This window comes from Mycolicibacterium novocastrense (genome assembly GCF_001570485.1).
In the GTDB taxonomy this organism is placed as follows: Bacteria; Actinomycetota; Actinomycetes; order Mycobacteriales; family Mycobacteriaceae; genus Mycobacterium; species Mycobacterium novocastrense.
Window position 1 is genome coordinate 1 of sequence record NZ_BCTA01000072.1, and the last position, 57,070, is coordinate 57,070.

A 57,070-nucleotide genomic window follows, 5' to 3' on the forward strand; every position below is an offset into this window, starting at 1 on the left:
CTCGCCAAGCTGTTTCCAGGGCGACTTCCGTTGTGTTAGAATACAATTCGTAGTCAAATCACCTCTGACTTACACAAAATTCGTGACAGGCTCTGTAGCCCTGCACGATTCCCCCGCCGGAGCCTTCGCTCATCAGCCGCGCCTCAGGGTCGGTGAGGTTGACCACCACCGATCCACCGCGCTGCGCGCGGCGGGCATCTTTGTAGGCACGTACCCGCGCCGCTGAACCCCGCCGATCTGCCAGCCCCGTGCCCTGTTCGGCCCGCGCCTGCACCAGCGCAGCCTGCCAGCGTTTGAGGGCCTTACGTAAATCGCTGCGCCGCTCGGTGATTGACTTGCCACCCCGGTCACCCAGTTCGGCCAACCGCTGCTGGTCACGGACGATGCGGGCCTCATAGAGTCGTACCTTGTCGATGCCCGCCGGCGGCGGACCAACCGGGGTTTGTCCGGCCTGGGTGCGGCGCAGGTAATCCTCTTGGCGAGCCGCATCGGCGGCGTCAGCCTCCTTGTCGCGGGCGTCTTGGCGGGCGATCTGCTCCATGGCTTTCTCGATCGCCGCGACCCGCCCCGCCTTGGTCTTCAGCTGCGGCGGCGGTGATGGGTGGCCACCGGCGGCGGCTTCGGCGGCGTCCTCGTCGGCATCCACGGCAGCCGCCTCACGCACCGCGTCTTCGGCGATCCGGCGGGCCTGCTCACGCACCCAATCATGGGACCGGTTGGCCGATTTCGCCGCATTGGCCGCGATCTTGGTGCCGTCAATGGAGATCACCCCCACCGACACCATCCCCGCTTCGGCGCACAACCGCAGCACCTGGGCGAACAGGTCGATAAACGCCTGATCGTGGGCCGCGCGAAACCGCGCGATCGTGCTGTGATCCGGTGAGTCCTGAGCACACAGCACCCGATACGCCACATGATCGCCACACAATGCTTCGATGCGCCGCGAGGACCGCTGACCACAGGCATAGGCATAAATCAACAACGCCACCAGCATGTCGGGGTCATAGCCGGCACGGCCCACCCCGCCGGTGCGGCGGTTGGCGTGAAACGCCGACGTATCCAGCCGATCCACAACATCGAGGACAAACCACACCAGATGCGTCTCGGGCAGCCACTCGGCCATATTCGGCGGTAACAAAAACTCCTGATCACGCACCGTAGGACGATACGAACGAGCCATACCTCATCGTTTCAAGATCACCCGAAACGACAAAGCACCTCCACCGGCATTTCGCAACAGCCACCCGGTGCGTGAGAACAACCCGTTAAGCACCGCGCAGGCTTAGGGTAGCCTAACCGCAACAGCGACACGGAGGGCTAGTTATGTCGGACAAGAAGCCAACGCGCGGTTTTCAAGGCGCGGTGCTCAAGCTGCTGCGCGCCGGCGACTATCGGCTGACCGTGACGGGTAAGCGGGAGATCAGCCCGCACTACCTGCGGCTGAGCTTCGACGCGGGCGGCATGCTCGAAGGCTCGCCGCTGCACCCGACGATGTGGATCCGCATGTGGTTCGCCGACGGCGAGAAGCTGCACCAGCGCGGCTACACCCTGGTCGACCCGAACCCCGCGGCCGACACCGTCGACATCGAGTTCGCCCTGCACGACGGCGTCGCCTCGCATTGGGCGGAGAACGCCCAGCCCGGCGACACGATCGAGGTCACGGTGCTCGGCAGCAACTTCACGCTGCCCGAGCCACCGCCGGCCGGCTACGTGATCGTCGGCGACACCGCGTCGCTGCCCGCCATCAACTCGTTGCTGACCGCGATCGGCGACGCCCCGGCGCGGGTGTTCCTGGAGGCGGCGCACGACGACGACCGCCAGCTGCCGGTCGCCCGCAGCACCGACGTGATGTGGGTGGACCGCAAGAACGCCGGCGAGGCACTGGTGGAAGCGGTGGCCGCGGCGGCGTTCGAGGCCCCCGACCACTTCGGATGGGTCGCCTGCGACAACCGCACCACCCGCGCGGTGGCCAAGGTCTTCCGCGAGCAGTACAAGATCTCGAAGAAGTCGATCAAGGCCCAGGCGTACTGGGTCGCCTGACGGCGCCGGGCGCTACTGGGTGGCCTGACGACTGGGCAGCACGATCGGTACGACGAACTCCTCGAGCATCGACCGTTCGTCGTCCTCATCGTGACCGGGAAACAGCATCAGCGAGGTCATCACCCGCACCAGCCACCGCGCGCGGTGCGCGACCAGTTCCGGGTCGTCGGGACCGAGCGAGATGACGAACGCCTCGGTCAGCGCCTTGATCACCTCGGACTCCTCGGCCATCTCCGCGCCGATCGGTCGCTGGGTCGTGGCGAACCACGAAGACAGGGCCGGGCTTTCGCGCACGTTGCGCAGTGAGGCCAGCATCCCTTCGATCAACCGCTCACGCGGATCGGTCAGCGCGTTGATCTGTTCGGTCATCTCGCGGTACAGCCGGTAGCTCTCCCGGTGGACATACGCGGTGTAGAGCGCCTCCCGGTTCTCGAAGTAGCGGTACAGCGTGGCGCGAGAACATCCTGCCGCAGAAGCGATCTCGTTCATGCCGACGGTGGCGGCCTCTTTCTGGGCGAACAGTTCGCCCGCGGCGTCGAGGATGCGGTCCGCGGCCACTTCGGTGCGCCGCGCGGCCAACCAGTCGCCGGCCATCAGGCGACTACCTCGAACGGGACGGACAGCGGTCGCCGCACATAACTGCCGCCGGCCCAGACGATTCCGCTCTCGTCGACCTCGAAGTCGGGTATGCGCGTCAGCAGTTCGGTCAGCGCGACGCGGGACTGCATCCGCGCGGCCGCCGCACCCAGGCAGTGGTGCGCGCCGTGGCTGAACGTCAGGATGTTGCGCGGTCTGCGTGTCACGTCGAGTTCGGATGCATCGTCCCCGAATTGGCGTTCGTCGCGGTTGGCCGAGGCGTACAGCAACAACACCCGCCTGCCTTCCGGGATCGTGGTGTCGGCCACCGTCACGTCGCGGGTGACGGTGCGGGCCAGCCCCTGCACCGGTGAGGTCATGCGCAGGAACTCGTCGACGGAATCCGGTATCAGGTCCGGGTTTTCGACGAGAAGGCGGCGTTGGTCGGGTCGCTGGTGGAGCAGCTGCACCGAGCCGCCCAGCATGCCGGTGGTGGTGTCGTTGCCGCCGGTGACCATCGTGAAGGTGAAGGCGAGGATCGAGAGCACACCGGCGATGTCGCCGTCGGCCCCCACACCCGCGGCCACCAGATGCGACACGGTGTCGTCCTCTGGTTCAACGCGCCGGCGTTCGATGAGATCGGTGAAGTAGGCCATCATCTCGCCGAGGTTGTCGCCGAGCGTGTCCAGCGCACCGCCGAGCCCACCGTCGGCGGTGTTGGCGGCCACGATCGCGTCGGTCCAGCCGTCGAACTTGCCGCGGTCGGCCTCCGGTACGCCGAGGTAGTGCGCGACCACCATGGACGGCAGCGGTTTGAACAATTCGGCGACGATGTCCCCGCCGCCGTTGGCGCGCAACCGCTCGATCCGCTCGACGACGTAGTCGCGGACTTTGGGTTCGACCGCCTCGACCTGCCGCGGCGTGAAGCCTCGCGCCACCAGCTTGCGGAACTCGGTGTGTACGGGCGGGTCCTGCATGACCATCGGCGGATTGTCGGCCAGGCCGATCAGTTCGAGCTCGCCGTAGTTGACGGTGAGCCCCTGAGCCGAGGAGAACGTCTCGTGATCACGCGCGGCGGCCCAGATGTCGGCATGCCGCGACATGACGTAGTAGTCGTGATCGGGCCGCTCGCGCGGCACCACGTGATGTACGGGATCATGGTTACGCAGCGCTCGGTACATCGGCCACGGATCGGCCCACGTGTCGGCGTCGGCGAGTTGGAATCGAACCGGCGTGTCATGAGACAGGGTAGCCGTCACGTCTCATTCGTACGACACTATGCGCGAACCTGTCAATAGTATCGACCGCGAAACCGACGGATTGGTCGCGGATCGCGCTGATCAGCAGCCATTACGTCGGTCCCGACGCACATCAGATTCCCGCGCCCGGGTTGAGGATGTTGTCCGGATCGAGCGCCTGCTTGATCCGCCGGTTGAGTTCCATCGCCTCCGGGCCGATCTGACCGGCCAGCCACGGCCGCTTGAGCCTGCCGACCCCGTGTTCGCCGGTGATCGTGCCGCCCAGGCTCACGGCAAGGTCCATGATCTCGCCGAACGCTCGGTGCGCGCGTTCGGTCATTGCGGGATCGGTGGGGTCGTAGACGATCAGCGGGTGCGTGTTGCCGTCGCCCGCATGCGCGATCACCGAGATCAACAAGTCGTGGTTGTCCGCGATCTTGGCCACGCCGCCGACCAGATCGGCCAACGCGGGCAACGGAACTCCGACGTCCTCGAGCAGCAGGGAGCCCTTCAACTCGACGGCCGGAATGCAGAACCGCCGGGCGGCGACGAAGGCCTCGCCCTCCTCGGGGTCCGATGTCGAAAAGACTTCCTTGGCACCGTGTTCGGTGAAGACGTCGGCCATGAAGCGGGCGTCCTCGGCGCCGGACGGACCCCGGTCGTCGGAGGCGGCCACCAGCATCGCGGCGGCGTCACGGTCGAGGCCCATCTTCAGTTTGTCCTCGACGGCGTTGATGGCGGCCGAGTCCATGAACTCCAGCATCGAGGGCCGGATCTTGGCCGTGATCGCGACGACGGCCGCCGCGGCTGCCTCCACGGAGCCGAATGCCGCGACCACCGTGCACGCCGACGACTGTGCCGGCAGCAGCTTCAGCGTCACCTCGGTCACCACGCCGAGCGTGCCCTCGCTGCCGACGAACAACTTGGTCAGCGGGAGCCCGGCGACGTCCTTGAGCCGTGGACCGCCGAGCCGCACCGCCGTGCCGTCGGCGAGCACCACCTGCAGTCCGAGCACGTAATCCGTTGTGACGCCGTACTTCACACAGCACAGGCCACCGGCATTGGTGGCCACATTGCCGCCGATACTGCAGATCTCGAACGACGAGGGGTCCGGCGGATACCACAGCCCGAATTCGGCGACGGCCTTCTTGACCTCCGCGTTGAGAAGACCGGGCTGGACGACGGCGGTGCGGGTCACCGGGTCGACGGCGATGTCGCGCATCTTCTCGGTCGTCAGCACGATGGCGCCGTCGAGGGCCGATGCGCCGCCCGACAGGCCGGTGCCCATACCGCGCGGCACCACCGCGATCTTGTTGGCGGTCGCCCAGCGCAGGACGGCCTGCACGTCTTCGGTGCTGCGCGGCCGCACCACCGCAAGCGGTGTTCCCGCGTTCGGGTCGAACGCCCGGTCCTGCCGGTAGGACCCCAGGATGTCGGGATCGGTGACGACGGCTCCCTCGGGCAGCGCGTCGACCAGATCAACCAGGGGCGAGTTCACAGCGCCATGGTACGAGCCCGCGCCGTGGACAGGCCCGCACCGCGAGCAGGTCCACGGCGGCTCGAAAACACGCGCAGGTAGCGAAACTGCGGGATATAGTTCCGCCGTGATCAGCGGGGATCCGCTGGCGGGACGTGACGGCGAACTGGCGATCATTCGTCGCGCACTCGGGGGCAGCGACACATCCGGCGTGTTGATCGTCGGGGCCGCCGGGGTGGGCAAGACCCGGCTCGCACGTGAGGTGCTTCGGCTCGCCGAACGCGGCGGGCAGCGAACGAACTGGATCGTCGGCACCGAATCCGCGAAGGCGCTGCCGCTGGGTGCGTTCACCGCGGTCATCGACGACGCCGTCGCCGATCCGCTGCCCAACGTGCGTCAGCTGATCAATTCCCTTGTCGCCCAACAACGTCGCGGTCGCACCCTGATCGGTGTCGACGACGCGCATCTGCTCGACGGGCTGTCGGCGCACGTGGTGCACCAGCTCGCGCAGACCCGGGCGGCCCGCCTGGTCGTCACCGTCCGTTCGGGCGCCGACGAACCCGATGCGATCACCGCGCTGTGGAAGGACGGGCTTCTCGTCCGCCTCGACCTTTCGCCGCTGTCCGTCGACGCGGCCCGCGGCATGATCGAGCAGAGCCTGGGCGGGGTCGTCGACGCCCGTAGCGCTCAGCGGTTCTGGAAGCTGACCGGCGGCAACGCCCTCTTCCTGAGTCAGTTGGTCAAAGACCAGATCGACGCCGGCCGGATACGGCAGACGGCGGGGGTATGGATGTGGGACGGCGATGTCGCGGTGTCGCAGAGCATCAGCGACATGGTCGGGCGCCAACTGCGCGAACTCACCCCCGATGTCGCCCTCGTCGTCGACACACTCTCGCAATGCGAACCACTACCGGTCGGCACCCTGTGCGACGTCGTGGACCGAGAGGCGCTCGAGACGGCCGAGCGGATGCGGCTGGTGACCGTCGAGCGAAGCGGAGCAGATCTGGTGGCCCGCCTGGCCCATCCGCTGTTCGGGGAAATGCGGCGCGCGACCGCGGGCGAGATGTACCTGTCGAGGATCCGTGGCAGGTTGGCCACCCGGCTCGCCCAAGACCGCGAGCCCGACGTGCAGGCGACCGTGCGGCGGGCCCTGCTCGCGCTCGAATCAGACCTGGCACCGGATCCCGACGTCTTCCTGACGGCGGCGCGCGGCGCGATGACACTGCTCGACCTCGAACTCGCCGACCGGTTCGCGACCGCGGCGGCCGACGCCGGTGCCGCCGAGGCGCCCGGCTTGCGCGCGTTGAACCTCTTCCTGCTCGGCCGCGGTGACCAGGCCGAGGATGTGCTGAGTCGGATGGCCGGCCAAGGCGCGGCAAGCGCACACCGGTGGTCGATTGTGAGGGCGGCCAACCTGATCTGGATGCTGGGCCGTATCGACGACGCGTCTGCGGTGCTGGCCGGGCTGGCCGCGGGGCCCGAGTCGACGGCCGAGCAGTTCGCGCGTATGGCCGCCGAGGCGTGCGTCGATGCCGCGTCGGCGCGATGTGACGCCGCAGTCCAAAAGGCCACGGCGGCACTGGAGTCGGGGCTGCTGACCGACTTCGACGCGATGTTGGCCTCGGTGGCGCTGACGATGGCGCTGGGGGCGCTCGGCCGGGCCGACGAACTGACCGCCGTCGCGGAGTCGGCGATGAATCGGGCGATGACGTCGTTTCAGGCGTCACACATGCGGTTCTGGTTCGCCAGCGTGTACGCCCGCGCCTGCCGGCTGACCGGGCACATCGGCGAATGTGAGGCGATGGCGCGGCGAGTGGCCGACTCGGCCAAAGAGATGCCGAGCCTGGCCTACGCCAATCTGGCGTCGCTGCTGGGACACGCCGAACTCATGCGGGGTAACGCCCGCGCTGCGGTGACGCTGTTGCGCGAGGCGTCGGCCGGTGCGCAAAGGCACGGTGTGACAAGCGGTTTGCGGCCGGCGACCTGTTTCGGCCTGGCGGAGGCGCACGCGAAACTCGGTGAAGGGCAGGCGGCCGAGGACGCGATCGCCGAGGCGCGGGCGAGTGTGCCGTCCGGCTACGTGTTCATGCAGACGGCGTTGAGCATCGCCACCGGGTGGTCGTTGGTGGCCAACGGATGCGTCACCGACGCCATCGCGACCGTGCGATCGGCGGCGTCCCATGCCCGCACGCGTCGTCAGCCCACTCACGAGCTGGCGTGCCATCAGGCGGCGGCGCAGTGGGGCGACACATCGTGCGCCACGCGCGCACGCGAACTCGCCGACGAACTCCGGCTGCCGTTGGCCGATGCGGTTGCGCGCCATGCGGAAGCGCTTGCCGCCGACGACGGCGAAGAGTTGCTCGCGGCCGCCGACGCCTACCGCGCCATCGGCGACCGTGCCGCCGCGGCCGACGCCGCCGCACAGGCGGCGGTCGCATTCACCCGCGGCCAGTACCGCAAGCGGGGCCTGTACGCAGCGGCCGTGGCCAAGGAACTCAGCGATGCGTGCGGGGGACTGTGCACACCGGCCCTGAGGGTCCCGGCCGGTCAACCGTTGACCGGCCGTCAACGCGAGATCGTCGAGTTCGTGGTGGCCGGACTGTCCAACCGCGAGATCGCCGACCGGCTGGTGATGTCGGTGCGCAGCGTCGAGGGCCACATCTATCGCGCGTGCCAACGGGTGGGGGCGAGTTCCCGTGACGAACTCGCGGCGATCGCCAGGCAGGGTCCCGCCCGCTAAACCGTTGGCGGGCGGTCGAGTTCGCGGAGTGCGGGCAGGAACACGGCGATGACGCCCAGCAGCAGCATCGGCAGCGCGAGCGCCAGGAACGTCACATGCAAACCTGCCGAGTCGGCCAGCGGCCCGGCGATGATCAGCCCGAGCGGGCCCGCCGCGTAGGCCAGCGATCCCATCACGCCCACCACCCGGCCCCGCAGGTGCTGCGGCGCCCTCGTCTGCATGACGTAGTTGTAGATCGGTTGGATCGGCCCGTAGAACAGGCCGACGATCGCCGAGAGCACCAGGATCAGCGGTAGCGGCGGCAGGAAAGCGATGATCGTCATCGCGACTCCGAGCGTCAGCACCGCGGTCAACATCGTCACCCTCCGGTTGATGTACTTCGACGACACCGCATAACCGAGCGCTCCCACCAAGCCGCCGATGCTCAACGCCATCAGCACCCAACCGAGTTGCACCGGTTCGTCGCGGTCGGTGAAGTACTTGGGGAACAGGACCGACTCCATCGGCATGTAGAGCCCGGTCACCACCAGGTCGACGACCGCCAGCGTGCGCAGCACCCTGTTGTGCCAGACGAACCTCAGCCCCTCCACGACGCCCGCCCATACCCCCTCGGGCAACGACGTGCGGTCCGGCGTTCCGGCTCCTTCCAGCCGCAGCAGCGCGATCGCGACTATCGAGACCACGAACGCCGACGCGGTGACCCACATCGTGTTGATGCCGCCCAGCGTGGCGATCAGCAGGCCGCCGATGCCCGGTCCGACGATGTAGGCGAGGTTGAACACCGCCTCGTAGACGCTGTTGGCGCGGTCCAGCGTCCACCCGGCCCGAGCCGCCGCCTCGGGCAGCATCGTCTCGCGAGCGGTCATTCCCGCCGGGTCGAAGAAGGCGCCCAGCGCGGCCAACGTGGCCAGCACCGCGACGTTGACGGCCTCCACTCCGAACGTCAGTGCCAGCACGGGTACGGCGGCCACCGACAGCGCGGACAGCGCGTCGGAGATCATCGAGACCAACCGTCGGCCCAGATAGTCGACCGCGGCCCCCGCGATCAGCGTCGCCACCAGCAGCGGCAGCGAACCCGCCATCGCCACGATCGAGGCGTCGAGCGCAGAACCGTTGCGCTGCAACACCAGCCATGGGAACGCGACGAGCGATATGCCGTTGCCGGCACCGGCCGTGAGCGCGGCGAAGAAAATCAGCAGCAGGGGACCGCGCCGGCTGTTCATCATGGGTTATCGCGGCAGAATCTAACAGCGCGCAGGCCCGTTCGGCATCGGAATTTCTCACCGTGCACAGTGGAGCTGTGCAACTCCTGCCTCACCCGCGGACCGGTGTGCGGTTCGAGTCGCCGGTTCCACCCGGCTCCGGCTGGCCGGGTGACCCCGCCACACCCCAGACCGCCGTCGCGACGACCGCCGCGCACGTCGTCTCGATGGCGGCGGCGACGCAGTCGCTCACCGAGCTCGACGCCGAGGTGTCGGTGTGCCGGGCCTGTCCCCGTCTGGTGGAGTGGCGGGAGGAGGCCGCCGTCGTCAAGCGCAGGTCGTTCGCCGACGAGCCGTACTGGGGCCGTCCGGCTCCCGGCTGGGGATCGTCGCGGCCGAAGGTGTTCGTCGTCGGCCTCGCACCCGCGGCCCACGGCGCCAACCGCACCGGCAGGATCTTCACCGGCGACCGGTCGGGCGATTTCCTGTTCGCGGCGCTGCACCGGGTGGGCCTGGCGAACCAGGCGCTGTGCGTCGACGCGGCAGACGGGTTGGCGCTCAACGGAACGCGCGTGGCCGCCGCCGTGCGCTGCGCACCGCCGGCCAATGCGCCGACACCCGCCGAACGGGCCACCTGCGCTCCGTGGCTGGACGCCGAATGGCGGTTGACGGCGGCGCACGTGCGCGTGGTGGTCGCGCTCGGCGGGTTCGCCTGGCGGGCGGCGCTGCAGATGCTGCGCACGGGGGGTGTTCCGGTGCCGGTGCCCGCGCCGAAGTTCGGCCACGGTGCCACCGCCGAGATGGGCGGCGTCACCCTGGTGGGCTGCTATCACCCCAGCCAGCAGAACACGTTCACCGGCAAGCTGACCCCGCAGATGTTCGACGACGTTTTCCGCACCGCTAAGGCGCTAGCGTCCGTCGGATAGTCGCGAACTGCGCGACGGCCAAGTTTTGCAGGGCCGACGCCGAGAAGTCGGCATAGTGCGCGATGGTCCACTCGTCGAACACCTGCAGGATCGCGAAGACCAGCTCGGCCTGCAACGGCTCCGGCAGGTCGGTGCGCACGGCCCCGCAACGGCGACCGACGCGCAGCACCTCGTGCACCCACTCCCGGACGGCGCCGAGCGTCGTGGCGACGGCGGTTTTCACCGGATCGGGGGCCTGCAGGTAGAACATCCGTCCCAGCAGCAGGAAACTGTGTTCGCGCTGCGAAACCGATATCAGGTTCGCGAAATATCGTTCGACTTTCGACCAGAATTCGGTTCCCGCGAAATGTTCGGGCGCGACGACGTCAATCTCGGCCGCGACCTCGGCGATCAATTCCTGCAGGACGAATTCGTAGAGTTCCGCCTTCGACGACAGTATGTAATAGAACGAGCTCTTGCTCATCGCGCACTGCTCGATGATCCGGTTGAGCGAGGCGTGTTCATAACCGGCAGAACCGAATTCGAGGGCAGCCGTCTCCACCAGCCGACGGCGCTTCTCCGCAGGCATGCGGGCGATCCTTGCCGAGGTCACGCCTCACGGTAGCAGCTGTGGACCACCCGGTCCACACAATGGTAGCGTGAAGACATGTTGAGTCCGACAAGCCTTGAAAAGCAATACGAACGGGCGGCCGCGGACGAAATGCGAATTCTGGTTGTCGGCGCCGGCATCGCCGGGGTCACGGCTGCGCAGCTACTGCGCGGCGACGGTCGCCATCCGGTCCTGATCGAGCGCGCCGAAGGTGCACCCGCGCAGGGCTACATGCTCGCGTTGATGCCCATGGTCGACGCGGCACTCGACGACCTCGCGGTGCGTGACGCGTACCGCGCGGCGAGCGTGCCGCTCAAGCGGTACGCCGTGCGGGGCCACACCGGCCGCTTGTTGCGGACGGACTCGACCGTCGACCTGATGTCGCGCTACGGCGACTACCGCGGCATTGCCCGCGGACCGCTTATCGACGTGCTCGCCGGTGCGGGTTGCCCGGTGACGTACGACGCGGTGGTCACCGACCTGGCCGAGACGTCGTCCGGCGTCGACGTCGGCGTGCGGAGCCACGGCGCCGATCACCGCATGCACTTCGATCTCGTCGTGATCGCCGACGGAATGCATTCGAAGACACGCGGTTTCGTGCTCGACGGGCGACCGGTGGAATGGGTGGACACCGGCTGGGGCGGCTGGGTGGTGTGGGCGCCCGACGAAGGCGACCCCGACCTCGGTGAGGAGCTGTGGGGCGCCCGCGGCATGGTCGCGATGTATCCGGTGGCCGATGCGCTCGGCGTGTTCCTCGGCGGGCCGCGAGAGGACACCGCGGCGGGTCCCGCACCTTTCGTCACATCGATGCGCCGTGACCTGAAGACCGTCGACCCCCGCCTGGACCGCGCGATGGCCGCCGTGGCCACCGACCCGGATCCGTACTACTGGTCGCTGACCGACTGCCGCGCGCCGCGCTGGACCACCGGGCGCACCGTCCTGCTCGGTGACGCGGCGGCCGGGTTCCTGCCGACCGCGGGAGTGGGGGCGGGCATGGCGATGGAGTCGGCGTGGGTGCTCAGCCGCATGCTCCGCCACGCGCCCCGCATCGCACTCGGTGAGCTGCTGCGTGCCTACGAACACGCACAGCGTCCCCGCGTCGAGGCGGCCCAGGACAACTCGCGGCAACTCGCGAAGGTCATGTTCCGCCGCAGCCGGACACTGGCCGTCGCCCGTGAGCTCGCGATGCGCGTGATGAGCGTCGAACGCGCTCTGCGTCCCATCCAGCGCCTCCTGCAACAGCAACCCGACCCGGAAGCGCTGGTAGACGGGGTACGGGGAACGTCCATGCGCTCGAATGCGTTGTGAGGACCATGCGTCTCTCAGTCCTCGATCTCGTGCCGGTGCGCACCGACCAGTCGACCTCCGACGCGCTGGCAGCGTCGACGCGGCTCGCGCAGACCGCCGACCGCCTCGGCTACACCCGCTTCTGGGTCGCCGAGCACCACAACATGCCCTCGGTGGCGGCGACCAGCCCGCCGGTGCTCATCGCACACCTGGCCGCACACACCGAACACCTGCGGGTGGGGTCCGGCGGTGTGATGCTGCCGAACCACGCACCCCTGGCCGTCGCCGAGCAGTTCGCACTGCTGGAGGCGGCCCATCCGGGACGCATCGACCTCGGCATCGGCCGCGCGCCGGGCTCGGACCCGGTGACGTCGATGGCGCTGCGCGGTGCCGCCGGTCGCGACGATCGTGACATCGAGGCCTTCCCCGACTATCTCGACGACGTCGTCGCGCTGATGAGCGCGCGCGGGGTGCGCGTGCCGATCCCGAACCAGCGCTACGTCCTCAAGGCCACCCCCGCCGCGGTGACCGAACCGAAGCTGTGGCTGCTGGGGTCCTCGATGTACTCGGCACACCTGGCCGCCGCGAAGGGGTTGCCGTACGTGTTCGCCCACCACTTCTCCGGCCAGGGCACCGCCGAGGCCCTCGAGGTCTACCGCTCGGAGTTCCGGCCCAGCGACCTGGCGCCCCAACCCGTCACCTTCCTCACCGTCAACGCGGTGGTCGCCGAAACACGCGATGAGGCAGAGGCTTTGGCATTGCCCAACCTGCAGATGATGGCGCGGCTGCGCACCGGTCAGCCGTTGGGCCCGCTGGATCTCGTCGAGGACGCCCAACAGCAGCAGCTCGCACCGCAGGCGCAGCGCATCGCCGAAGCCGCCTTTGGGCGAGCCGTCGTCGGTGATCCGACCGAGGCGGCCGAGCAGGTGCGCGCGCTGGCCGACCGGTTCGGCGTCGACGAGGTCATGATCAACCCGGTGGCCTCGGCCCGCCGCGGTACCGATCCGGCGACCGCGCCGGCCCGCGACAAGACACTGGAACTGCTGGCCAAGGAGTTGTTCTAGGCCGGGGTCAACCTGACCACCGGGATCGGACGCGACGTCCGCTTCTGGTAGCCGATGTAGCGGTCTTTGTTGCCCCGCATGTCGTTGACGATCTTCCACAGCCGCGGGAAGTCGGGATCGTCGTGGGTGACAGGGGTCGCCGTGACCTTGATGCGCTTGGGCCCGACGTTGATCTCGACGTTCGGGTCGGCTTTGAGGTTGTGATACCACCCGGGTGCTTTCGGCTCGCCGCCTTTGGACGCGACCACCAGGTAGTCATCCCCGTCTCGGGCGTAGGCGAGCGAATTTGACCGCTGCAGACCGGTTTTCGCGCCGACTGTGTGCAGGATCAGCATCGGCGGTGCGCCCGGAATGGTGTGGCCGATGCGGCCGTTGGTGCCCTTGTAGAGCTTGTCGTGCAGCAACAGCATCGGGTAACCGATGTACTTCTCGTACCAGGGCATGCTCATGGGGCTCAGTCTTGCGCAGCCGAGTCGAGTTCCGCCAGGGCTTCGCGCAGCAGCCGTCCCGACTCCTCCCGGTCCGGGTCGCGGCGAAGGAGCATGTTCTTGGCGAACGAGAGCTTGTCGCCCTCCTGTCGCGGCAGCACGTGCAGGTGGATGTGGAACACCGTCTGAAACGCGGCCTTGCCGTCGTTGATCACCACATTGTTGCCGTCGGCGTGAAGTCCGGACCGGCGCGCGGCGCGCGCGATCCGCTGACCCACCCGCGCCAGGGTGGCGACCGTCTCCGGGGGCGTGTCGGTCAGGTCGACGGTGTGGCGCTTCGGGATCACCAGGGTGTGGCCGCGGCTGAACGGGCGGATGTCGAGGATGGCGAGAACGTCGTCGTCTTCGTAGATGCGGATGGCCGGGGCCTCGCCGGCGACGATGGCGCAGAACACACAGGACATGTTCGCCACGGTAGCGGCTCTCCCACCCGGGCTTGTCTTCGCGGGCGCCGCCGGCGTCCGTGTTCTACGCCGCGGCCCCGGAAAGGGCCTCGCGCCAGACGGCGAGCTTGTCGGCGAATCGCATCGTCTGGGCCGGACTCGTCGACGGCAGTCGGCGGTAATGCAGATCGTTGGAGACTGCGACGAGTCGCGTGAAGTTCTTCTCCGCTGCAGCGCCGTTGAACAGAACCCGTTCGATGCCGTCGTGCTGATCGAAGAAGGCCTGAAAGTCGTTCGGCACCATGCTCTCCGGCTTCACCGCGGAGTCGAGGCTGCCCTCACGCCGGCACGAGCGCAGAACGTCCCAGACGGCAAACCCACCTGCCGTCAGCGCAGCGCATCGCTGCTCGTACGGCGCGTCCGCAGCGAACCCGAAGACTTCGGCCATGATGTGCCAGAAAGCATTGCGTGGGTTGCCGTAGTACTGCTGGGCGGCGAGCGACATGACGCTGGGCATGTTGCCCAGGATCAAGGTGTGCGCACCGCCGCCGGCGATCGGCGGCAATCCGTACAGCACCGGGGAACCCATCCTTCGACTATTGCATGCGGTATACGTTGAGCCGGTGGCCGAGGAGTTCGACGTCGAAGGGTCCGGTCTGCTCGACGGGCTCGAAGGTGACCAGCGCGCCGAGCGCGCCGAGCTGATCGCCTGGCTGGTGAGCAAGGGCATCGACGTCGAGGTGATCCGAAATGCCTTCCTGCCGATGCTCCTCGGCGCGCGTCAGGCCCTCGGCGACGATGGCGTCTACGTCTCCGCCCGGGAGACCAGCGAGAAGACCGGCATCGATCTCGAACTGCTGCAGCGTATTCAGCGTGCGATGGGACTGCCCACCGTCGATGACCCCGACGCGAAGGTCCACCTGCGTGCCGACGCCGAAGCCGCGGCGTACGCGCAGCGTTCATCGAGATCGGAATCCTGCCGGACCAGATCATCCAGATCACCCGCGTGCTCGCAGAGGGACTGTCGAAGGCCGCAGAAGTGATGCGATACGCCGGGCTCGCTACGGTGCTCGACCCGGGCGCAACGGAACTCGTCATCGCCAAGAACGCCGAGGCCCTGGTGCGTACCGCCGATCCGCTGCTCGGCCCGATGATTCAGGACATGCTGCGGTTGCAGCTGCGCCACCTGATGGAGACCGAGGCGATCACCGCCTCCGAACGCGCGAAGGGCCAACGGCTACCGGGCGCCCGGCTCGTGACGATCTTGTTCGCCGACCTCGTCGGTTTCACCCGACTCGGTGAGGCGGTGCCGCCGGAGGATCTCGAACGACTCGCCCATCGGCTTTTCGATCTCGCACACGAGGCATCGGTCCCGCCCGTGCGGTTCGTCAAGACGATCGGAGACGAGGTGATGCTCGTCAGCCAGGAACCGGTGCCCCTGCTCGAGGCGGCACTGACCCTCGTCGAGCAGACCGCCGACGACGAGGACCTCCCGCGGCTGCGCGTCGGCTTGGCGACGGGAATGGCCGTGAGCCGCACCGGTGACTGGTTCGGGGGAGCAGTGAACCTCGCGAGCCGCGTCACCGGCGCCGCGCGGCCGGGCACGGTTCTCGTCTCGGAGTCCACGCGCGAAGCCATCGGTGACGATGAGCGGTTCTCGTTCTCGTTCGCGGGGGCACGGCACCTCAAGGGCATCAAATCCGACGTGAAGCTGTTCCGGGTACGACGAGCGGACTGACCTGCCGGCCGGGCGAACAATTGTTCGGCTCTGTCCCGCCGGCCCAGGAAACCATCCAAAGCAGCGAAGGCCCGTGAGACGACCGCCCGCATTTCGAAACGGCCGCCGGTGTGGGTGATCTACGATCCAGGCATGAGCCGGGTCGCAAAAGCCGTGCTGGTCACGCTGTTCGTCGCATCGTCCGGTCTGCTGGGCGCGGGAGCGGTGAACGCGCAGCCGCCGCAGCCAGCATGCGGGTACACGCTGTCGCCACCGCAGGTCGTCAACACCGGTGGCGTGAGCAAGGTCAGCGCGACGGTCTCGTTCATCGCGTGCGGTGCGCCGTTCCAGCCGGCGTACAGCGTCGCGTGTGTCCACAGGGCCGGTCACGACTCTCAGGGGCAGTGCACGCAGGCGCGCGGGCCGGGCGCCGCGCAGGTGTTCTTCGAGCCGTACCAGCCGGGCGCGCAGTACATCGCGAGCGGACGCGGCTGCGGCAAGGTCTTTGCGGACGCACTCGAACCGAACTGCGACATGCTCGGCCCGATCAACGTCACGCTGTAGCGGCGAACCGGCGCAGCCGAAGGCTGTTGCTCACGACGAACACCGAACTGAATGCCATCGCCGCACCGGCGATCATCGGGTTCAACAACCCGGCCGCCGCCAACGGCAACGCTGCGACGTTGTAGGCGAACGCCCAGAACAGGTTTCCCTTGATCGTTGCCAGCGTCCTGCGCGACAGGCGGATCGCGTCGGGGACCGCGTTCAGGTCGTCGCGCACCAACGTCAGATCGCTGGCCTCGATCGCGACGTCGGTGCCGCTGCCCATCGCGAGTCCCAGGTCGGCCTGAGCCAGCGCCGCGGCGTCGTTGACGCCGTCGCCGACCATCGCGACCACCTTGCCCTCTGCCTGCAGGCGCTGCACCGCGTCCACCTTGTCCTGCGGCAGTACTTCGGCGACGACCTCGTCGATGCCCACCTCGGCGGCGATGGTGCGGGCCGCGGCCTCGTTGTCGCCGGTCACCATGATCGGTTTCAGGCCCAGCGCACGAAGCCGCGAGATCGCTTGGGGTGACGTCGGTTTGATCGCATCGGCCACCACCAGCACCCCGCGGGCCGCGCCGTCCCATCCGGCGACGACAGCGGTGCGCCCTTGTGACTGCGCCTGTCGGACCGTGGCTTTCAAGGATTCGGGAAGCTGGTGCGACGACAGCAGCCGTTGCCGTCCGACGGTCACGTCGCGGCCCCCGATCCGCCCGCGCACCCCGAGGCCGCGCAGGTTGGTGAAGTCTTCAACCGACGGCAGCTCACCGAGCTTGTCCCGGGCGCCCCTCACGATCGCCCTCGCGATCGGATGCTCGGAACCGTCCTCGACCGCGCCCGCCATCCGCAGCACGTCGTCGGACTGTTCACCGTCTGCGGCCACGACATCGATCAACGTCATCCTGCCGGTGGTGATGGTCCCCGTCTTGTCCAACACGATGGTGTCGACGCGGCGGGTCGACTCCAACACCTCCGGCCCCTTGATCAAGATGCCCAGCTGCGCGCCGCGTCCGGTGCCGACCATCAGCGCGGTCGGCGTCGCCAGCCCCAGCGCGCACGGGCACGCGATGATCAGCACCGCCACCGCGGCGGTGAAAGCGGTCGCGACCGATCCGCCGGTGCCCAACCAGAAGCCCAGAGTCGCAACCGACAAGGCGATCACGATCGGCACGAAAACACCCGAGATCCTGTCGGCCAGCCGCTGCGCGTCCGCCTTCCCGCTCTGGGCGTCCTCGACCAGTCGCGCCATCTGGGCGAGCTGCGTGTCGGTCCCAATCCGCTTGGCCCGCACTACCAGTCGGCCGTCGACGTTGACCGTCGCACCCACGACCTCGTCACCGGGCCCGACGTCCACCGGAACCGCCTCGCCGGTGAGCATCGACGCATCCACCGCCGAGGCACCCTCGATGACCACACCGTCGGCGGCGATCTTCTCACCGGGCCGCACCACGAATTCGTCGCCGACACCGAGCTGGTCGATCGGGATCCGTTGTTCGCCGGTCTTTCTGCGGACCACGACGTCCTTGGCGCCCAGCTCCAACAGTGCGCGCAACGCCGCGCCGGCGCGCCGCTTGGAGCGCGCTTCGAAATACCGCCCGGCCAGGATGAACGTCGTGACCCCCGCAGCGACCTCGAAGTACACGCTGCCCGAACCGTCGGTGCGTGAGAGCGTCAGCTCGAAGCCGTGCGTCATCCCCGGGGTGCCTGCGGTGCCCCAGAACAGCGCGTAGACCGACCATCCCAGCGCGGCGAGCGTGCCCATCGAGATCAGCGTGTCCATGGTGGCGCTGCCGTGGCGCAGGTTCGCCCACGCCGCACGGTGGAACGGCCACGCCCCCCACACCACGACCGGCGCCGTCAACGTCAGCGAGAGCCACTGCCAATTCGTGAACTGCAGGGCGGGGATCATCGCCATCGCGATCACCGGAACACTCAGGGCGAGTGAGACCAGCAGCCGGTGCCGCAGCGCGGCGGTCGGATCCTCTTCGACGACGGTGGCCTGATCGGTGGCCAGGTGTGCTTGGTAGCCGGCGTCTTCGACGGTGGCCACCAAGGTCTCCGGTGTCACGTCTGGGCTGTACTCGACGCGCGCCTTCTCGGTGGCGAAGTTGACGGTGGCCGTCACACCGTCGATCTTGTTGAGCTTGCGCTCGATTCGGTTCGCGCATGACGCGCAGGTCATACCGTCGATCGACAGCTCGATCGTGTCAGTGGCCATGGCCGGCCTCCCCGTGACCGTCCGCGGTGACGTCCGGCTGTGCGGACGGATCGATCGACACGGTGAATTCGGCCGTGTGCACGACGTCGCGGTGCTGGAAATCCAGGAACAGGCGATACTGTCCCGCGCTGGGGAACGTGGTGTGGAACTCGATGGCCGGCCCCGGCGCTGTACTGGCGTCGCCGGGTCCACCCATCGGGTGCACATGCAGGTATGCGAGGTCGGCGGCCCGCAGCGCGACGAGGTGACCGTAGGCGCCCAGGTACGGCTGCAGATCGTCGACCGGGTCGCCGTTGCGGTGGACCGTCAGCGTAAGTGTCGATGCCTCACCGGCTTTCGGGGTTCCGCTGAGCGTGACGGTGTATTCGCCGACGGTCGACGACGTGTCGACCGCCGGCAGTGGCGCGGGGGAGTACGGGCCTGCGACGTGCACGTTGGCGCCGAGGGTGAGCGCGGGACCGCCGGTGGGCACGAAATCGGCGAAGACGCGGTAGTCGCCTGCGCGACTGAAATCGACGGGAGTGCGCCACGTGCCGCGGTCATCGAGTACGGGGTGAAGGTGCTGGAAGGCGGACAGGTCGTTGCGAATTACGATCAGGTGCAACAGCTTCTCGTGAGTTTCGTCGAACTGCTTCACCGGAGTGCCGCGTCGGTCGAGGATCCTGAACTCCAGTGGCGAGGTTCGGTTCGCCGGGGGGAGCGATTGGGCCACGTCGAGCGTGTAGCCGCTCGCGGTCACCTGTAAGCCACCGGGGGCCTCGGCGGATTGCGCACGATCGTCGTGCGCGGCGGAGTGCTGCTCTGACGCGGCATCATTCTCGGGACCGAACGAGCGGCCGACCCACATCGATGCGGCGAACACCACCGCGAGTGCGGCGATGAACGCGGCGACGCGAGGGGCGGTTCTCATCAGCTCGCCAGCTGGTAGCCGGCCTCTTCCACGGCGGTCCTGATGGCGCCGGCGTCGACGGGTGCGACACTGTCGATGGTCACCGCTCCGCTGGCGACGTCCACGTCGACCGATTTAACACCCGGGACCTCCCCGAGTTCCTCGCGCACCGATGCGGCGCAGTGTTCGCAGGTCATGCCGGTCACGGTGATGGTGGTGGTAGCCATGACGCCAGCGTACCTGATACCCCCTAGGGGTATCTACCGGGTGTGCTGCCCGACTGCTGCTCGACGACCATGGCAGCATCGGCGCACATGCGAGTTCTCGCCCAACGGGTCACTTCCGCGTCCGTCACCGTGGATGGCGAGGTCGTCGGGGCGATCCGGCCCGACGGCCAGGGCCTGCTCGCGCTGGTCGGCGTGACGCACGACGACGACGCGGTCACGGCTCGGCGAATGGCCGAAAAGCTCTGGCAGCTGCGGATTCTCGACGACGAGAAGTCCGCGTCGGACGTCGGCGCCCCGATCCTGGTGGTCAGCCAGTTCACCCTGTACGCGAACACCGCCAAGGGCCGGCGGCCGGCGTGGAACGCGGCCGCGCCGCGCGCGACCGCCGAGCCATTGGTCAGCGCGTTCGCCGATGCGCTGAGCGACCTGGGGGCGTCGGTGGCGACCGGCGTCTTCGGCGCGCACATGCAGGTTGCGCTGGTCAACGACGGCCCGGTGACGGTGCTGCTCGAGCTGTGACTATGCGGTGGCCACCGGCGGTGCGCCCTCCGAGGGCTGCACGATCACGAACCCCTGCCCGTGGAACGCGACCTGAATCGCCTCGCCGGAGCCGCGGCCGATCAGCGCGCCGGCCTTGAAGCTGGTCTTGAGCTGGGTCTGCAGATTCGCCGACCAGGCCACCACCGCGTTGGTGTCGGCGAACGTCGGCGCTTCGACGGCGTTGAGCACGACCGGCGGACCGTCGGTTGTCAGCGCCACCCAACCGGTTCCGCGCAGCGTGGTGTTGAACAGGCCGCCGGTCGCGATGCTGCCGCCCCGCACGCGCTCGATGTTCCAGTTCAGGTTCGACGAGAACGCCAGCACGTTCTTCCCGCTGATTGACAACCCGGAGTTGGTCAGCTGCAGCAGATGCACGTCGTAGCCGCGCTCGGCGAGAAAGACATCGCCCTGACCCTGACAGCGCATCAGCGGCAGACCCTCGCCGGTCAGCGCCTTCTTGATGAACTTCGAGGCGCCGCCGCCCTCGAACGCGAAGTCGACGTTGCCCTGGTAGGCCACCATCGAACCCTGCCGCGCCATGAACGGCTCCCCGAGGCGCACCCGCAACATCTTGGTGTTCTGGTTGGCGATGGCCTTGGCCTCTTTCTCGCTGAACCGGCCGTCCACCAGATCGCCGCTGATGCCTCCGAAGCCGTCGCCGGCCGGCTGCCCGACCGCCATCGCCTGGCCGCCGGCACCCTGCTGTGGCGGAGGTTGGGGCGCCGGGGGAGGTCCGCCGAGCGGCGCTGTGCCGACCCGACCCTGATGCGACACCTGGTCGGTCCAGTTGTGCCCGTCCCACCAGCGGTACTCGAAGCGACCTTCGGGATCGGGTCGCCAGCTTCCGTTGTTCGGTGCTGTCATGGCCTACAAAGTAATCGGACGGCCCCGGTGCGGTGAGGCACTTTGGCACTGATCCATCCCGCCCGGAACCGCTCGGCGGCTGGCATTCTTGTGCCATGGCAAAGGAAATCGACCGGGTGCGGGCGCAGAGCGCCTTCGCGGTCCTCAAGCAGCATCCGGGCATGGTGCTCTTCGTCGCCTCGCCTGCTCTCATCGCGGTCGGCCTGGTGTGGTGGTTGGTCAGCCCGACCCTGGCCGTGCTGCTGGTGATCGCTGCCATCGTCGGCGGCGGCGCCGTTCTCCTGCGCAAGCGGGGCTGACCCTTCCGGCCTGGTATCGGCGGTGACCTGGAGCGTTCGCTGTCGGCGAACGGACGCCAGTTGCGCCTGTAACGGTGTAAGCATGTAATCATGCGACACAATATTCATGGCCGGCGCCGCCAGGGCGGCTGGCAACAGGCTCAGCAGCCCGACGCGGGCGACGCCGCCGACTGGTTCGCCGGCCGGCTTCCCGAGGAGTGGTTCGCCGAAGACCCGACGGTGGTCGTCGACCGCGAGGAGATCACCGTCATCGGTCGCCTCGCAGACCCCGACGGCGGCGAGAGCGAAGCACGCGCATCCGGACGGGCCGCGCGCTTCCGTGAGGAAACCCGGGCCGAACGCATGCGCATCGCCGACGAGGCGCAGGCGCGCTACGGCCGCAAGGTCGCCTGGGGCATCGACATCGGGGCGCCGGGCGCCGACAACCATGAGCGAATCATGTTCACCAATTTGGCCGTTCCGGTGATGACGCGACTGCGCCAACCCGAACGTCAGGTGCTCGACACGCTGGTCGACGCGGGTGTGGCACGGTCACGCTCGGATGCACTGGTGTGGTCGGTGCGGCTGGTCGGCGAACACGCCGAGGAGTGGCTGGGCAAGCTGCGCGAGGCGATGCGCAACGTTGACGAACTGCGCGCCGAGGGACCCAACCTCTAGCTCGTCGCGTCGGCCTCCTCAACGCGGCTCGTGCCTCGCCGCTTGATCGTCGCCCGACGTGGTTTTCGCGTCGGCCTCCTCAACGCGGCTCGTGCCTCGCCGCTTGATCGTCGCCCGACGAAATCAGCTCCACGCCAACGTATTGCGAACTCAACGCCGAGGTCTGGGACAGCGGGTCCACCGGCGCGCCCTCGACCAGCAGGTTGCGGTTCACGCCGTAGGAGATCGGATTGCTGTCCCCGCGTGGGTCGAAAACGCGTGAGCCCCAACCGTGATCGATGATGACCACTCCTTCACGCGGGCGGTCGTCCACCATCGCCGTCAACTCGACCGCGCCGACGGGGGAGAAGACCCTGACGAGGTCGCCGTCGCTCACCCCGAGTTCGGCCGCGTCCTTCGGGTGAATGATCACGTCGTTGCCCTTACCGGCGGGATGCAGTCCGGGTAACTCGTTGAGCCAGGAGTTCATCGAGTGCCGGTGCCTGCGGTTGGCCAGCTGGAACGGATAGCCGACCGGTGCGGCGGGAAGCGGGTCGGCGAGCAGCTCGCGGGCCCGCGCGACGAACTCGGGCGGCGCGGCGTGCACCTTCTTGTCGTCGGTCCTCAACGCGTCCCGGAAATGCCCGAACTCGCGGGGGCCCAACACCCAGCCGTGCGGGTGAGATATGACGTCTCGCCATTTGATCCTGCGCCCGTTGATCTTTCGTGAGGTCGCCACGACCAGGCGGTCGATCCAGTGCGGGCCGAACTCCAAGGCCGGCTTGCCGACCATGCGCGCCGCGGCACGGGTCGCCTTGATGAATCCGTTGAGGCCCTTGGCGCGAAACAGCGGTCTGCGCATCGCGATCGCGAGGTCGGTGAAGATGCGCCACTCCTGCCGCACACCCGGCGGCGGCTCGACGGCCTTGGCGCCGTACTGCAGATACGGCTCGTCGTGCATGTTGCTGGTGAACGCGAGCAGGTCGTTGCGCTCGAGCCAATGGGCCGCGGGCAGCAGCCAGTGCGCATGGCGGTGACTCTCCCGCTGGACGAAGTCGATCGCGACGAGCAGGTCCAGATCGGCCAGCGCGCGGTCCAGCTTGTCGCCGTCGGGGCCGGAGACCACGGGGTTGCCGCAGTTGATCAGCAGCGCGCGGATCTGACCGTGGCCCGGTGTGGTGATCTCGTCGGGCAGCTCGCTGAGTGCGTGTGCGCCGGCGACCATTTCGCGGCCCAGCAGCCGACTGTAGTGTGGCTTGGCCTTGACCATCGCCGACATCCGGATGGCGTCGACGTAGCCGGGTTCGAAGCGGCGTCCACCGGGCCGGTCCATGCGTCCGGTGATCACGTTGAGCACATGGCCCAGCCATTCGGCGACGGTGCCCGCCATGTGCAGCGATACCCCGGTTCGGGTCACCAGCATGGCCCCGCGCGCCGCGGCGAAATCGCGGGCCACCCGCTCGATCTGGTCGCGGGGAATGTCGCAGCGGGCGGCTAGATCGTCGAGATCGGCGTCGGCGACCAGCGCACGGAGGTCGTCGACGCCGGTGGCCAGTTCCGCGCAGTCCTGCCGATGTTCGAGACGCTCGTCCAGGATGACCTTCACCATCGCCAACAGCAGCGCCCAGTCCTGTCCGGGGCGCACCGCGAGGTGCAGGTCGGCCTTCTCGGCGGATTCGGTGCGCAGCGGGTCGACCACCACGATCGTCGCACCCTGTTGTTGACGTGCCATCGCGCGTCGCCACCCGCCGGGCACGCTCTCGAGCCAATTCCATGCGCTCACAGCGGGGTTGGTGCCGACCAGCAGGAAGTAGTCGCAGTTGTCGACATCGGACACCGGCACCATCAGGATCGAGCCGTACATCGCGTCCGCGACGACGTGCATCGCGTTCTGGTCCACCGAGCCCACGGCGTAGCGATTCTGGGTGCCGAGCGCGTCCAGCCAGCCGTTCATGAAGATGACGTTGGAGGAGGAGAAGCCCGCCGGGTTGCCGTAGTAGACGCCGACCGCGTCGGGTCCGCCCGCCTCGATTGCGGCGTTCATCCTGGCCGCGATGTCGGCGATGGCCTCGTCCCAGGTGGCTTCGACATAGGAATCCCCGACGCGGCGCATCGGTTGCAGGATCCGGCGCGGGTGCTCGATGAGTCGGTGCGCGGTGCGACCCTTGGCGCAGAAGTCCCGCCAGCTGTGCGGGTTCTGCTTGTCGGCGGCGATCTTGGTTACGCGGTTGTCGTCCACCGTCACCTCTAGCCCGCAGGAGGCCAGGCAGATCCGGCAGAACGTGTACACCGTTTCGCTCATCACCCCGAGCGTACGACGCTCAGGCCTGCGTCATGGACCAATAAGCGCCATGCTTAGCGAGCAACTCGGCGTGGGTACCGCGTTCGACGATCTGACCCGCGTCCATCACCACGATGAGGTCAGCGTCACGGATGGTCGACAGCCGGTGGGCGATGATGAAACTCGTTCGGTCGCGCCGTAATTCGGCCATCGCCTGCTGGATCAGAAGCTCGGTGCGCGTGTCGACCGAACTGGTCGCCTCGTCGAGGATCAGCAGGCCGGGCCGGGCCAGCACCGCGCGCGCGATCGTGATGAGCTGCTTTTCGCCGGCGCTGATCGAGGCACCGTCGTCGGTGACGTGGGTCTGATAGCCGTTGGGGAGCATGTGTACGAACCGGTCGACGTAGGCGGCTTTGGCCGCCGCGATCACCTCATCCTCGGAGGCGTCGGGTCTGCCGTAGGCGATGTTCTCGAAGATGGTGCCGGCGAACAGCCAGGTGTCCTGAAGCACCATCCCGATGCGGGACCGCAGCGATTCCCTGCTGACCGTCGAGATGTCCACACCGTCGACCAGGATCCGGCCGGAGTCGACGTCGTAGAACCGCATCAGCAGGTTCACCAGCGTCGTCTTGCCCGCGCCCGTCGGCCCGACGATCGCCACCGTGCTGCCGGGTTCGGCGACCAACGACAGGTTCCGGATCACCGGTGTGTCGGGGTGGTAGCCGAACGTGACGTCCTCGAACTCCACCCGACCGGCCGGCCCGCCCGTTCCCGGCGCCGCGACCGGCAGCCGATCCGCGGGATCGGGCGCCTCCTCGTCGGCGTCGAGCAGGTCGAAAACCCGCTCCGCACTAGCCACACCGGACTGCAGCGTGTTGTACATTCCCGCGACCTGCGTTAGCGGCTGGTTGAACTGGCGGACGTACTGGATGAACGCCTGGATGCTGCCGAGCGTGATCTGGCCGGTGGCCACCTGCAAGCCCCCCACAACGGCGACCGCGACATAGCTCAGGTTTCCGATGAACGTGGTGGCCGGCCCGACGAGACCGGAGAAGAACTGGGCGCCGAAGGCGGCGTCGTAGACGCCCTCGTTGCACTCGCGGAACCGCTTCTGAGCCGCGGCGCGATGACCGAAGGTCTTGACGATGGTGAAGCCGCTGTAGGTCTCCTCGATGTGGGCGTTGAGCCTGCCGGTGTTCGCCCACTGCGCGACGAACAGGCGTTGCGACCGGCGCGCGATGACCCGGGTCGCCCACAGCGACAGCGGCACCGTCACCACGGTCAGCAGCGTGAGAAGCGGTGAGATGGTCAGCATCATCACCAGCACCGACAGCACCGTCAGCACGGACGTCAACAGCTGGCTGATCGTCATCGACAACGAGCCCTGGATGTTGTCGACGTCGTTGGTGACCCTGCTGAGCACCTCGCCGCGCTGCCGAGAGTCGAAGTAGGACAGCGGCATTCGGTGCAGCTTGTCCTCGACGTCCGAGCGTAGTGCCGCCATGGTCCGCTGCACCGCAACGTTGAGGAGCAAGGCCTGCAACCAGACCATCAGCGCAGCGACGAGATACAGGCCCAACGCGAGCAGCAGTGTGCGCCCGACCGCCCCGAAGTCCACACCCTGGCCGGGGACCACGTTCATCCCCGACAGCAGGTCGGCGAACGTGCCGTCACCGCGCGCGCGGGCGGCGGCGATGGCCTGCTCCTTGGTGATCCCCGCGGGCAGCTGACGGCCGACCACGCCGTTGAACAGAAGATCGGTGGCGTGTCCCAGGATTCGCGGCCCGATGACACTGATCGCGATGCCCGCGACGCCCAGGAGTATCACGCATGCGGTCAGGCCGCGCTGCGGTGTCAGCCGTTTTACCAAGCGGATCGCGGAGCCGGTGAAGTCGCGTGAGCGCTGCGTGGGCGCCTGCTGCATGCCGCGGATCGGGCGGGCCATCGGGCCGCTCACTGGGCGTCTCCGACGATGGCGAGCGACTGCGATTCGGCGAACTCGGCGTACTGCGGGCAGTCCGTCAGCAGCGTTTCGTGAGTGCCGATGCCCACGATCCGGCCGTCGTCGATCACCACGATCTGATCTGCCTGGGTGACGGTGGAGATGCGCTGGGCGACAACGATGACCGTCGCTTCTGCCGACGCCTCGCGCAGCGCCGAGCGCACGCGGGCGTCGGTGTGCACGTCGAGTGCGGAGAACGCGTCGTCGAACAGATACACGGCGGGCCGGCGGATCACCGCGCGGGCGATGGCCAACCGCTGCCGTTGTCCACCAGAGAAATTGGCACCACCCTGGGTGACCTTCATGGCCAGGCCGTCGGGATGCGCGCGCACGAAGTCGTCGGCCGCGGCCACCCGCAGCGCGGCCCACATCTCGTCGTCATCCACGTCGGCCTTGCCGTACCGCAGGTTGTCGGCGACGGTGCCCGAGAACAGGTATCCGCGCTGCGGCACCAGGCCGAGCGCCGACCACAGCTGCTCGGGGTCGTAGTCGCGCACGTCGACGCCGTCGAGGTACACCGATCCGCTCGTCGCGTCGTACATCCGGCAGATCAGCGACACCAGCGTCGACTTGCCCGACCCGGTGGAGCCGACCACCGCCGTCATCGTACCCGGTCGTGCCAGCAGCGAAATATCCTGCAGCACAGGTCGTTCAGCGCCGGGATAACAGAACGTCGCGGCGTCCAACCGGACCTCACCCCGAATTCTCGACGGCCGCACCGGGTGTTCGGGGCTGACGATCTGCGGTGCGACGGACAGCACCTCCGAGATACGCTCGGCGCACACCGACGCCCGCGGGATGATGACGAGAATGAACGTCGCCAGCAGGACGGCCATCAGGATCTGCATGAAGTAGGCCAGGAACGCGATCAGCGAGCCCACCTGCATCTGCCCGGCGTCGATGCGCAGCCCACCGAACCAGATCAACGCGACGCTCGAGACGTTGATGACCAGCGTCGTGGTGGGCAGCATCAGCGCCTGCCACCGTCCGGCTTCGAGCGCGGTGTCGGCCAGCGCGTGGTTGGCTTCGGCGAACCGGTTGCGTTCGAACGGTTCCCGCGCAAAGGCCCGGATCACGCGCAGGCCGGCGAGTTGGTCGCGCATCACCCGGTTGATGCCGTCGACCAGTCGCTGCATCCGCCGGAAGATCGGAAGCAGGTGTCGCACGATCCAGTAATTGGACAGGGCCAGGATCGGCACGCTCACCAGCAGCAGCCAGGACAGCCCGGCGTCCTGGTGCAGCGCCATGAAGATCCCGCCGATCGACATGATCGGCGCGGTGACCAGCATCGTGCAGGTCAGTTGGACCAGCAGCTGAATCTGTTGCACGTCGTTGGTGGTGCGGGTGAGCAGTGACGCCGCGCCGAACCGTGCGGCGTCCTCGGCCGAGAACCCCGTCACGTGGTCGAACATCGCCGCGCGCAGATCGCGGCCGACACCCATGCCCGCCCTTGATCCGAAGTACACCGCCCCGACCGCGCACACCACCTGCAGCGCGGTGACCGCGAGCATCACACCGCCGAGTTCGACGATCCGGCGCAGATTCCCGACCGCGACGCCGTCGTCGATGATCGCCGCATTGACGGTCGGCAGGTACAGCGAGGCGAGCGTGCTGACCAACTGCAGCGTGGCGACGGTGACGAGCAACGCCCGATATGGCCGCGCGTACTGTCGCAGCAGCGCCCATAACATTCAGTTACTGTCGCACATCCGATATATGGGCAGGTCAACCGGCATGTCGGTGGTTGACCTCACAAGCTGCCGCTACAGTGCATGGCGTGACTCACAGCACGCGCGTGACCCGCTGCCTGGCCCTCGCGGCCGCGGTGGTCATCCCGCTGTCCGCATGCTCGGATTCCGAACCCGCCGGCCCGCAAGTGCCTGAGGACACCCCAGCTCCCGCGGAGAACGTCTCGCACGGCCCGTTCTTCCCCCAGTGCGGCGGTATCAGCGACCAGGAGGTCATCAAGCAGACCCGGGTTCCGGGGCTGATCAACACCGCCAAGACCTCCGTGGGGTGCCAGTGGCTGGCCGGTGGCAGCATCCTCGGCCCGCACTTCTCGTTCACCTGGTTCCGCGGCAGCCCGATCGGGCGTGAGCGCAAAACCATGGAACTGTCCCGCACCGCCGTCGAGGACATCAGCATCGAAGGCCACGACGGGTTCATCGGGTACAGCGAGGACCCGATCAACGGCGTCAACCTCTGCGAGATCGGCATCCAGTTCGACGATGACTTCATCGAGTGGTCGATCAGCTACGCCAGCAAGCCGTTCCCGGATCCGTGCGAGGTGGCCAAGGAACTGACCCGCCAATCGATTGTGAACTCCGAATGAGAACCGCGTCCGCTCGTCTGCTGATCGCGGGCACCTTCGCCGTGCTCGCCTCGTTGTCCGTGCTCACCGGTTGCACCCAGACGGTCGAAGGCACGGCGGCCAAGTCGGGGACCGGTGGGGGACCGCGCAATGAGGATTCCGAGCGGCAGTACCCGAACCTGCTCAAGGAGTGCGAGGTGCTGACCGAGGACATCCTCGCCGAGACCGTGGGCGCCGACCCTCTCGACATCCAGAGCACGTTCGTCGGCGCCGTGTGCCGCTGGCAGGCGGCCAACCCGGGTGGCCTCATCGACATCACCAGGTTCTGGTTCGAGCAGGGCGATCTGGACCACGAGCGCGAGGTGGCCCAGCGGTTGGACTATCGGATCGAAGACCGCAGGGTCGCCGGGATCCAGTCCATCGTGATGCGGCCGAACGATCCGAACGGGGCGTGCGGTGTGGCCAGCGACGCGGCCGGTGTGGTCGGCTGGTGGGTCAACCCGCAGTCGCCGGGGATGGACGCCTGCGGTATGGCGATCAAGCTGATGGAGCTGACGCTGGCCACCCGCGCCTGACCGCTAGCGCGCGACGTGGAAGTCCACCAGCGCGGCGCCGTCGAGCGCGACGTCGGCCCACGCTTGCCGCGTGCGCAGCACCGCGATGGCCGATGTCGGGAACTTCAGCGAGATCTGTTCTGCCGCAGCGACGTTGGTGCCGTCGGCGGTGGCCAAGCCGAGCGCGACCCCCGACATCGCCGGTTCGTGGCCGATCAGCAGCAGGGTCCCCACCTCGAAGTCGAAGTGTGATTGCACGCGGTTGATCTCGTCGATCACCGTGCCCGCAGTCGCGTCATAGAGGCGGTCGCGGTACTGGACCGGCGCGGCGACGCGGGTGCGCGCGAGCGTCTCGCGGGTGCGGGTGGCGGTGGAACACAGCACGGCGTCGACGGCGGGCACGTTGGCGCACAGCCAGTCGCCGGCCAACCCGGCTTCGCGCACGCCTCTGGGCGCCAGCGGACGGTCGTGGTCTGCGACCCCTGGCGGATAGTCCGACTTGGCGTGCCGGAGCAACAGCAGCGTGCGGTACACCGGACTAACCGTAAGGCATGCCGCTGCACCTCCCGGGACTTGTCGGCGTCCCGCCCTACACTCGCGGTGCCCGGCAAACACGACGAGGGGAAGGGGGCGCTGAGATGCGATTCGTGCACACCGCCGACTGGCAGCTCGGCATGACGCGGTACTTCCTCAATGGTGAGGCGCAGCCCCGTTATTCGGCGGCGCGCCGCGACGCGGTGGTCGAGTTGGGCCGGGTGGCCGCCGATGCGGGCGCGGAGTTCGTCGTCGTCGCCGGCGACGTCTTCGAGCACAACCAACTGGCGCCGCGCGACGTCAGCCAGTCGCTCGAGGCCATGCGCGCCATCGGCGTTCCGGTCTATCTGCTGCCGGGCAACCACGACCCGCTGGACGCCTCGTCGGTCTACACCAGCCCGCTGTTCGTCGCCGAGTGTCCCGGCAACGTGTCGGTGCTCGACCGCGCGGGGGTGCACGAGGTGCGGCCCGGCCTCGAGCTGGTCGCGGCGCCGTGGACCTCGAAGGCGCCGTCGTCGGACCCCGTGGCGGGCGTGCTCGAGGGTCTTTGCGCCGACGGGGTGACGCGGGTCGTCGTCGGCCACGGCGGTGTGGACATCTTCGTGCCGGACAAGGACCGGCCGTCGCTCATCCGGCTGGCGGCGCTGGAGGCGGCCGTCAACCGGGGCGCGGTGCACTATGTGGCATTGGGCGACAAGCACTCTCGTATGCAGGTGGGGTCCACCGGGCGGATCTGGTACTCCGGGTCGCCTGAGGTCACCAACTACGACGACATCGAGGTGGACCCGGGGCATGTGCTGATCGTCGACATCGACGAGGACGCCCCGGGGCGTCCGGTGACCGTGGAACCGCGGAAGGTGGGCCGCTGGCGGTTCGTCACGCTGCGCCGTGGGGTGGACAGCGACCGCGACGTCGCCGACCTGGACATCAACCTGGATCTGTTGCCGGACAAGGAACGTACCGTGGTCCGGCTCGCGTTGACCGGGTCGCTGACGGTCACCGACAAGGCCGCGCTCGACGTCTGCCTGGACAAGTACGCCCGGCTTTTCGCCGCGTTGAGGGTGGATGAGAAGCAGAGCGACATCGCGGTCGTTCCGGCCGACGGTGAGTTCGACGACCTCGGTATCGGCGGCTTCGCCGCTTCGGCTGTCGACGAACTGGTCGCGACCGCACGGTCGGACGGGGAGGCGGCCGACGACGCCCGGGCCGCGCTGGCGCTGCTTCTGCGGCTGTCGGATCGGGGTGTGGCATGAAACTGCACCGGTTGGTCCTCACCAATTACCGCGGCATCACCCGTCGCGAGATCGAATTCCCCGACCATGGCGTGGTGATCGTCAGCGGCGCGAATGAGATCGGCAAGTCGTCGATGATCGAGGCGCTGGACCTGTTGATCGAGGCCAAGGACCGGTCGGCGAAGAAAGAGGTCAAAGAGGTCAAGCCGACACACGCCGACGTCGGCGCCGAGGTCGAGGCCGAGATCTCCACCGGCCCCTATCGTTTCGTGTACCGCAAGCGTTTCCACAAACGCTTCGAGACCGAGCTGACGATCATGGAGCCGCGCCGCGAACAGCTCACCGGTGACGAGGCGCACGACCGGGTCCGGGCCATGCTCGACGAGACCGTCGACACCTGCCTGTGGCAGGCCCAGCGGGTGCTGCAGTCCGGGTCGACGGCGGCCGTCGACCTGTCCGGATGCGATGCGCTCTCACGTGCGCTCGACGTGGCTGCCGGTGAGGCCGTGCAGCTTTCGGGTGCCGAACCGCTGCTGGTCGACCGCGTCGAGGACGAATACCTGCGTTACTTCACCCGCACCGGCAGGCCCACCGGTGAATGGGCCGCTGCCACCAGCCGGTTGCGCACGGCCGAGGAGGCGTTGGCCGAGGCGGCGGCCGCCGTTGCGCAGGTCGACGACGCGGTCCGCAGGCACGCCACGCTCACCGACGAACTGGCCCGGCTGACCGCACAGTGCACCGATGCGGCACGGCAGGTCGCCGTCGCGCAGCAGGCCGCCGAAGAGGTGGCCGCGTTGAAGGCACAGCTCAAGGAGGCGGAACTGGTTCTCGCGGCGGCGCAGGCCAACCACGACACGTCGCGCGCCGCGGTCGAGGAGCGGCGGCGCCTGCGTGCCGACATCGAGCAGCGGGCCGCCGCGATGGCCGACCTCGAGGCCGAGGCCGTCAAGGCCGACGAGTACCAGGCGACGGCCGCCGAAGTCGCCGAACTCGCCGAGGCGGCTGCCGAGCAGGCACGAAAAGCGTTGAAAGGCACCGAAGCTCGTGTCGAAGCGGCGCGAAGTACCGTTCAACGGCTGGCCGATCGCGACGAGGCCGACCGCATCGCCGCGCAACTGTCGAAGGTCGAGACCGCCCAGCGTGACCTCGAACGCGTGCAGGGCGAACTCGCCGAGATCCGGGTGACCGGCGAGAAGATGCGGGCCATCGACGCCGCCAAGGCGGCGGTCGACGCCGTGACGGCACAGGTCGAGTTGGCGTCGGCACACATCGAGGTCATCGCGTCGGCGGCCGTCGAGCTCCGCGTCGGGGGCCAGACGGTCACCCTCGGCGCCGGTCAGGCGTGGACGGCCAGCGTCAGCGCTGAGACCGCCCTCGAGGTGCCCGATCTGCTGACCGCCCGGCTGGTGCCCGGCACGCCGGCGTCGGAGACCCAAGCCAAACTCGACGCGGCACAGGATGTGCTGGCCAAGGCGCTGACGGCTTGCGGTGTCGACGACGTCGACGAGGCGCGCGCTCAGGACCAGCGTCGGCAACAGCTGGTCACCACCAGGGACCGGCTCAGCGCGACGGTCGAGGCGCTGACGGGCGACGAATCGGCCGACCGGCTCAGGGCGCGGCTGGCTGACCTCGAGGCCCGTCAACCAGAGGTGGCCGATCTGTTCGAGGTCGACGCCGGCGCCGCCCGTGCCGAGCTCGACGCCGCGACAACCGCGCACAAGCAGGCGATCGGCGACTGCGACAAGCAGCGCAAGGTGGCCGAAGAGGCCGCTAAGCGCCTGGGGGAGTGCGACATTCGGCTGACCGTGCTGCGCGAGAAGCTGGCCGGCGCGCGGTCCGAGCTCACCCTGGCCCGTGAACGGTTGCAGGGGCAGCGTGCCACCGTCGGTGACGACGAGTTGGCGCACCGGGCTCACGTGCACGCCGAGGAAGCGTTGCGGGCCACCAGCCTGGTCGAGGAGTTGAGCGAGGAAGTGAACCGAGCGGCGCCCGATGCCGTGGCCGCGGCCCTTCGGGAGGCAACGCAACGGGCCGACGCCGTGTCGGCCGGGCACCACCAGGTCGCTGAGGAGTTGCGGGAGGTCGGCACGCAGCTGAAGGTGTACGGCACCGAAGGCCGCAAAGGCAAGCTCGACGAGGCGGAAACGGAGCGGGAGCACGCGCTCGCCGAGTACTCGAGGGTGCAGCGCCGCGCGCGGGCCGCCGAGCTCTTGCGGTCGGTGATCGCACGGCACCGCGACTCCACCCGGCAGCGTTACGTCGAGCCGTTCCGCGGCGAGGTGGAACGGTTGGGCCGCATGGTGTTCGGCGACAGCTTCGAGGTCGAGGTCGACAGCGCGCTGCGGATCTGCGCCCGCACGCTGTCGGGGCGCACCGTGCCCTACGACTCGCTGTCCGGCGGGGCCAAGGAACAACTCGGTATCGTGGCGCGACTGGCCGGCGCGGCGCTGGTGGCCAAGGAGGACAGCGTGCCGGTGGTCATCGACGACGCGCTCGGGTTCACCGATCCCGACCGACTGGTCAAGATGGGGGCGGTGTTCAACGCGGTGGGCGGCGACGGGCAGGTGATCGTGCTGACGTGCAGCCCGCAGCGGTACGCGGCCGTCGACGGAGCCCAGCACATCGCGCTCACCGCATAGCCGCTCGCGGGCGCGGACAGCCGTCCGGCGACCACGACTTTCCGTGCGGGTTCGCGCACTTTCCGGGTTCGCGCGTCTCGGAAAATCTAGACTCCGGCGGATGGAAGCCGACTACATCGTCGTGGGAACGGGCTCGGCCGGGTCGGTGGTGGCCGCCCGGCTCAGCGACGATCCGTCCGTGCGGGTCGTCGCGCTCGAGGCCGGTCCGCATGACAAGGACAGGTTCATCCGCATCCCTGCCGGCTTCGTCAAGTTGTTCCGCGGGCCCATGGACTGGGACTACCTGACCGAACCGCAGAAGGAGCTCGACGGCCGCGAAATCTATTGGCCGCGAGGCAAGATGGTCGGCGGGTCGTCGTCGATGAACGCGATGATGTGGGTGCGCGGATTCGCTGCGGACTACGACGAGTGGGGGCAGGCCGCCGGCGAGCAGTGGGACTACGCGCACCTCGAGCCGTACCTGCGTCGCATCGAAGCCGGTCCGCTCTCCATCAGCCCGCAGCGCAGCCCGCGCAGCGCCACCGCCAAATGGCTTGCCGCCGCCGAGCAGTGCGGCTACCGCATCGAGAAGCCGAACCAGGCGGCGCCGGAGGGGTTCTGCGAGACGTTGGTGACCCAGCGCCGCGGTGCGCGGTGGAGCGCCGCCGACGCCTACCTGAAACCGGCCCTCAAGCGCGACAACCTCACGCTCGAAACGGAGGCGTTGGCGACCAGGGTGGTGTTCGACGGACACCGCGCCGTCGGCGTCGAGATCGAGCAGAACGGCGCCCGCCGCATCATCGGGGCCCGGCGCGAAGTCGTGTTGTGCGGCGGGGCGATCAACAGCCCTCAGCTGTTGATGCTGTCGGGTATCGGTGACGGCGAACGGTTGGCCGAGCACGGCATCCAAACGCTGGTCCACGCCCCGAACGTGGGCGCCAATCTCCTCGACCACTTCATCGCGGCGCTCGGCTTCGACGTTCCCGACGACAGCCTGTTCGCCGCCGAGAAGCCGCTTCAGCTGCTCAACTACCTGCTGCGACGTCGCGGCATGCTCACCTCCAACGTGGGAGAGGCCTACGGCTTCGTCCGCAGCCGCCCCGACCTCGCGCTGCCCGATCTGGAGCTGATCTTCGCTCCGGCACCGTTCTTCGAAGAGGGCATCGGCGACCCCTACGACAAGCACGCCGTCGTACTGGGCGCGATCCTGCTCAAACCGTCCAGCACCGGCACCATCGAACTGCGCTCGCCCGACCCGGCGGACAAGCCGATCATCGACCCGCGCTATCTCAGCGATCCGGGCGGCGCCGACCGCGCGGCGATGATGGCCGGCCTGCGCATCTGCGCGACGATCGCCCAGGCACCGGCGCTCGAGGGCGTCATCGGCAAGATCGCGCGACCTCTCGATTCGGCGGCCCTCGACGAGGCGACGCTGGAACGCGCGCTCGCCACGTTCTCGCACACGCTGTACCACCCGGTCGGCACGTGCCGCATGGGTCGCGACGACGCGAGCGTGGTCGATCCGCACCTGCGCGTCCGCGGTGTCGAAGGGCTGCGGGTCGCCGACGCGTCGGTGATGCCGACCATCATCCGCGGGCACACCCACGCGCCCAGCGTGCTGATCGGAGAGAAGGCCGCCGAACTGCTCCGCGCCTGAGCAGTGCCAAGATGGGTTCCATGGCCGAGCGCGACCGCGACGACGCCGGGCGTCCGCGCAACACCCGCCCCCGCGATGCGCTGGGACGGCCGCTGCCCCACGGCAGCGAGGGTGTCGCGCGGATCCCCGACGACCTCGGCCTGCCGCCGGCCGAAACCCTCGCCTACGCCCAGGAGCTCCTCGACAAGGGCATGGCGTTCCACGCGCACGAGGTGTTGGAGGCGGCGTGGAAGAACGGCCCGGACACCGAACGCACCCTCTGGCAGAGCCTGGCCCAGCTCGCGGTCGGCATCACCCACGTGCAACGCGGAAACACCAAGGGGGCGCTGGGGGTGTTGAGCCGCGCCCGAGCCGGCCTGGCCGACGTAACCTCGGTCGCCCACGGCGTCGACGTCACGGGGCTCGTCGACTATGCCGAGACGCTCATCGACAATCTCGAAGCGGGAGCGCAGATCGACGCGCAGCGATTGCGCCCGCGCCTGTCGACCGGCTAGCTCGCAGACTGCAGCCGCTGCGCCGGCCCGAAGGTGACGTCACCGAGCCCCAGGTGCTCGCGCAGCGTATCGCCCGTGTACTCGGTGCGGAACAGACCGCGTCGCTGCAGTTCGGGGACCACCGAGTCGACGAAGTCGTTGAAGGTGCCCGGAGTCTGCGCGGCCGACACCATGAACCCGTCGGCCTCGCCGGCGTTGAACGATTCCTCTATCTGGTCGGCGACCTGCTCTGCGGTACCGACGAATTGGGGCAGGAGCACACCCTGTGCGTACCACTTGCCGATGTCGCGCAGGGTCAGGTTGTCCCGGTTGGCGACCCGTCGCGCCGTGTCGAACAGGCCCTGGGTCCCGCTGACTCGGACGTCTTCGACCGGAGCGTCGAGGTCGTAGACCGAGAAGTCGTGGTCGGTGTGTACGGACAACGTGATCAGACCGGAGATCGGATCGGCCAACTCGTTGTGGAACGCCGCCTTCTTCCGCGCGATCGACTCGGTCTCCCCAATGAACGGAATGAACGCAGGGAATATCAGCACCTTGTCGGGGTCGCGGCCGAAATCCGATGCGCGCGACTTGATGTCGTCGTAGTAGGCCCGCCTGCCTTCCGGTGTGGGGTCGATCTCGAAGATGGCCTCCGCCCAACGGGCGGCGAAGTCCTTCCCCGTGTTCGACGAGCCGGCCTGGATCAGCACCGGTCTGCCCTGCGGTGAGCGCGGAACGTTCAGTGGGCCACGGGTCTTGAAGAACCGACCGTCGTGATCGACGGCACGAACCCGCGACGGGTCGGCGAACACGCCGTCCTTCTTGTCGAGCACCAGCGCGTCGGGATCCCAACTCGACCACAACTCCAGTGCGGCGCGGACGAACTCGTCGGCGCGCTCATAGCGGAACTCGTGGTCGAGATGATCGTCATGGCCGAAGTTTCGTGCCTCGCTCTGCGTCAGCGATGTGACGATGTTCCACGCCACCCGGCCGCGGGTGATGTGGTCGAGGCTGGCGAAGATGCGGGCCAGCTCGTAGGGGTGAAAGTAGGTGGCGGACTTGGTGATCGCGACACCCAGTTTCTGGGTCACCGCGCCGATGCTGGCCGCGACGATCGACGGGTCCAGCGTCGCCGTCGCCTGGGTGCCGCGGCGCAGCGGCTCGGTGATGTCGTCACCGAAGCGGATCGGCGCCGCGAGCAGATCGGCGAAGAACACGAAGTCGAACTTGCCGCGCTCGAGGATGCGACCGATGCGGTGGTAGTACTCCGGCGTGGTGAACCCCGGTGTCACTGGCGGGATGACGCCACGCCGCATGCGAATGGGTGACCTGTGAGGCGATCTGAAAACCGCCCAGGTGTAGTTGACGCGACATGGAGTACTCCTAGACGCGATTTGTGCGTGAAGACGATCGCTGGGCGATCGAAATCACGCACAAATCGCTGGGTGGGTGAGGGGTCAGAAGTAGGCGTTCGACGGTATCGGGGTGTCGTGCAGCAGGTTCTGGCCGATCACCCTGGCCTTGTAGACGACCGGGTTGTGCAACGTGATTGTGCGGATGTTGCGCCAGTGCCGGTCCAGATTGCGTTTGCGGCTGGCAGCGCTGGCCCCGCCGAGCTCGAGTAGTCGCGTGGCGGCCTCCGGCGCCACCGCGTCCAGATGCACCTTGACCTTGGCCACCTTCAGCTGAGCCTCCGCGGCGAGGTCGGCGTCGGGAACCCCGTCGACCTCCGAGGCCGTCGCGGCGCCGATGGCCGCCGCCGCATCGAGCACCGAGGCCTGGGCGATGTAGGCGGTACTGGCCAGCTCGCCGAGCAGCTTCTGGTACAGCGGATCGTCGCTGGGCCGCTCGGTCAGCGCGTGGCTGAAGCTGCGGTCACGGGACCGCAACAGCGCGACGCCGTCGTCGACGACGGACTCGAGGATGCCCGCCACGACCGCGTGGATGAACAGCTGCAGCGAGGCGTACTGGACCGTCGGCACCGGATCGGCGTCGTAGGGTGTGTCGCTGAGCACCTCGTCGGCGGCGACCGCGACATCGGTGAAGACGGTGGTGCCGGTGCCTGTGCGACGCTGACCGAAGCCGTCCCAGTCGTCGATGATGCGCACCCCCTCACGGTCGGCGGGCACCACCACGTTGGCGACCGAGTCGTGGTCGGTGGTGGCGGTCACCGTGAGGTAGTCGGAGAACAACGTCCCTGTGCTGTAGAACTTCTCGCCGTCCAACCGATAGCTGCCCTCGTTGGTGGGGTCGGGTAGCAGACGCGTCTTGAACACCAGGCTGCCGACGGCCAACGAGCCCTTCTCGCTGAACGCGTTGCCGAAGATTTTGCCGGCGGCGACCTTCTCCAACCACGCCTTCGACGTCGGCAGATCGATCGTGCGCAGTCGTTCCTCGACGAACCAGAAGTGGGTGCGGAAGATGTGCGCGACGATCGGATCGGCGTGCGCGACGTCGATGACGGCAGAAAACAGTTGCGGGACGGTGAATCCTGCACCACCTGCCTCGACCGGCAGTCGAAGGGTGCCAAAACCCGCGTGCTTGAGCGCGGCGACCGCGTCGAAGGGGTTCTCGTCGTTGAGGTCGCGGTCGCTGGCGCCTTCGGCGATGCGGGCGAGCAGCTGCGTCCACTCCGGAGTTCCCGGAAGCGCGCGTGTGGGGATATCGGCCGTTGTCATGGCGTTTGTTCTACCGACCGCCGACACCGCGAACACTGCTTTGGCTCACCGAGAGCCTAAGGCGCCGCGGTTCTCAGTCCGCCAGCGCCAGGACTTCGTCGAACCCCTCAACCATGCATGTATGGAAGAGGTCGTAGTCGGGGATCGCGCCGGTGTCGACGTTCAGGCCGAGATGACACGTGTCGGTATAGGTCAACAGCGTCACGTTGACGGCCGCGCCGATCGTCGGTCCGAATGCGTACTGGGCGCTCACGCGGGCCCCACCGAGATACACGGTGACCGGGATCCCCGGCACGTCGCTGGCGACGAAATCCACGTGGCGCAGGATGGAGCCGATGTACCAGCGCGGCATGAGGTTGAGGACCCCGGCGATTGTCTGCGTATACGGAATCGAACGCTCATGACGAACGTCGCTTGTGCGGGAGTGAATTTCACGGATCCGCTTAGCCGGGTCGGGGAGCCCCGCGGGCACATCGAACCGCATCAGCGTTATCCGATTGCCGCCCATCTCCTCTCCGTCGGTCCGCAGGTTGATCGGCATGGTCAGGTGCAGGTCGCCGATGACGATGCCGTGCGCTTCGTGGTAACGACGCAAACCGCCGGCGACCCCGGCCACGAAGGCGTCGTTGAGTGCGCAGTCACATCGGTGCGCCGCCTCGCGGAGTCCACGCAGCGAGACCTCGTGCACTCCGAGGCGACGGACCAGGCTGCGGCGCGTGATCAGTGGCGATCCGGTGCTGTTCACCGGGCGGACCGTGCGGTAGACCGACGCCGCCGTCGCCGTTGTCGCAGCCAACGCCTCGAGCGGATTGCGAATCCCTCGCTGCAGCCACTTCGGCGCCGACTTGGCCGCCATGCTCGCGGCGGCGCTGGCCAGTCCCACGTTGTAGCGCAATGCATCACGGTAAGCACCGAGCCACGAGTCGGTCGTGGGTGGGGGCGGCGGTTCGGGCCGGGGCGGGTCGGCGTTCGGATGCGGTTCGAGGTCGAACAGGATCATGCCGATCTGGATGCCGCCGACGCCGTCGGTCAAGGCGTGGTGGAATCGGCACAGCACCGCGGCCGCCCCGTTGGGCAATCCGTCGATCAGCGTGACTTCCCAGAGCGGACGAGCCCGGTCGAAGTCGGCCATCTCCGCCACGCGCGCCATCTCCAGCACGGTGTCCACGGTGCCCGGAGTCGGAGCGGTCACCCGCCGCATGTGAAAGTCGAGGTCGAAGTCGGGTGCCGGCTCCCACCGCGGAGGTGCCGGCGGCGGCGACTGTACGACTCGCTGCCGCAACATCGGCAGCATGCGGCTCATCCGGTCGAACCGGCTGCGCACCTCGGTCCAGTCGGGTGCCTGCTCGAGCAGGATCACCGTCACCACGGTCGACCGCAACCGCGGGTCACTTTCCATCGCCCAGGTGAAGGCGTCTGTATTGCGCATGAATGCAGTCATCGTCGGCTCCCGCACCCACGCTACGACGGCATGTGAGCTGGGCGAAGCTCCTGCTCCCACGAAAGGACCGAAGCCCCCGGAGGTGTCGACGAAGGTCCTCAGACCTGAGGGTCTTACGGCTTCATGAAGCCGATCTTGGTGTAGTCGGCGTCGGCCAGGCCGAACGCACCGAAGTTGGCCAGATTGCTTCGCACCGCGACGTTTCCGGGCGACTGGGTCAACGGCAGGCTGAACACCTCGTTGAACAACATCTTGTCCAGCTCGTTGGCCAGCACACGGGCTTTGGCCGGATCGAGTTCACCGACGGTCTGCTCGATCTTCGCGTCGATCTCCGGGGTGCCGATCTGCCCGAAGTTGCTCTCGGCTCCGGTGCGGTAGATCTGTGTCAGGCTCGCGAGCGGGAAAGCATCACCGCTCCAGGAGAATTGGGCGATGTCGAAGTTGCCGACGGTGACGTAGTCGGTGAAGAAGCCGGCGGCCGGGCGGACGTCCAGCTCCAGTTTCACGCCGATCTGGGCGAGGTTGTTCTGCGCGATCTGCCCGTATTGCCGGGTGCTGAGGGAGTCGAACAGCACGTCGCGGATCACGAGTTGGCGGCCGTCCTTCTCGCGGAACTGGCCGACCTGCCGCCAACCGAGCGCGTCGAGTTCCTGCTTGGCCTTCTCCGGGTCGAAGGCGAGCGCGCCGCTGTTGTCCCGGTAACCCTCTTGGCCCGCGACGAAGATGTGGTTGTTCAGCGGTGCGGGGTTGTCGGCGAGCCCGCGCTGAGTGACTTCGGCGATGGTCTTGCGGTCGATGCCCTTGGCGATGGCGCGTCGCAGCGCGGGGTCGGCCAGGATCGAACCCGGGGAGCCGTTGAACGTGAAGTGATACCAGGCCAGACCGGGCGCCCGCCGGATGGTCACCCCCTGCGTGCGTCGCGCGATCTCCATCTCGTCGAGCGTCGCCAGCCCGGTGGCGTCGATGGTGTTGTTCTGCAGCGCGGGGATACGCGCGGCGTCGTCGAGGACCAGGAAGGTGATGCTGTCCAGCAGCGGCTGCTCACCCCACCATTTGGGGTTGCGGGTCAACGTGATTCGCTTGGCGCCACGATCGAGGTTGGAGACCATGAACGGTCCCGCCGACGGGCCGGGGCCGTTGAGCTGTCCCCTGTTGAAGACCTCCGGATCCTCCGTCGAGCTCTTGGGCAGCAGCATGCTGGTGCCCGCGAACATGCCGCGCCAGTCCGACCACGGCTTGGCGAAGGTGACGACGGCCTGGCGGTCGTCGACGCCCCGCTCGACTTTCTCGACCCGGTCGCTGCCGTTGGTCGCCGCGATCGCGAACCGGTCGTCCTTGCCGCTGGTCGCGTTGATCTGCGACCGGATGTCCTCCCAGGTGATCGGTGCGCCGTCGCTCCACACCGCCTCCGGGTTGATCGTGTACGTGACGACCTGCGGGTCGGTGCTCGTCAGCTCTACATCGGTGAAGTAGTCGGTGTTGACGGTGGCCGAGCCGTCGGGACCGATCCGGAACGCGCGCGGCATCGTAGGTTTGAGGACCGAGTTGTTGTCCCCGGTGTTGCCGTCGATGTGCAGCGGGTTGAAGTTCGGCGAGAAGTCGTTGAGCGCCAGCCGGAGGTTGCCGCCTTGCTGCAGGTTGGCGACGTCCTGCGGGTTGACGTCGTTGGTGCTTCCCACCGTCGCCTCGCCGCCGGCGGAGGGGGCCTCCTCGGATCCGCCGGAGCAGGCGGTCAGGGTGAGCGCGGCGATCATGGACACCGCAGCGAAGCGTCGGATATTCATGCGCTCCGACTTTAGCGGCGATTCACCTGCGGTTGCGGAACCGCGGCCAGCAACCGGCGGGTGTAGTCGTGCTGCGGGTCGGTGAACACCTGGTCACCGTCGCCCTGTTCGACGACGGTGCCCTTGTACATCACCGCCACCCGGTGGGCGAGGTGCCGCACCACCGAGAGGTCGTGCGAGACGAACAGATAGGAGAGCCCGAACCGCTGCTGCAGATCGAGCAGCAGGTTGATGATGCCGGCCTGGATGGAGACGTCCAGGGCCGACACCGGCTCGTCGAGCGCGAGGATCTTCGGCTGTAGCGCGAGCGCGCGCGCAATGCCGATGCGCTGCTTCTGCCCTCCGGAGAACTCGGCGGGATAGCGGGTGGCGTCTTCGCGGCGCAGTCCGACGATGCCGAGCAGCTCGCCGACCCGTTCGTCGCGTTGCCGCCTGTCGAAGCCATTGGCCTGCAACGGTTCAGCGAGGACTTCGAAGACCGGCAGGCGGGGGTCCAGGGAGGCCACCGGGTCCTGGAACACCACCTGCAGGTCTCCTCGCAGCTCTCGGCGGGCGCGCCGGTCCAGCGTGGCCACATCCTTGCCGAGCACCTCGATGGAGCCGCCTTCCGGGGCGGTCAGCTGCAGGATCTGGTGCAGCGTCGTCGACTTGCCCGACCCGGACTCTCCGACGATGCCCAACGTGCGGCCCTGATGCAGTTCGAAGCTGATGCCGTCGACGGCGCGCACCTCACCGACCTGGCGGCGGAACACCACACCCTTGGTCAGTTTGTAGGTCTTGACCAGATCGTCGACGCGCAGCACCACCGGGGGTTCTGCCGTAGACGGCGCGTCGGGCGCGGCCGTCGATACGCCGTAGATCTCGGCGGCGCTGCGGCCGACGACGTGCTCGGTGCGGATGCACGCGGCCGAATGGCCCGACCCGGAATCCATGGGCAGCAGCTCGGGCTCGGCGGCGCGGCAATCGTCGATGGCAAGCGGACAGCGCGGCGCGAAGGGGCACCCGGGCGGCAACGCGGCCATCGACGGCGGTGCCCCCGGGATGGGGATCAGGCGCGCGCCCTGGGCGGCGTCGAGGCGGGGAACGGAGCCCAGCAGACCCACGGTGTAGGGCATGCGCCGATCGCGGTAGAGCCGATCGACGCCGGCCACCTCGACCGCACGCCCCGCATACATCACCAGCGCGCGGTCGGCGAACTCGGCGACCACCCCGAGGTCGTGGGTGATGATCAGGACGCCGGCGCCGGTCACGTCGCGAGCGGTCTTGAGCACCTCGAGGATCTGCGCCTGCACGGTGACGTCCAGGGCGGTCGTCGGCTCGTCGCAGATGATCAGGTCGGGATCGTTGGCGATGGCGATCGCGATCACGACCCGTTGGCGTTCACCACCGGAGAGTTCGTGCGGAAACGACTTGGCCCGCCGGTCGGGTTGGGCGATGCCGACCAGTTCGAGCAGTTCGACCGCGCGCTTCCTGGCGGCTTGTCGGCCGACGCCGCGCTGGTGGATCTCGATGGCTTCGGCGATCTGGTCGCCGACGGTGTAGACGGGGGTGAGCGCCGACATCGGGTCCTGGAACACGGTACCGATGGCCTTGCCGCGGATCGCCGACATCCGCTGATCGGACAGCCCGATCAGCTGGTCGCCGTGCAGCCGGATCGAACCCGACACCTCGGCGTACTCGGGGAGCAGGCCGACGACGGCCATCGCGCTGGCCGATTTACCCGCCCCGGATTCGCCGACCAGCGCCACGACCTCGCCCTTGCCGACGTCGAAGTTCATGCCGCGCACCGCTTTCACCGGTACCGAGTCCGTGGGGAACTCGACGGCGAGGTCACGGACCTCGAGCAGGCTCATCGCTTGCGCCCCCGGAGCTGACGGGCACTCGGATCGAGCGCGTCGCGCAAGCCGTCGCCGACGAGGTTGGCGCACAGAATGATCAGCACCAGCACACCGCCGGGGAACAGGAACAGCCACGGGAACGTCGTCGCCGACTTCGTGCCGTCGGCGATCAGCGTTCCGAGCGACACATCGGGTGGCTGGATGCCGAAACCCAGGAAGCTCAGCCCTGTTTCGGCCAGCACCGCGACGCCGACGTTGAGCGCCGTGTCGATGATGATGATCGACGCGACGTTGGGCAGGATGTGGCGGATGATGATCCGCCAGTTGCTGACGCCCATATAGCGTGCGGCCGCGACGAATTCGCGGTCGCGCAGGCTCATCGTCATGCCGCGGACGATCCGGGAGCTGATCATCCAGCTGAACAACGACAGCAGCACGATCATCCAGAGAATGTCGCCTTTGGTGCGCTGCACGACGATCGAGATCAGCAGGAAGCTCGGCACCACCAGCATCAGGTCGACCAGCCACATCAGGGCCGGGTCTCGCCAGTCGGCGAAGTACCCCGAGATCGTGCCCACGGTCGCCGCGATGATCGTCGAGATGAACGCGACGCAGACACCGATCAGCATCGACTTCTGCATGCCCCGCAGCGTCTGGGCGAACAGGTCCTGTCCCAGCGCGTTGGTGCCGAACCAGTGGTCGGGGCTGGGCGGCTGCTGCAGCGCGAAGTAGTCGAGATCGTTGTAGCTGTAGGGCAACAGGGGAGGCAACGCGTAGCACCCGACGAACAGCACCAGCAGCAGCACCAGGGAGATGACAGCCGGCTTGTTGCGCAGGAAGCGGCGGAACACCAGCGACCGTCGCGACGCGAAACCGGCTGTGTCGAGACCGGACTGCGCGGTGGTCGAGGTTTCGCTCGTGGCCGGTTCGGTCATGACACCCGCACCCTCGGATCGAGCGCGGCGTAGACCACGTCGGACAGCAAGCCGGCCAACAGGATCATCGCCGCCGACAGCACGGTGATCGCCGCGACGATGTTGATGTCCTGGTTTCCGATGCCGGTGACGATCCATTCCCCGACGCCGTACCAGCCGAAGATCTTCTCGGTGAACACCGCGCCGGTCACCAATCCCGCGACGCTGTAGGCGAACAGCGTCGCCATCGGGATCAGCGCGGTGCGCAGGCCGTGTTTGACCAGCGCGCGCCGCCGCGTCAGGCCCTTGGCCCGCGCGGTGCGGATGAAGTCCTGCCCGAGGACGTCGAGCATCGCGTTGCGCTGGTAGCGGCTGTAGATCGCGATCGAGGAGATGGCCAGCGTCATGCTGGGCAACACCAGGTGCTGCAACCGGTCGACGAACTGATTCCACGCCCCCTCGATGGGGAATGGCGAAGTCTCGCCGGTGTATTCGAAGATCCGGACCCCGAACACGTTGTTCACTCCCAGCGCGGCCAGGATGAAGAGGTTGGCCAGCACGAACGTCGGCGTGCTGATCACCAGAAGGGACAGCACGGTCACGACGCGGTCGCTGAGCCGGTACTGCCTGATGGCGCCCCACGCCCCGGCGGCCACACCGATCACGGTCCCGACGACCGAGCCGATCACCAACAGGCGGAGGCTGACGCCCACCCGTCGCCACAGCTCGTCGGTCACCGGCTGCCCGCCGATCGTCACCCCGAAGTCGCCGCGGATGGCGCCGGACGCCCAGTGGACGTACTGCTCGAGCACCGGCTTGTCGAGTCCGAGTTCGGCGCGCTTGGCGTCGATGACGGCCTGCGGCGGACGCGGGTTGCGGCTCTCCAAACTGTCGAGGGGGTCGAACTGCCACGACGCGAGCAGGAAAACCAGGAACGACGCCAGTGCCAGCAACACCAGGTAGTTGAGCAGTCGGCGCGCCAGGAACCGCGTCATGCGGGGGGTCTGTCGGTCGGCTGCATGCGCTCAGGTTAGGAGATGACGGCCCTGATGGCCGTGATGCGGGCCGTCGCAGCGCGCCGAGCTGGCCGTTTTGGCGAACTCTCACCGCGGTCGCAGCGGGTGTCCAGCAACCGCTGGTTCAGTCGGGGGGCATCTGCGATTTCACCGGTGGCCGCGCCGACGGGGCGACTGGGCAACCACGAACGGAGAACTCAGATGACACGTCGCGGTATGCGACCCGGTGCCGGAATGCGGGCAGTCGCGGCGGTGATCGGCGGCTGTGCACTCGTGGCCATGGCCGCGCTCGGGTTGCTCGCAGCACATTCGACCAGCCGCCCCGCGACCGCCACACCAACCATGACGGTCGGCGCGACGAGCAGACACTCCACCCCGGCCACGGCTCCGGTCGTCGGAATCGCGAAGCCCACCATCAAGGGACCGGCGCCGTTGCCGTCGGAGGAGGAAGCCGCCAAGTAGCGCCTCCGTTCGTTTCGTCGGCCGCCCGTTCCGTTATCCACCACGCAAGGGTTCGACGACGAAGCCCTGTTTGCGCTGTTAGACGGGCCGCGACGGTGATCGCGCCCACCGGACAAACGGAGATCGAAGTGAACACGAAACAGGTGAAGTTGCTCTCGGCGGCGGTCGGGACGAGTGCGCTGCTCGCGATGGGGGCGTTCTCGGTCGCCTCCACGACGGCCGCGCAAGATGACGAACCTCCCGTGACCCCGGGGCCGGTGACGACGTCGGAGATCACCACCGGCGAGACGGTCACCGACAGCAAGGCTCCGGAAACCCCGACGACGTCGGTGGCCACGCCCCCGGTGACCGCGGAGCCCGCACCGACCGGCTAGCCAGGCCGTGTGTCCCCGGCGGCTTTCGTGCCGTCGCCGAGGATGTGACCATGCAGTCCCGCCGGATGTGCTCCGGGCATCTGCGGGAGGCAGCCGGGCAGACCGGGAGGTCCGTCGGGCGGCCCGTGAAATGCCGGCGGCCGGGAGGCCGACGTGCCGTCCGTGGCGGCGTAGATGGCCGCGCCGCCCAGACCGGCGATCACCATCGCGACGGCAAGCGCCAATACCGTTTCGCGCCGGCCCCATCGCGATGCCTGCGGGTCGGGGGCACCCCATCGGTCGTCCTGGTTGTCGATACTCACGCCTCAACACTGTCCGCGATCCATATGTGCGGGCTGTGCGTCGGCTCGGTCGTCGCTGTGCATCCATTCACAGCCGACGCATAGAAACGACACAGGAACCGCTCATGGCGGCTGCGGATAATGGGCCCGTGGCCAACTCCGTTCCCCCAGGCGTCAGCGAACAGGGATCCGGCCGCGTCGACATGCGCCGGACCGACGGCAAGCCGATTCACGTGCTGGTGGTCGACGACGAACCGGTGCTGGCCGAACTGGTGTCGATGGCGCTGCGGTACGAAGGCTGGGAGATCGCGACCGCGACCGACGGGGCGTCGGCCATCGCGTCGGCCCGCGAGACGCCGCCGGACGTCGTCGTACTCGACGTGATGCTGCCCGACATGAGCGGACTCGACGTGCTGCGCAAACTGCGTGAGGAGATACCCGGCCTGCCCCTGCTGCTCTTGACGGCCAAAGACTCGGTGGAGGACCGCATCGCCGGCCTGACCGCCGGCGGCGATGACTACGTCACCAAACCGTTCAGCATCGAGGAAGTGGTGCTGCGGCTGCGGGCGCTGCTGCGGCGCACCGGCGTGGCGAGCGAATCGGGCGGCGCGAAGATCGTGGTGGGCGATCTCGTCCTCGACGAGGACAGCCACGAGGTGACGCGCGGCGGGGAGCTGATCTCGTTGACCGCCACCGAGTTCGAGCTGCTGCGGTTCATGATGCGCAATTCGAAACGCGTGCTTTCCAAGGCGCAGATCCTCGACCGCGTATGGAGCTACGACTTCGGCGGCCGCTCGAACATCGTCGAGCTGTACGTCTCGTATCTGAGGAAGAAGATCGACAGCGGGCGCGAGCCGATGATCCACACCTTGCGCGGAGCCGGGTATGTCCTCAAGCCCGCGCGCTGACGGGCCCGTAGCCGGGCCGTCGACGCGGATCCGTTCGGCGCGGACGTGGTCGCTGCGGGCCCGCCTGCTCGCCTCGCAGGTCGTGCTACTCGCACTGGTGTGTGCGGCGGTCGGGGTCGGCACAGTCCTTGCACTGCAACACTTTCTCACCGACCAGCTGGACGAGCGTCTGCTCGAGACGGGTCGGCGCTCGGCGGGACTGTTCGAGTTCGGCCCGCCACCTCCACCGCCCGGCTTTCCGAGGCCCGGGTTCCGCGAACGCATGATCTTCCGGCAGGACTCCGGGCCGGGACCCGCCTTCCTCAACGCGCCGGGACAGGCCGCCCGCACGCTGGGCGCTGTGATCTCGCACGGCGAACCGGTCGACGCGGGAGTCATCACCGCCGACGGGACCCGCAGCGAGATCAGTGTCGCGGCTGCACAACAACTCGCGCGGGTGGCACAGGGTTCGCCCGCGACGGTCGACCTTGACGGGCTCGGCCGCTACCGGGTGCTCGCGCTATCGGTCCATCGGCCCGGCGAGGCGATCGTGACCGGGCTTCCGCTGTCCGATGTCGATGACACGTTGCTGACCGTCGCCGTCATCTTCGGAGCGGTCGGCGCTGTCGCGCTGGTCGGGGCGACAACCGCCGGGTTCCTCATCATCCGGCGCCAACTCGCGCCGCTGGCAAGGGTTTCCGATGCGGCCCGACAGGTCGCCGACCTGGAACTCGAACGGGGTGAGGTGCGTCTGCCCACGCCGATCGTCAGAGTCGATCCAGCGGGCGCACACACCGAGATCGGTCAGCTCGGCTCGGCGCTGAACCGGATGCTCGACCGGATCGCGTCAGCGCTGTCGGCGCGCCACGCGAGTGAGACCCGTATCCGCCAGTTCGTCGCCGACGCCAGCCACGAGCTGCGCACCCCACTGGCCGCCATCCGCGGTTATACCGAGCTGGCGCAGCGCAAACGCGGCGACGTCCCCGACGACGTCGCCCACGCGATGAGCCGCGTGGAGTCCGAAACCGCGCGCATGACGCAGCTCGTCGAGGACATGCTGCTGCTGGCGCGGCTCGACACCGGACGACCGCTCGAGCGAGAGTCGGTGGACCTGTCGCGGCTGATCGTCGACGCGGTCAGCGACGCCCACATCGCCGGACCCGAACATCAATGGGCGCTGGACCTTCCGGAGGAGCCGGTGGTGGTTCCCGGCGACGAGGCACGTCTGCATCAAGTGCTGGCGAACCTGCTCGCCAACGCGCGCACCCACACTCCGCCGGGCACCTCGGTGACCACGTCGCTGACCGTGGAGGCGGACGGTCGTGCGGTGCTGACGGTGGCCGACGACGGTCCCGGGATCCCGGTCTGGTTGCAGCCCGAGATCTTCGAGAGGTTCGCCCGCGGCGATTCGTCGCGCTCCCGGCGCGAGGGCAGCACCGGCCTTGGTCTCGCGATCGTCGCGGCCGTCGTCAAGGCACACCGCGGCACCATCGATGTGCACAGCACACCCGGCGACACCCGCTTCGTGGTCACCTTCCCCGGCGATTCACAGCTCGCCCACAGCGGGGGCAATACCGGCACGTAGCCTGTGCGGCCACACTTGACCCGGTGACCGTCCTCGTGACCGTGCGTGAGCAGGCGTACGCCGTCCCGGCGCGGCGGAGACTGCGACGATTTCGCGACCGCTCGCGCCTTGGGCTGCCCATACTGTTGGCGGCGACGGCGCTGCTGTACCTCTGGAACCTGTCGGCCAGCGGGTGGGCCAATGCTTTCTATTCCGCTGCGGCGCAGGCCGGTGCGAGCGACTGGACCGCGATGCTGTTCGGGTCCAGCGATGCGGCGAACGCGATCACCGTCGACAAGACGCCCGCGGCGCTGTGGGTCATCGACATCTCGGTGCGACTGTTCGGGCTCAGTCCGGTCAGTGTGTTGGTGCCGCAGGCGCTCGAGGGAGTCGCTGCCGTGGCGGTGTTGTACGCCGCGGTCTGCCGGGTGGCCGGCCGCGGCGCGGGACTGCTCGCGGGTGCGGTTTTGGCGCTGACACCGGTGGCGGCGTTGATCTTTCGCTACAACAATCCCGACGCGCTGCTGGTGCTCCTGTTGGTGGTCGCGGCCTATTGTGTGCAACGCGCATGCGAGCAAGACGCCAGCCGGTGGTGGCTGATCGGTGCGGGCGCCGCGGTGGGATTCGGTTTCCTCGCCAAGATGCTGCAAGCGTTCCTCGTGTTGCCGGCTTTCGTCCTCGCGTACCTGGTCGGGGGCCATCGGCCGTGGCCGCGACGGTTGGCCGACCTGCTTGCCGCCACGGCGGCCGTGGTGGTCTCGGGCGGCTGGTACCTGCTGCTCGTGGAGATGTGGCCGGCGTCGTCGCGACCGTACATCGGTGGTTCGCAGCACAACAGCATCACCGAATTGACGTTGGGCTACAACGGGTTCGGACGCATCACCGGAGACGAGCCCGGAGGTCTGGGCAACCTCGACCACGATGTCGGCTGGGGCAGACTCTTCGACACCGGGATGGGCCAGGACATCGCCTGGCTGCTGCCGGCGGCGCTCGTGTGCCTGGCGGCGGGTCTCATCCTCCTCAGGCGCTGTCCGCGCACCGACCGGAAGCGCACTGCGCTGATTTTGTGGGGCGGCTGGTTGATCGTCACGGCCGCGGTGTTCAGCTTCGCCGGCGGCATCATCCACTCCTACTACACCGTGGCGCTCGCACCCGCTATCGCGGGATGCATCGGTATCGGAGCAAACCTGGTGTGGCAGAACCGTTTCGACGTCCGTGCGGCGACAGCGATGGCGGTCACGGTCGTAGTGACGGTGAGCCTCGCGGCGGTGCTGCTGTCTCGCGACACCGATTGGGTGCCGTGGATACGCGCGGCGGTCGCCGTAGGGGGAGTCGGCGCGGCCGTACTGCTGCTCGTCGCCGGCAATTTCGCTGCGCCGGCGGCACGGTGGGTGGCGCTGTTGGCGGTCACATCGTGTCTGGCCCCACCGGCCGCGTTCTCGGTGGCCACCGCCGCAACCCCGCACAGCGGTGCGATCCCCACGGTCGGTCCTTCGGGCCGTGGTTTCGCCGGTCCGCCAGGATTACTCGACGCGCCGAAGCCGGGACCCAAACTGACCGCGGCCTTGCGGGCGGACTCCGGGCGATACACGTGGGTGGCGGCGGTCGTCGGCTCGAACAACGCCGCGGGCTATCAACTGGCGGCGGGTGCCCCGGTGATGGCGGTCGGTGGGTTCAACGGCACGGATCCCGCGCCGACGCTCGAGCAGTTCCGTGTGCTGGTCGCCGAGCGGCGCATTCACTACTTCCTCGGCGGTCGCATGATGACGTTCGGTCGCCACACGGCGAGCGGTAGCCGCGATGCCGCGGACATCGCCGACTACGTCACTACCCATTACTCGCCGGTGACCATCGACGGCGTGGATGTCTACGACCTCACCCACCTGCCTAGCAACTCATAGCTCAGGCACAGGTTGGGCCAACGCGGGACACAACATGCGCCTCGACCATGAGTGCCATGACAGACATCGCCCTCGAGTGTGACACCCCCGAACGGATGCGATTCGACTCCCGGCCGAACGCCGCGACCCTGGCCCGCGAAGCCTGCGTCCCGGTTCTGGACGTCGTGATCCCGGTGTACAACGAGCAGGACGACCTAGGCCCCTCGGTGCACCGGCTGCACAGGCACCTGCGCGAGCACTTCCCGTTCCCCGCACGGATCACGATCGCTGACAACGCCAGCTGCGACGACACACCGCGGGTCGCAACCGAACTGGCCGCCGAGCTAAGCGATGTGCGGGTGGTACGGCTCGAAGAGAAGGGACGGGGTCGCGCACTGCGCGCCGTGTGGTCGGAATCGGACGCGTCGGTGCTGGCCTACATGGACGTCGACCTGTCGACCGATCTCAATGCCCTGGCCCCGTTGGTGGCGCCGCTGATCTCCGGGCACTCCGATTTGGCGATCGGGACACGCCTGAGCCGCGGTGCCCGGGTCGTGCGCGGCGCCAAGCGCGAAGTCATCTCGCGTTGCTACAACTTGATCCTGAAGTCCACTCTGGCGTCGAAGTTCTCCGACGCACAGTGCGGTTTCAAAGCGATCCGCGCCGACGTCGCGCGTCTGCTGCTGCCACATGTCGCCGACACCGGATGGTTCTTCGACACCGAACTGCTGGTGCTCGCCGAGCGCAGCGGGCTGCGCATCCACGAGGTGCCCGTCGACTGGGTGGACGACCCGGACAGCCGCGTCGACATCATCGCCACCGCCACCGCCGACCTGAGAGGAATCCGACGATTGCTGCGGGGATTCGCCAACGGCTCGATTCCGGTGTACGACATCGCCGCCCAACTCGGCTCGAGGAGATCCGCGGTCCCGGGGTCGCTGTTTCGTCAAGTCGTGCGCTTCGGCGCGGTCGGCATCGTCTCGACCGCGGCGTACGTCGTGCTGTTCATGCTCATGCAGGGCTGGCTCGGGGCGCAGGCGGCGAACCTGATCGCGCTGCTGACCACCGCCGTAGCCAACACGGCGGCCAATCGCCGGTTCACCTTCGGTATCGGAGGGTTCACGAACGTGACCCGACACCACCTCGAGGGGTTGATCGTGTTCGGGATCGCGCTCGGTATCACCAGCGGATCCCTCGCCGCGTTGCACCTGCTGGTCGCCCATCCCCACCATTTGGTGGAGTTGGCAGTGTTGGTGCTGGCCAACCTGGTGGCCACCGCGGCGCGGTTTGTGTTGCTGCGCGGTTGGGTGTTCCATCCCAACAGGGGCCGAAAGATGCGAAAGAGCGGCAACAGCAAGGAAACCCGGCGATGACGATCACGCAGACATTCCCGCGGCTGGCCTCGACGTCCGAGGTAGCGGCAGATCGGGGCGAGCCGCGCTGGACCCGCCCGGCGCTGATTGCGCTGCTGCTGGCCAGCGCGGTGCTGTACCTGTGGGGCCTCGGTGCGAACGGATGGGCCAACGACTATTACGCGGCGGCGGCCCAAGCCGGCACGCAGGACTGGAAAGCCTGGCTGTTCGGTTCGCTGGACTCGGGTAACGCCATCACGGTGGACAAGCCGCCGGCCGCGCTGTGGGTGATGGCGTTGTCCGGGAGGCTGTTCGGTTTCAGCGCGTTCACCATGCTGCTACCGCAAGCATTGATGGGCGTCGGTTCGGTCGCGGTGCTGTACGCCGCCGTGCGCAGAGCAAGTGATCCCGTCGCGGGCGTGATCGCCGCCGCCGCACTGGCGGTCACGCCCGTCGCGGCGCTGATGTTCCGCTTCAACAATCCGGACGCGCTGCTGGTGCTGCTGATGGTGGTGGCCGCCTACTGCGTGGTGCGGGCGACCGAGACCGCGAGCACTCGGTGGATGGCGTTGGCGGGCTGCGCACTCGGGTTCGCGTTCCTGACCAAGATGCTGCAGGCGTTCCTCGTCGTGCCGGGTCTGGCGCTGGCGTTTGTGATCGCCGCGCCGGTCGGGATGTGGCGGCGCATCGGCAAGCTCGCAATCGGTGCGCTCGCGATGGTGGTCTCCGCCGGGTGGTACATCGCGCTGGTCGAATTGTGGCCGGCCCGGTCACGGCCCTACATCGGCGGGTCCACCGACAACAGCCTGTTGCAGCTCGCGTTGGGATACAACGGAATCGAACGCATCGCCGGCGGCGGCGGCCCGGGTGGCCCACCGCCGGCACCCGGTCCCGGGGGACCCGGCTTCGGGCACAACCTGTTCTTCGGTGGGGAACCGGGCGTCGGGAGGATGTTCGGTGAAGCCATGGGCGCCCAGGCCTCGTGGCTGCTGCCCGCGGCGCTGATCGGGTTGCTGGCCGGACTGTGGTTCACCCGCCACAGCCCGCGAACGTCGCCCCTGCGGGCCGCGCTCGTGATGTGGGGCGGCTGGCTGCTCGTGACCGGCGCCGTATTCAGCTTCATGGATGGCATCATCCACCCCTACTACACCGTCGCGCTGGCACCGGCGGTGGCGGCGCTAGTCGGCCTAGCGGCCAGCGAATTGTGGCGCGGCAAAGAGTTTCTCGCATCGCGCATGGTGTTGGGTGTTATGTCGGCAGTCACCGGTGTGTGGGTCTTCATCCTCCTGGACAGGACACCGCAGTGGTGGCCCGCGCTGCGCTGGGTGGTGCTCGTGGTCTCCGTCGTCGCCGCGGCGATGATGGTGGTCGGGGCACACCGGCTGGGACGGGCGGCCAAGGTCCTCGCGATCACCGCAGTGGTGGCCGGCCTGGCCGGCCCGGCCGCGTACACGCTTGCCACCGTCGGCAATACCCAGGCAGGGCCCATCCCCGTCGCCGGTCCGAGCGGCGGCCACGGGCCCGGCGCGGGCTTTGACGGACCGCGCGGTGCCCACGGCCCGCCCGGCGCGGCCGACGACAACCCCGCACTCGAGAACCTCCTGCGGACCGCTGGAACGCGGTGGGCGGCCGCGACCGTCGGCTCGATGTCTGCGGGCAGCCTCGAACTGGAGACGGGGGCATCGGTGATGTCCATCGGCGGTTTCAGCGGGTCCGACAACTCGCCGACGCTCGCGCAGTTCCAGGCGTACGTCGCGCGGGGGGAGGTCCGCTACTTCATCCCGGACGGCCACGGCGGCCCACCCCGCGGACACAACGAGAGCGCCACCGCGATCGCCACGTGGGTGCAGAAGACGTTCACCCCCATTGCCGTGGGCGGAACCACGGTGTACGACCTGTACGTGCCGGTGGACTGAGGAAGATGTATCCGGCCGACGGCCGCCCTGTGCCCCTGGACGGGGCGGCCGTCCATATTTGATCGGCGTGATTTTCTTGCCGCGCGAACCACGCCGGGTTGGCTATGGTCGACGGCGTGTCCGTGACCGACGAATATCTGAAGAACAACGAGGAGTACGCGAAGACGTTCTCCGGTCCGCTGCCGCTGCCGCCGAGCAAGCACGTCGCGGTGGTGGCGTGCATGGACGCCCGTCGCGACGTCTACCGGATTCTCGGTCTGGGCGACGGCGAGGCGCACGTCATCCGCAACGCCGGCGGCGTCATCACCGACGACGAGATCCGCTCCTTGGCCATCAGCCAGCGACTGCTCGGCACCAAGGAGATCATCCTGATTCACCACACCGACTGCGGCATGCTGACCTTCACCGACGACGGGTTCAAGCAGCAGATCCAGGATGAGATCGGCATCAAACCCGAGTGGGCGGCCGAGTCGTTCATCGACTTGGAGGTGGACGTGCGGCAGTCGCTGAGGCGGATCGAGGCGAGCCCGTTCGTCACCAAGCACGAGTCGCTGCGGGGCTTCATCTTCGACGTCGCCACCGGCCGGCTGACCGAGGTCACCCTCTAACTCCCTTGCGGCGCGAGCGCCCGTGTCTGCGCACGACGCGCCGCGAAATTCCGGCACTTTGCGCGCGCTCGACGCCCGCGAGTGTGCGCTAACCGACTTTGTAGGTTGCGATCGCCTTCGCCACGGCATCACCGTCGGCGGTCACGACGTCGACCTCGCAGTTCACCAACGTCCTGCCACGGCGCAGCACCCGCCCGATCGCGACCAGGTCACACGCTCGGGCGGGTGCCAGGAACTGCATCGACATCGATGTGGTGACCCCGCGCAGTGACTCCGGCACCGCGGCCCGCGACCACGCCGCGGCCATCACCGCAACGTCGGCCAACGCCGCGATCGCACCGCCGTGCACCATGTCGCCGACCGTCACGTTCGACGCGTCCCACGGCAGGCGCAACCGGACCTCGTCGCCGTCGAGTCGCTCGGCGACGATGCCGAGTTTGGCGACGAATGGGGACTGCGGAATGAAAAGCGCCATGACATCGGCACCCGATCGGGGCGGGGAAGTGGTGGTCATGGGTCGAGTATCGGCACGGCGCGACATGAGGCAACTACCTCGCGGGTAAGTGCTGAGCGCACGTTCGCGGCGCCTCGAGCGTGCGCAAGCCGTCGAATTCTGGCGGCATGTCGTGTGCAAACACGCACCGTCGCGCAGAAAGCGACGGGCGTTGACACCCCGGGCGACAGCGGTGTCTAATACCGGGTAATGATCGTAAATATGGTCATTCCTACCAACTTTACGAGGAAATGATGACGGCCACCACCGAACAAGTCCATGCCGGGCGCTACGAACTCAGCCATCTGAGGTCCCTGGAAGCCGAGGCCATTCACATCATCCGCGAGGTCGCCGCGGAGTTCGAGCGGCCCGTGCTGCTGTTCTCCGGCGGCAAGGACTCCATCGTGATGCTGCATCTGGCGCTCAAGGCGTTCCGCCCGGGCCGGCTGCCATTCCCGGTGATGCACGTCGACACGGGCCACAACTTCGACGAGGTTCTGCAGACCCGTGACGAGCTCGTCGAGGAGTTCGGCGTCCGGCTGGTCGTGGCCAAGGTGCAGGACGACATCGACGCCGGGCGCGTGGTCGAGACGATCCCGTCGCGCAACCCGCTGCAGACGGTGACCCTGCTGCGCGCGATCCGCGAGAACAAGTTCGACGCCGCGTTCGGCGGTGCTCGCCGCGACGAGGAGAAGGCACGCGCCAAGGAACGGGTGTTCTCCTTCCGCGACGAGTTCGGCCAATGGGATCCGAAGGCCCAGCGGCCCGAGCTGTGGAACCTCTACAACGGCCGCCACCACAAGGGCGAGCACATCCGCGTGTTCCCCCTGTCGAACTGGACCGAATTCGACATCTGGTCCTACATCGGCGCCGAGAAGATCAAGTTGCCGTCGATCTACTACGCCCACCGCCGCAAGGTGTTCGAGCGCGACGGCATGCTGCTGGCCGTACACAAGTACCTACAGCCGCGCAAGGACGAGCAGATCATCGAGAAGACCGTGCGGTTCCGCACCGTCGGCGACGTCACCTGCACCGGCTGCGTGGAGTCGCACGCCGCAACGGTTTCCGAGGTGATCGCCGAGACGGCGGTCTCACGGCTCACCGAACGCGGTGCCACCCGCGCCGACGACCGCATCTCCGAGGCCGGAATGGAAGACCGCAAGCGGGAGGGGTATTTCTGATGACTCGCACCGCCGAACGCGGCGCCACCACCCGGCCCGCCGCGACGCTGCTGCGGATCGCCACCGCCGGATCCGTCGACGACGGCAAGTCGACCCTGATCGGGCGGCTGCTCTTCGACTCCAAGGCCGTCATGGAAGACCAACTGGCCTCCGTCGAGCGGACTTCCAAGGAACGCGGTCACGACTACACGGATCTGGCGTTGGTGACCGACGGCCTGCGGGCCGAGCGTGAACAGGGCATCACGATCGACGTCGCGTACCGCTACTTCGCTACGCCCAAGCGCAAATTCATCATCGCCGACACTCCCGGCCACATTCAGTACACCCGCAACATGGTGACGGGAACCTCCACCGCGCAATTGGCGATCGTCCTGGTCGACGCGCGCCACGGGTTGCTCGAGCAGTCCCGCCGCCATGCGTTCCTGGCATCGCTGCTCGGCATCCGGCACATCGTCCTCGCCGTCAACAAGATGGACCTGATCGGCTGGGACAGAGAGCGGTTCGAGAAGATCCGCGACGATTTCCACGACTTCGCCGCGCGCCTGGACATCCACGACGTGACGACGATTCCGCTGTCGGCGCTCAACGGAGACAACGTCGTCACCAAATCCGACAAGACGCCGTGGTACGAAGGTCCGCCGCTGCTGAGCCATCTCGAAGAGGTGTACATCGCCGGTGACCGCAACCTCGTCGACGTGCGGTTCCCGGTCCAGTATGTGATCCGCCCGCAGTCGCTGGAGCATCACGACCATCGCAGCTATGCGGGCACGGTCGCCAGCGGAGTGATGAAGGTCGG

At 68.0% G+C, this 57,070-nt stretch carries 50 protein-coding genes and 2 pseudogenes (1 of these 52 cut by a window edge); 26 read left to right on the plus strand and 26 right to left on the minus strand.

From position 1 onward, the window contains the following. Positions 1–58 precede the first annotated feature (58 nt). Entirely contained in the window at positions 59–1,180 is a 1,122-nt protein-coding gene (locus tag RMCN_RS24120) for a transposase (RefSeq protein WP_322788624.1), read from the minus strand. A gap of 143 nt (positions 1,181–1,323) precedes the next feature. Here RMCN_RS24120 and RMCN_RS24125 point away from each other — a divergent pair, with 143 nt between their 5' ends. Next, positions 1,324–2,040, plus strand: coding sequence for a siderophore-interacting protein (locus RMCN_RS24125; protein ID WP_067394620.1), 717 nt, complete (start codon positions 1,324–1,326; stop codon positions 2,038–2,040). Positions 2,041–2,052: 12 nt separating this feature from the next. Here the strand turns inward: RMCN_RS24125 and RMCN_RS24130 are convergent, their stop codons facing one another. From RMCN_RS24130 to RMCN_RS24140, 3 genes are all read right to left on the minus strand, one after another. After that, a complete protein-coding gene (locus RMCN_RS24130; protein ID WP_064413523.1) occupies positions 2,053–2,634 on the minus strand; it encodes a TetR/AcrR family transcriptional regulator in 582 nt (193 codons plus the stop codon). Continuing rightward, entirely contained in the window at positions 2,634–3,875 is a 1,242-nt protein-coding gene (locus tag RMCN_RS24135) for a cytochrome P450 (RefSeq protein WP_064413524.1), read from the minus strand. Before RMCN_RS24135 ends, RMCN_RS24130 begins: the two co-directional genes overlap by 1 nt. A gap of 112 nt (positions 3,876–3,987) precedes the next feature. After that, on the minus strand, positions 3,988–5,352 hold the full coding sequence (locus RMCN_RS24140; protein WP_067394623.1) for an FAD-binding oxidoreductase: 1,365 nt from the start codon (positions 5,350–5,352) through the stop codon (positions 3,988–3,990). 106 nt (positions 5,353–5,458) lie between these two features. Here RMCN_RS24140 and RMCN_RS24145 point away from each other — a divergent pair, with 106 nt between their 5' ends. Next, positions 5,459–8,071, plus strand: coding sequence for a helix-turn-helix transcriptional regulator (locus tag RMCN_RS24145; protein ID WP_067394626.1), 2,613 nt, complete (start codon positions 5,459–5,461; stop codon positions 8,069–8,071). Here the strand turns inward: RMCN_RS24145 and RMCN_RS24150 are convergent. Beyond that, positions 8,068–9,297: a multidrug efflux MFS transporter Tap gene (locus RMCN_RS24150; RefSeq protein WP_067394628.1), complete on the minus strand. Its 1,230-nt coding sequence runs from the start codon at positions 9,295–9,297 to the stop codon at positions 8,068–8,070. The two genes, RMCN_RS24145 and RMCN_RS24150, sit on opposite strands and share 4 nt — an antisense overlap. A gap of 59 nt (positions 9,298–9,356) precedes the next feature. Here RMCN_RS24150 and RMCN_RS24155 point away from each other — a divergent pair, with 59 nt between their 5' ends. Further along, a complete protein-coding gene (locus tag RMCN_RS24155; RefSeq protein ID WP_064413528.1) occupies positions 9,357–10,199 on the plus strand; it encodes a uracil-DNA glycosylase in 843 nt (280 codons plus the stop codon). On the opposite strand, the gene RMCN_RS24160 is transcribed toward RMCN_RS24155, so the two are convergent. Continuing rightward, positions 10,174–10,767: a TetR/AcrR family transcriptional regulator gene (locus RMCN_RS24160; RefSeq protein ID WP_064413529.1), complete on the minus strand. Its 594-nt coding sequence runs from the start codon at positions 10,765–10,767 to the stop codon at positions 10,174–10,176. The genes RMCN_RS24155 and RMCN_RS24160 overlap by 26 nt on opposite strands. A gap of 78 nt (positions 10,768–10,845) precedes the next feature. Here RMCN_RS24160 and RMCN_RS24165 point away from each other — a divergent pair, with 78 nt between their 5' ends. Both RMCN_RS24165 and RMCN_RS24170 read left to right on the plus strand, forming a co-directional pair. Continuing rightward, the gene (locus RMCN_RS24165; protein WP_067394631.1) at positions 10,846–12,096 is read left to right on the plus strand and encodes an FAD-dependent oxidoreductase; all 1,251 of its coding nucleotides are present in this window, start codon (positions 10,846–10,848) and stop codon (positions 12,094–12,096) included. Positions 12,097–12,101: 5 nt separating this feature from the next. Then, a complete protein-coding gene (locus tag RMCN_RS24170; protein WP_067394634.1) occupies positions 12,102–13,139 on the plus strand; it encodes an LLM class flavin-dependent oxidoreductase in 1,038 nt (345 codons plus the stop codon). Here RMCN_RS24170 and RMCN_RS24175 read toward each other — a convergent pair. From RMCN_RS24175 to RMCN_RS24185, 3 genes are all read right to left on the minus strand, one after another. Then, positions 13,136–13,582 carry a nitroreductase family deazaflavin-dependent oxidoreductase gene (locus RMCN_RS24175; RefSeq protein WP_084377725.1) on the minus strand — a complete coding sequence of 149 codons (447 nt, stop codon included), beginning with the start codon at positions 13,580–13,582 and terminating at the stop codon, positions 13,136–13,138. The two genes, RMCN_RS24170 and RMCN_RS24175, sit on opposite strands and share 4 nt — an antisense overlap. Before the next feature lie 11 nt (positions 13,583–13,593). Further along, positions 13,594–14,031, minus strand: a complete 438-nt coding sequence (locus RMCN_RS24180; protein ID WP_067394641.1) for an HIT family protein — start codon at positions 14,029–14,031, stop codon at positions 13,594–13,596. Positions 14,032–14,095: 64 nt separating this feature from the next. Further along, a complete protein-coding gene (locus RMCN_RS24185) occupies positions 14,096–14,599 on the minus strand; it encodes a DNA-deoxyinosine glycosylase (RefSeq protein WP_067394644.1) in 504 nt (167 codons plus the stop codon). Positions 14,600–14,633: 34 nt separating this feature from the next. Between RMCN_RS24185 and RMCN_RS24190 the strand changes: the two are divergent. Together RMCN_RS24190 and RMCN_RS24195 are read left to right on the plus strand one after the other, a co-directional pair. Continuing rightward, positions 14,634–15,748, plus strand: a pseudogene (locus RMCN_RS24190) (adenylate cyclase regulatory domain-containing protein). A 132-nt stretch (positions 15,749–15,880) separates the two neighbouring features. Continuing rightward, a complete protein-coding gene (locus tag RMCN_RS24195; RefSeq protein WP_064413594.1) occupies positions 15,881–16,291 on the plus strand; it encodes a hypothetical protein in 411 nt (136 codons plus the stop codon). On the opposite strand, the gene RMCN_RS24200 is transcribed toward RMCN_RS24195, so the two are convergent. Genes RMCN_RS24200 through RMCN_RS24210 form a run of 3 tightly spaced genes read right to left on the minus strand, consistent with a single transcriptional unit; the run spans position 16,281 to position 19,604 of the window. Then, positions 16,281–18,488, minus strand: a complete 2,208-nt coding sequence (locus tag RMCN_RS24200) for a heavy metal translocating P-type ATPase (protein WP_067394647.1) — start codon at positions 18,486–18,488, stop codon at positions 16,281–16,283. The genes RMCN_RS24195 and RMCN_RS24200 overlap by 11 nt on opposite strands. Next, positions 18,478–19,398, minus strand: a complete 921-nt coding sequence (locus tag RMCN_RS24205) for a DUF8832 domain-containing protein (RefSeq protein WP_064413535.1) — start codon at positions 19,396–19,398, stop codon at positions 18,478–18,480. The genes RMCN_RS24200 and RMCN_RS24205 overlap by 11 nt, the downstream gene beginning before the upstream one ends. Continuing rightward, on the minus strand, positions 19,398–19,604 hold the full coding sequence (locus RMCN_RS24210) for a heavy-metal-associated domain-containing protein (RefSeq protein ID WP_064413536.1): 207 nt from the start codon (positions 19,602–19,604) through the stop codon (positions 19,398–19,400). The genes RMCN_RS24205 and RMCN_RS24210 overlap by 1 nt, the downstream gene beginning before the upstream one ends. 87 nt (positions 19,605–19,691) lie before the next feature. Here RMCN_RS24210 and dtd point away from each other — a divergent pair, with 87 nt between their 5' ends. Further along, on the plus strand, positions 19,692–20,123 hold the full coding sequence (gene dtd, locus RMCN_RS24215; RefSeq protein WP_064413537.1) for a D-aminoacyl-tRNA deacylase: 432 nt from the start codon (positions 19,692–19,694) through the stop codon (positions 20,121–20,123). Here dtd and RMCN_RS24220 read toward each other — a convergent pair whose 3' ends face one another. Beyond that, positions 20,124–21,008, minus strand: a complete 885-nt coding sequence (locus tag RMCN_RS24220; RefSeq protein WP_067394650.1) for an AIM24 family protein — start codon at positions 21,006–21,008, stop codon at positions 20,124–20,126. Between the two features lie 95 nt (positions 21,009–21,103). Between RMCN_RS24220 and RMCN_RS24225 the strand changes: the two genes are divergently transcribed. Both RMCN_RS24225 and RMCN_RS24230 read left to right on the plus strand, forming a co-directional pair. Next, complete coding sequence (locus RMCN_RS24225) at positions 21,104–21,307, plus strand: hypothetical protein (RefSeq protein ID WP_067394653.1); 204 nt, start codon at positions 21,104–21,106, stop codon at positions 21,305–21,307. A gap of 90 nt (positions 21,308–21,397) precedes the next feature. Beyond that, positions 21,398–21,964, plus strand: coding sequence for an ATP-binding transcription factor AbmR (locus RMCN_RS24230; protein WP_067394655.1), 567 nt, complete (start codon positions 21,398–21,400; stop codon positions 21,962–21,964). A 79-nt stretch (positions 21,965–22,043) separates the two neighbouring features. On the opposite strand, the gene RMCN_RS24235 is transcribed toward RMCN_RS24230, so the two are convergent. The 3 genes from RMCN_RS24235 to RMCN_RS24245 are packed head-to-tail and all read right to left on the minus strand — an operon-like array spanning position 22,044 to position 27,917. Beyond that, on the minus strand, positions 22,044–24,245 hold the full coding sequence (locus tag RMCN_RS24235) for a molybdopterin-containing oxidoreductase family protein (protein ID WP_067394772.1): 2,202 nt from the start codon (positions 24,243–24,245) through the stop codon (positions 22,044–22,046). Between the two features lie 19 nt (positions 24,246–24,264). Beyond that, positions 24,265–26,169 carry an ABC transporter ATP-binding protein gene (locus tag RMCN_RS24240; RefSeq protein WP_067394658.1) on the minus strand — a complete coding sequence of 635 codons (1,905 nt, stop codon included), beginning with the start codon at positions 26,167–26,169 and terminating at the stop codon, positions 24,265–24,267. Between the two features lie 8 nt (positions 26,170–26,177). After that, positions 26,178–27,917, minus strand: a complete 1,740-nt coding sequence (locus RMCN_RS24245; RefSeq protein ID WP_067394661.1) for an ABC transporter ATP-binding protein — start codon at positions 27,915–27,917, stop codon at positions 26,178–26,180. 77 nt (positions 27,918–27,994) lie between these two features. Between RMCN_RS24245 and RMCN_RS24250 the strand changes: the two genes are divergently transcribed. Further along, positions 27,995–28,558, plus strand: a complete 564-nt coding sequence (locus RMCN_RS24250) for a DUF3558 domain-containing protein (RefSeq protein ID WP_067394664.1) — start codon at positions 27,995–27,997, stop codon at positions 28,556–28,558. Next, a complete protein-coding gene (locus RMCN_RS24255; protein WP_067394676.1) occupies positions 28,555–29,112 on the plus strand; it encodes a DUF3558 domain-containing protein in 558 nt (185 codons plus the stop codon). The genes RMCN_RS24250 and RMCN_RS24255 overlap by 4 nt, the downstream gene beginning before the upstream one ends. 3 nt (positions 29,113–29,115) lie before the next feature. Here RMCN_RS24255 and RMCN_RS24260 read toward each other — a convergent pair whose 3' ends face one another. After that, on the minus strand, positions 29,116–29,625 hold the full coding sequence (locus RMCN_RS24260) for a SixA phosphatase family protein (RefSeq protein ID WP_067394679.1): 510 nt from the start codon (positions 29,623–29,625) through the stop codon (positions 29,116–29,118). Positions 29,626–29,729: 104 nt separating this feature from the next. Between RMCN_RS24260 and RMCN_RS24265 the strand changes: the two genes are divergently transcribed. The 4 genes from RMCN_RS24265 (at position 29,730) to RMCN_RS24280 (ending at position 35,626) form a co-directional block, all read left to right on the plus strand. Continuing rightward, positions 29,730–30,878, plus strand: a complete 1,149-nt coding sequence (locus tag RMCN_RS24265; RefSeq protein ID WP_067394682.1) for a metallophosphoesterase family protein — start codon at positions 29,730–29,732, stop codon at positions 30,876–30,878. Beyond that, complete coding sequence (locus tag RMCN_RS24270; protein ID WP_067394686.1) at positions 30,875–33,496, plus strand: AAA family ATPase; 2,622 nt, start codon at positions 30,875–30,877, stop codon at positions 33,494–33,496. Before RMCN_RS24265 ends, RMCN_RS24270 begins: the two co-directional genes overlap by 4 nt. 100 nt (positions 33,497–33,596) lie before the next feature. Continuing rightward, positions 33,597–35,132 (plus strand): GMC family oxidoreductase, encoded by a 1,536-nt coding sequence (locus RMCN_RS24275; RefSeq protein ID WP_067394689.1) that lies wholly within the window; start codon positions 33,597–33,599, stop codon positions 35,130–35,132. 20 nt (positions 35,133–35,152) lie between these two features. Then, positions 35,153–35,626: a DUF309 domain-containing protein gene (locus RMCN_RS24280; protein ID WP_067394775.1), complete on the plus strand. Its 474-nt coding sequence runs from the start codon at positions 35,153–35,155 to the stop codon at positions 35,624–35,626. On the opposite strand, the pseudogene RMCN_RS24285 reads toward RMCN_RS24280, so the two are convergent. The 7 genes and pseudogenes from RMCN_RS24285 to RMCN_RS24315 all read right to left on the minus strand — a co-directional run bounded on the left by RMCN_RS24285 (position 35,623) and on the right by RMCN_RS24315 (position 45,255). Then, a pseudogene (locus RMCN_RS24285) lies at positions 35,623–36,979 on the minus strand (LLM class flavin-dependent oxidoreductase). The gene RMCN_RS24280 and the pseudogene RMCN_RS24285 overlap by 4 nt on opposite strands. A gap of 83 nt (positions 36,980–37,062) precedes the next feature. Then, positions 37,063–38,283: an acyl-CoA dehydrogenase family protein gene (locus tag RMCN_RS24290; RefSeq protein ID WP_067394692.1), complete on the minus strand. Its 1,221-nt coding sequence runs from the start codon at positions 38,281–38,283 to the stop codon at positions 37,063–37,065. A gap of 73 nt (positions 38,284–38,356) precedes the next feature. After that, entirely contained in the window at positions 38,357–39,724 is a 1,368-nt protein-coding gene (locus RMCN_RS24295; protein ID WP_067394695.1) for a wax ester/triacylglycerol synthase domain-containing protein, read from the minus strand. A 113-nt stretch (positions 39,725–39,837) separates the two neighbouring features. After that, a complete protein-coding gene (locus tag RMCN_RS24300) occupies positions 39,838–41,508 on the minus strand; it encodes an oligopeptide ABC transporter substrate-binding protein OppA (protein WP_067394697.1) in 1,671 nt (556 codons plus the stop codon). Between the two features lie 11 nt (positions 41,509–41,519). Next, on the minus strand, positions 41,520–43,361 hold the full coding sequence (locus tag RMCN_RS24305; RefSeq protein WP_067394700.1) for an oligopeptide ABC transporter ATP-binding protein OppD: 1,842 nt from the start codon (positions 43,359–43,361) through the stop codon (positions 41,520–41,522). After that, positions 43,358–44,281: an oligopeptide ABC transporter permease OppC gene (locus tag RMCN_RS24310; RefSeq protein ID WP_067394703.1), complete on the minus strand. Its 924-nt coding sequence runs from the start codon at positions 44,279–44,281 to the stop codon at positions 43,358–43,360. Before RMCN_RS24310 ends, RMCN_RS24305 begins: the two co-directional genes overlap by 4 nt. Next, positions 44,278–45,255 carry an oligopeptide ABC transporter permease OppB gene (locus RMCN_RS24315; RefSeq protein ID WP_067394706.1) on the minus strand — a complete coding sequence of 326 codons (978 nt, stop codon included), beginning with the start codon at positions 45,253–45,255 and terminating at the stop codon, positions 44,278–44,280. The genes RMCN_RS24310 and RMCN_RS24315 overlap by 4 nt, the downstream gene beginning before the upstream one ends. Positions 45,256–45,477: 222 nt before the next feature. On the opposite strand from RMCN_RS24315, the gene RMCN_RS31140 reads away from it, so the two are divergent. Next, a complete protein-coding gene (locus RMCN_RS31140) occupies positions 45,478–45,738 on the plus strand; it encodes a hypothetical protein (RefSeq protein ID WP_165604476.1) in 261 nt (86 codons plus the stop codon). 128 nt (positions 45,739–45,866) lie between these two features. Next, positions 45,867–46,112 (plus strand): hypothetical protein, encoded by a 246-nt coding sequence (locus RMCN_RS24325; RefSeq protein WP_064347061.1) that lies wholly within the window; start codon positions 45,867–45,869, stop codon positions 46,110–46,112. On the opposite strand, the gene RMCN_RS24330 is transcribed toward RMCN_RS24325, so the two are convergent. Continuing rightward, positions 46,109–46,414, minus strand: coding sequence for a hypothetical protein (locus tag RMCN_RS24330; RefSeq protein WP_067394714.1), 306 nt, complete (start codon positions 46,412–46,414; stop codon positions 46,109–46,111). The two genes, RMCN_RS24325 and RMCN_RS24330, sit on opposite strands and share 4 nt — an antisense overlap. Before the next feature lie 182 nt (positions 46,415–46,596). Between RMCN_RS24330 and RMCN_RS24335 the strand changes: the two genes are divergently transcribed. The 6 genes from RMCN_RS24335 (at position 46,597) to RMCN_RS24360 (ending at position 54,600) form a co-directional block, all read left to right on the plus strand. Then, positions 46,597–47,301: a response regulator transcription factor gene (locus tag RMCN_RS24335; RefSeq protein ID WP_064413554.1), complete on the plus strand. Its 705-nt coding sequence runs from the start codon at positions 46,597–46,599 to the stop codon at positions 47,299–47,301. Further along, positions 47,279–48,865 carry a sensor histidine kinase gene (locus RMCN_RS24340; RefSeq protein ID WP_064413555.1) on the plus strand — a complete coding sequence of 529 codons (1,587 nt, stop codon included), beginning with the start codon at positions 47,279–47,281 and terminating at the stop codon, positions 48,863–48,865. The genes RMCN_RS24335 and RMCN_RS24340 overlap by 23 nt, the downstream gene beginning before the upstream one ends. Positions 48,866–48,888: 23 nt before the next feature. Further along, complete coding sequence (locus tag RMCN_RS24345; protein ID WP_084377721.1) at positions 48,889–50,745, plus strand: glycosyltransferase family 39 protein; 1,857 nt, start codon at positions 48,889–48,891, stop codon at positions 50,743–50,745. 47 nt (positions 50,746–50,792) lie between these two features. After that, positions 50,793–52,097: a bifunctional glycosyltransferase family 2/GtrA family protein gene (locus tag RMCN_RS24350; protein WP_067394718.1), complete on the plus strand. Its 1,305-nt coding sequence runs from the start codon at positions 50,793–50,795 to the stop codon at positions 52,095–52,097. Further along, positions 52,094–53,992 carry an ArnT family glycosyltransferase gene (locus tag RMCN_RS24355; protein ID WP_067394721.1) on the plus strand — a complete coding sequence of 633 codons (1,899 nt, stop codon included), beginning with the start codon at positions 52,094–52,096 and terminating at the stop codon, positions 53,990–53,992. The genes RMCN_RS24350 and RMCN_RS24355 overlap by 4 nt, the downstream gene beginning before the upstream one ends. A gap of 116 nt (positions 53,993–54,108) precedes the next feature. Then, positions 54,109–54,600 (plus strand): beta-class carbonic anhydrase, encoded by a 492-nt coding sequence (locus tag RMCN_RS24360; protein WP_067394786.1) that lies wholly within the window; start codon positions 54,109–54,111, stop codon positions 54,598–54,600. A gap of 88 nt (positions 54,601–54,688) precedes the next feature. On the opposite strand, the gene RMCN_RS24365 is transcribed toward RMCN_RS24360, so the two are convergent. Beyond that, positions 54,689–55,114 carry a PaaI family thioesterase gene (locus tag RMCN_RS24365; protein WP_067394724.1) on the minus strand — a complete coding sequence of 142 codons (426 nt, stop codon included), beginning with the start codon at positions 55,112–55,114 and terminating at the stop codon, positions 54,689–54,691. Positions 55,115–55,347: 233 nt separating this feature from the next. On the opposite strand from RMCN_RS24365, the gene cysD reads away from it, so the two are divergent. Both cysD and cysN read left to right on the plus strand, forming a co-directional pair. Continuing rightward, positions 55,348–56,274, plus strand: coding sequence for a sulfate adenylyltransferase subunit CysD (cysD, locus tag RMCN_RS24370; protein ID WP_064347167.1), 927 nt, complete (start codon positions 55,348–55,350; stop codon positions 56,272–56,274). Then, positions 56,274–57,070, plus strand: partial view of a sulfate adenylyltransferase subunit CysN gene (gene cysN, locus RMCN_RS24375; RefSeq protein WP_064413559.1) — the 5' portion only. 1,087 nt of this gene lie beyond the right edge of the window; the window shows 797 of its 1,884 coding nt (coding positions 1–797); its start codon is at positions 56,274–56,276; its stop codon lies off the right edge, out of view. The genes cysD and cysN overlap by 1 nt, the downstream gene beginning before the upstream one ends.

Excerpts from the sequence above, each read along its gene's own strand:
- RMCN_RS24265 (WP_067394682.1), top strand. The coding sequence starts at position 29,730 with ATGCGATTCGTGCACACCGCCGACTGGCAGCTCGGCATGACGCGGTAC.
- RMCN_RS24245 (WP_067394661.1), bottom strand. The coding sequence starts at position 27,917 with ATGTTATGGGCGCTGCTGCGACAGTACGCGCGGCCATATCGGGCGTTG.
- RMCN_RS31140 (WP_165604476.1), top strand. The coding sequence starts at position 45,478 with ATGACACGTCGCGGTATGCGACCCGGTGCCGGAATGCGGGCAGTCGCG.
- RMCN_RS24310 (WP_067394703.1), bottom strand. The coding sequence starts at position 44,281 with ATGACCGAACCGGCCACGAGCGAAACCTCGACCACCGCGCAGTCCGGT.
- RMCN_RS24295 (WP_067394695.1), bottom strand. The coding sequence starts at position 39,724 with ATGACTGCATTCATGCGCAATACAGACGCCTTCACCTGGGCGATGGAA.
- RMCN_RS24220 (WP_067394650.1), bottom strand. The coding sequence starts at position 21,008 with ATGACAGCACCGAACAACGGAAGCTGGCGACCCGATCCCGAAGGTCGC.
- RMCN_RS24175 (WP_084377725.1), bottom strand. The coding sequence starts at position 13,582 with ATGCCCTGGTACGAGAAGTACATCGGTTACCCGATGCTGTTGCTGCAC.
- RMCN_RS24305 (WP_067394700.1), bottom strand. The coding sequence starts at position 43,361 with ATGAGCCTGCTCGAGGTCCGTGACCTCGCCGTCGAGTTCCCCACGGAC.
- RMCN_RS24170 (WP_067394634.1), top strand. The coding sequence starts at position 12,102 with ATGCGTCTCTCAGTCCTCGATCTCGTGCCGGTGCGCACCGACCAGTCG.
- RMCN_RS24350 (WP_067394718.1), top strand. The coding sequence starts at position 50,793 with ATGAGTGCCATGACAGACATCGCCCTCGAGTGTGACACCCCCGAACGG.
- RMCN_RS24210 (WP_064413536.1), bottom strand. The coding sequence starts at position 19,604 with ATGGCTACCACCACCATCACCGTGACCGGCATGACCTGCGAACACTGC.
- RMCN_RS24230 (WP_067394655.1), top strand. The coding sequence starts at position 21,398 with ATGCGACACAATATTCATGGCCGGCGCCGCCAGGGCGGCTGGCAACAG.
- RMCN_RS24355 (WP_067394721.1), top strand. The coding sequence starts at position 52,094 with ATGACGATCACGCAGACATTCCCGCGGCTGGCCTCGACGTCCGAGGTA.
- RMCN_RS24275 (WP_067394689.1), top strand. The coding sequence starts at position 33,597 with ATGGAAGCCGACTACATCGTCGTGGGAACGGGCTCGGCCGGGTCGGTG.
- RMCN_RS24235 (WP_067394772.1), bottom strand. The coding sequence starts at position 24,245 with ATGAGCGAAACGGTGTACACGTTCTGCCGGATCTGCCTGGCCTCCTGC.
- RMCN_RS24365 (WP_067394724.1), bottom strand. The coding sequence starts at position 55,114 with ATGACCACCACTTCCCCGCCCCGATCGGGTGCCGATGTCATGGCGCTT.
- RMCN_RS24290 (WP_067394692.1), bottom strand. The coding sequence starts at position 38,283 with ATGACAACGGCCGATATCCCCACACGCGCGCTTCCGGGAACTCCGGAG.
- RMCN_RS24185 (WP_067394644.1), bottom strand. The coding sequence starts at position 14,599 with ATGGGTTCCCCGGTGCTGTACGGATTGCCGCCGATCGCCGGCGGCGGT.
- RMCN_RS24150 (WP_067394628.1), bottom strand. The coding sequence starts at position 9,297 with ATGATGAACAGCCGGCGCGGTCCCCTGCTGCTGATTTTCTTCGCCGCG.
- RMCN_RS24160 (WP_064413529.1), bottom strand. The coding sequence starts at position 10,767 with ATGCCTGCGGAGAAGCGCCGTCGGCTGGTGGAGACGGCTGCCCTCGAA.
- RMCN_RS24270 (WP_067394686.1), top strand. The coding sequence starts at position 30,875 with ATGAAACTGCACCGGTTGGTCCTCACCAATTACCGCGGCATCACCCGT.
- RMCN_RS24255 (WP_067394676.1), top strand. The coding sequence starts at position 28,555 with ATGAGAACCGCGTCCGCTCGTCTGCTGATCGCGGGCACCTTCGCCGTG.
- RMCN_RS24280 (WP_067394775.1), top strand. The coding sequence starts at position 35,153 with ATGGCCGAGCGCGACCGCGACGACGCCGGGCGTCCGCGCAACACCCGC.
- RMCN_RS24335 (WP_064413554.1), top strand. The coding sequence starts at position 46,597 with ATGCGCCGGACCGACGGCAAGCCGATTCACGTGCTGGTGGTCGACGAC.
- RMCN_RS24180 (WP_067394641.1), bottom strand. The coding sequence starts at position 14,031 with ATGTCCTGTGTGTTCTGCGCCATCGTCGCCGGCGAGGCCCCGGCCATC.
- dtd (WP_064413537.1), top strand. The coding sequence starts at position 19,692 with ATGCGAGTTCTCGCCCAACGGGTCACTTCCGCGTCCGTCACCGTGGAT.
- RMCN_RS24240 (WP_067394658.1), bottom strand. The coding sequence starts at position 26,169 with ATGGCCCGCCCGATCCGCGGCATGCAGCAGGCGCCCACGCAGCGCTCA.
- RMCN_RS24225 (WP_067394653.1), top strand. The coding sequence starts at position 21,104 with ATGGCAAAGGAAATCGACCGGGTGCGGGCGCAGAGCGCCTTCGCGGTC.
- RMCN_RS24195 (WP_064413594.1), top strand. The coding sequence starts at position 15,881 with ATGAGCCGGGTCGCAAAAGCCGTGCTGGTCACGCTGTTCGTCGCATCG.
- RMCN_RS24200 (WP_067394647.1), bottom strand. The coding sequence starts at position 18,488 with ATGGCCACTGACACGATCGAGCTGTCGATCGACGGTATGACCTGCGCG.
- RMCN_RS24315 (WP_067394706.1), bottom strand. The coding sequence starts at position 45,255 with ATGACGCGGTTCCTGGCGCGCCGACTGCTCAACTACCTGGTGTTGCTG.
- RMCN_RS24130 (WP_064413523.1), bottom strand. The coding sequence starts at position 2,634 with ATGGCCGGCGACTGGTTGGCCGCGCGGCGCACCGAAGTGGCCGCGGAC.
- RMCN_RS24340 (WP_064413555.1), top strand. The coding sequence starts at position 47,279 with ATGTCCTCAAGCCCGCGCGCTGACGGGCCCGTAGCCGGGCCGTCGACG.
- RMCN_RS24165 (WP_067394631.1), top strand. The coding sequence starts at position 10,846 with ATGTTGAGTCCGACAAGCCTTGAAAAGCAATACGAACGGGCGGCCGCG.
- cysD (WP_064347167.1), top strand. The coding sequence starts at position 55,348 with ATGACGGCCACCACCGAACAAGTCCATGCCGGGCGCTACGAACTCAGC.
- RMCN_RS24120 (WP_322788624.1), bottom strand. The coding sequence starts at position 1,180 with ATGGCTCGTTCGTATCGTCCTACGGTGCGTGATCAGGAGTTTTTGTTA.
- RMCN_RS24205 (WP_064413535.1), bottom strand. The coding sequence starts at position 19,398 with ATGAGAACCGCCCCTCGCGTCGCCGCGTTCATCGCCGCACTCGCGGTG.
- RMCN_RS24125 (WP_067394620.1), top strand. The coding sequence starts at position 1,324 with ATGTCGGACAAGAAGCCAACGCGCGGTTTTCAAGGCGCGGTGCTCAAG.
- RMCN_RS24300 (WP_067394697.1), bottom strand. The coding sequence starts at position 41,508 with ATGAATATCCGACGCTTCGCTGCGGTGTCCATGATCGCCGCGCTCACC.